Annotated in this window: 52 protein-coding genes (1 of these 52 only partly in view); 25 read left to right on the top strand and 27 right to left on the bottom strand. The window is 69.8% G+C overall.

Annotated elements, in window-relative coordinates; all coding sequences use genetic code 11:
• From AC1DGW_RS15285 to gltS, 5 genes are all read left to right on the top strand, one after another.
• A protein-coding gene (locus tag AC1DGW_RS15285) for a GntT/GntP/DsdX family permease (RefSeq protein WP_478024625.1) crosses the window boundary here: on the top strand, positions 1–503 show its final stretch. 853 nt of this gene lie to the left of the window's left edge; 503 of the gene's 1,356 nt are visible here — the last part of the coding sequence; the start codon falls outside the window, past its left edge; it ends in the stop codon at positions 501–503.
• A gap of 16 nt (positions 504–519) precedes the next feature.
• A complete protein-coding gene (locus AC1DGW_RS15280; RefSeq protein WP_478024623.1) occupies positions 520–1,383 on the top strand; it encodes a MurR/RpiR family transcriptional regulator in 864 nt (287 codons plus the stop codon).
• A 3-nt stretch (positions 1,384–1,386) separates the two neighbouring features.
• Positions 1,387–2,811 (top strand): N-acyl-D-amino-acid deacylase family protein, encoded by a 1,425-nt coding sequence (locus tag AC1DGW_RS15275; protein ID WP_478024621.1) that lies wholly within the window; start codon positions 1,387–1,389, stop codon positions 2,809–2,811.
• Positions 2,812–2,970: 159 nt separating this feature from the next.
• Positions 2,971–3,366 carry a RidA family protein gene (locus AC1DGW_RS15270; protein WP_478024619.1) on the top strand — a complete coding sequence of 132 codons (396 nt, stop codon included), beginning with the start codon at positions 2,971–2,973 and terminating at the stop codon, positions 3,364–3,366.
• Between the two features lie 456 nt (positions 3,367–3,822).
• The gene (gene gltS, locus AC1DGW_RS15265) at positions 3,823–5,034 is read left to right on the top strand and encodes a sodium/glutamate symporter (protein ID WP_478024617.1); all 1,212 of its coding nucleotides are present in this window, start codon (positions 3,823–3,825) and stop codon (positions 5,032–5,034) included.
• 63 nt (positions 5,035–5,097) lie between these two features.
• On the opposite strand, the gene ggt is transcribed toward gltS, so the two are convergent.
• Positions 5,098–6,834: a gamma-glutamyltransferase gene (gene ggt / locus AC1DGW_RS15260; RefSeq protein WP_478024615.1), complete on the bottom strand. Its 1,737-nt coding sequence runs from the start codon at positions 6,832–6,834 to the stop codon at positions 5,098–5,100.
• A gap of 379 nt (positions 6,835–7,213) precedes the next feature.
• Here ggt and AC1DGW_RS15255 point away from each other — a divergent pair, with 379 nt between their 5' ends.
• Together AC1DGW_RS15255 and AC1DGW_RS15250 are read left to right on the top strand one after the other, a co-directional pair.
• The gene (locus tag AC1DGW_RS15255) at positions 7,214–8,452 is read left to right on the top strand and encodes an FAD-dependent oxidoreductase (protein ID WP_478024613.1); all 1,239 of its coding nucleotides are present in this window, start codon (positions 7,214–7,216) and stop codon (positions 8,450–8,452) included.
• A gap of 56 nt (positions 8,453–8,508) precedes the next feature.
• Entirely contained in the window at positions 8,509–9,414 is a 906-nt protein-coding gene (locus AC1DGW_RS15250; RefSeq protein ID WP_478024612.1) for a LysR family transcriptional regulator, read from the top strand.
• 111 nt (positions 9,415–9,525) lie between these two features.
• On the opposite strand, the gene alr is transcribed toward AC1DGW_RS15250, so the two are convergent.
• The 5 genes from alr to rsgA all read right to left on the bottom strand — a co-directional run bounded on the left by alr (position 9,526) and on the right by rsgA (position 17,764).
• Positions 9,526–10,770, bottom strand: a complete 1,245-nt coding sequence (gene alr, locus AC1DGW_RS15245; protein WP_478024611.1) for an alanine racemase — start codon at positions 10,768–10,770, stop codon at positions 9,526–9,528.
• Between the two features lie 46 nt (positions 10,771–10,816).
• Positions 10,817–13,687 carry a TonB-dependent receptor domain-containing protein gene (locus tag AC1DGW_RS15240; RefSeq protein ID WP_478024610.1) on the bottom strand — a complete coding sequence of 957 codons (2,871 nt, stop codon included), beginning with the start codon at positions 13,685–13,687 and terminating at the stop codon, positions 10,817–10,819.
• A gap of 63 nt (positions 13,688–13,750) precedes the next feature.
• Positions 13,751–14,860, bottom strand: a complete 1,110-nt coding sequence (locus tag AC1DGW_RS15235; RefSeq protein WP_478024608.1) for a serine hydrolase domain-containing protein — start codon at positions 14,858–14,860, stop codon at positions 13,751–13,753.
• A gap of 424 nt (positions 14,861–15,284) precedes the next feature.
• On the bottom strand, positions 15,285–16,532 hold the full coding sequence (locus AC1DGW_RS15230; RefSeq protein WP_478024606.1) for a flavohemoglobin expression-modulating QEGLA motif protein: 1,248 nt from the start codon (positions 16,530–16,532) through the stop codon (positions 15,285–15,287).
• A gap of 134 nt (positions 16,533–16,666) precedes the next feature.
• Positions 16,667–17,764, bottom strand: a complete 1,098-nt coding sequence (rsgA, locus tag AC1DGW_RS15225; RefSeq protein ID WP_478024604.1) for a ribosome small subunit-dependent GTPase A — start codon at positions 17,762–17,764, stop codon at positions 16,667–16,669.
• A 129-nt stretch (positions 17,765–17,893) separates the two neighbouring features.
• Between rsgA and AC1DGW_RS15220 the strand changes: the two genes are divergently transcribed.
• From AC1DGW_RS15220 to AC1DGW_RS15205, 4 genes are all read left to right on the top strand, one after another.
• Entirely contained in the window at positions 17,894–19,165 is a 1,272-nt protein-coding gene (locus AC1DGW_RS15220; RefSeq protein ID WP_478024602.1) for a pyridoxal phosphate-dependent aminotransferase, read from the top strand.
• 45 nt (positions 19,166–19,210) lie between these two features.
• Positions 19,211–19,834, top strand: coding sequence for an SGNH/GDSL hydrolase family protein (locus AC1DGW_RS15215; protein ID WP_478024743.1), 624 nt, complete (start codon positions 19,211–19,213; stop codon positions 19,832–19,834).
• Between the two features lie 23 nt (positions 19,835–19,857).
• Positions 19,858–20,529: a class I SAM-dependent methyltransferase gene (locus AC1DGW_RS15210; RefSeq protein WP_478024741.1), complete on the top strand. Its 672-nt coding sequence runs from the start codon at positions 19,858–19,860 to the stop codon at positions 20,527–20,529.
• Between the two features lie 78 nt (positions 20,530–20,607).
• The gene (locus AC1DGW_RS15205) at positions 20,608–20,937 is read left to right on the top strand and encodes a DUF6172 family protein (protein WP_478024600.1); all 330 of its coding nucleotides are present in this window, start codon (positions 20,608–20,610) and stop codon (positions 20,935–20,937) included.
• 185 nt (positions 20,938–21,122) lie between these two features.
• Here AC1DGW_RS15205 and AC1DGW_RS15200 read toward each other — a convergent pair whose 3' ends face one another.
• Both AC1DGW_RS15200 and AC1DGW_RS15195 read right to left on the bottom strand, forming a co-directional pair.
• Positions 21,123–22,373: a DEAD/DEAH box helicase gene (locus tag AC1DGW_RS15200; protein WP_478024598.1), complete on the bottom strand. Its 1,251-nt coding sequence runs from the start codon at positions 22,371–22,373 to the stop codon at positions 21,123–21,125.
• Positions 22,374–22,401: 28 nt separating this feature from the next.
• Complete coding sequence (locus AC1DGW_RS15195) at positions 22,402–23,181, bottom strand: polysaccharide deacetylase family protein (protein WP_478024596.1); 780 nt, start codon at positions 23,179–23,181, stop codon at positions 22,402–22,404.
• A gap of 61 nt (positions 23,182–23,242) precedes the next feature.
• Here AC1DGW_RS15195 and grxD point away from each other — a divergent pair, with 61 nt between their 5' ends.
• Positions 23,243–24,169, top strand: coding sequence for a Grx4 family monothiol glutaredoxin (gene grxD / locus AC1DGW_RS15190; protein WP_478024593.1), 927 nt, complete (start codon positions 23,243–23,245; stop codon positions 24,167–24,169).
• Between the two features lie 175 nt (positions 24,170–24,344).
• Here grxD and AC1DGW_RS15185 read toward each other — a convergent pair whose 3' ends face one another.
• Positions 24,345–24,884, bottom strand: coding sequence for a DUF924 family protein (locus tag AC1DGW_RS15185; RefSeq protein WP_478024591.1), 540 nt, complete (start codon positions 24,882–24,884; stop codon positions 24,345–24,347).
• Between the two features lie 237 nt (positions 24,885–25,121).
• Between AC1DGW_RS15185 and AC1DGW_RS15180 the strand changes: the two genes are divergently transcribed.
• The 5 genes from AC1DGW_RS15180 (at position 25,122) to AC1DGW_RS15160 (ending at position 29,962) form a co-directional block, all read left to right on the top strand.
• On the top strand, positions 25,122–26,531 hold the full coding sequence (locus AC1DGW_RS15180; protein WP_478024588.1) for an amidohydrolase: 1,410 nt from the start codon (positions 25,122–25,124) through the stop codon (positions 26,529–26,531).
• A complete protein-coding gene (locus AC1DGW_RS15175; RefSeq protein WP_478024586.1) occupies positions 26,528–27,799 on the top strand; it encodes an amidohydrolase family protein in 1,272 nt (423 codons plus the stop codon). The genes AC1DGW_RS15180 and AC1DGW_RS15175 overlap by 4 nt, the downstream gene beginning before the upstream one ends.
• A 129-nt stretch (positions 27,800–27,928) precedes the next feature.
• Positions 27,929–28,873 (top strand): DegV family protein, encoded by a 945-nt coding sequence (locus AC1DGW_RS15170; protein ID WP_478024584.1) that lies wholly within the window; start codon positions 27,929–27,931, stop codon positions 28,871–28,873.
• Between the two features lie 69 nt (positions 28,874–28,942).
• Entirely contained in the window at positions 28,943–29,281 is a 339-nt protein-coding gene (locus AC1DGW_RS15165; RefSeq protein ID WP_478024582.1) for a hypothetical protein, read from the top strand.
• A 3-nt stretch (positions 29,282–29,284) separates the two neighbouring features.
• A complete protein-coding gene (locus AC1DGW_RS15160; protein WP_478024579.1) occupies positions 29,285–29,962 on the top strand; it encodes a Dph6-related ATP pyrophosphatase in 678 nt (225 codons plus the stop codon).
• A gap of 82 nt (positions 29,963–30,044) precedes the next feature.
• Here the strand turns inward: AC1DGW_RS15160 and AC1DGW_RS15155 are convergent, their stop codons facing one another.
• From AC1DGW_RS15155 to AC1DGW_RS15115, 9 genes are all read right to left on the bottom strand, one after another.
• A complete protein-coding gene (locus AC1DGW_RS15155) occupies positions 30,045–31,499 on the bottom strand; it encodes a GGDEF domain-containing protein (protein ID WP_478024577.1) in 1,455 nt (484 codons plus the stop codon).
• A 101-nt stretch (positions 31,500–31,600) separates the two neighbouring features.
• Entirely contained in the window at positions 31,601–32,431 is an 831-nt protein-coding gene (fghA, locus tag AC1DGW_RS15150; RefSeq protein ID WP_478024739.1) for an S-formylglutathione hydrolase, read from the bottom strand.
• A 2-nt stretch (positions 32,432–32,433) separates the two neighbouring features.
• Positions 32,434–32,745, bottom strand: coding sequence for a DUF3658 domain-containing protein (locus tag AC1DGW_RS15145; RefSeq protein ID WP_478024573.1), 312 nt, complete (start codon positions 32,743–32,745; stop codon positions 32,434–32,436).
• A 10-nt stretch (positions 32,746–32,755) separates the two neighbouring features.
• Positions 32,756–33,865 carry an S-(hydroxymethyl)glutathione dehydrogenase/class III alcohol dehydrogenase gene (locus AC1DGW_RS15140; RefSeq protein ID WP_478024569.1) on the bottom strand — a complete coding sequence of 370 codons (1,110 nt, stop codon included), beginning with the start codon at positions 33,863–33,865 and terminating at the stop codon, positions 32,756–32,758.
• 157 nt (positions 33,866–34,022) lie between these two features.
• Positions 34,023–34,298 carry a formaldehyde-responsive transcriptional repressor FrmR gene (frmR, locus tag AC1DGW_RS15135; RefSeq protein ID WP_055772201.1) on the bottom strand — a complete coding sequence of 92 codons (276 nt, stop codon included), beginning with the start codon at positions 34,296–34,298 and terminating at the stop codon, positions 34,023–34,025.
• A 328-nt stretch (positions 34,299–34,626) separates the two neighbouring features.
• The gene (locus tag AC1DGW_RS15130) at positions 34,627–35,415 is read right to left on the bottom strand and encodes a DUF3011 domain-containing protein (RefSeq protein ID WP_478024565.1); all 789 of its coding nucleotides are present in this window, start codon (positions 35,413–35,415) and stop codon (positions 34,627–34,629) included.
• A 248-nt stretch (positions 35,416–35,663) separates the two neighbouring features.
• Positions 35,664–35,906 carry a hypothetical protein gene (locus AC1DGW_RS15125; protein WP_478024561.1) on the bottom strand — a complete coding sequence of 81 codons (243 nt, stop codon included), beginning with the start codon at positions 35,904–35,906 and terminating at the stop codon, positions 35,664–35,666.
• 152 nt (positions 35,907–36,058) lie between these two features.
• A complete protein-coding gene (locus AC1DGW_RS15120; RefSeq protein WP_478024557.1) occupies positions 36,059–36,694 on the bottom strand; it encodes a glutathione S-transferase family protein in 636 nt (211 codons plus the stop codon).
• Between the two features lie 53 nt (positions 36,695–36,747).
• Positions 36,748–38,112, bottom strand: a complete 1,365-nt coding sequence (locus AC1DGW_RS15115; protein ID WP_478024555.1) for a glutamate--cysteine ligase — start codon at positions 38,110–38,112, stop codon at positions 36,748–36,750.
• Positions 38,113–38,455: 343 nt separating this feature from the next.
• Here AC1DGW_RS15115 and AC1DGW_RS15110 point away from each other — a divergent pair, with 343 nt between their 5' ends.
• Positions 38,456–39,160, top strand: coding sequence for a VIT1/CCC1 transporter family protein (locus AC1DGW_RS15110; RefSeq protein ID WP_478024553.1), 705 nt, complete (start codon positions 38,456–38,458; stop codon positions 39,158–39,160).
• Positions 39,161–39,608: 448 nt separating this feature from the next.
• Here AC1DGW_RS15110 and yihA read toward each other — a convergent pair whose 3' ends face one another.
• A complete protein-coding gene (yihA, locus tag AC1DGW_RS15105; protein WP_478024551.1) occupies positions 39,609–40,235 on the bottom strand; it encodes a ribosome biogenesis GTP-binding protein YihA/YsxC in 627 nt (208 codons plus the stop codon).
• A gap of 126 nt (positions 40,236–40,361) precedes the next feature.
• On the opposite strand from yihA, the gene AC1DGW_RS15100 reads away from it, so the two are divergent.
• The 4 genes from AC1DGW_RS15100 (at position 40,362) to AC1DGW_RS15085 (ending at position 43,642) form a co-directional block, all read left to right on the top strand.
• Positions 40,362–41,147: a c-type cytochrome gene (locus AC1DGW_RS15100; protein ID WP_478024549.1), complete on the top strand. Its 786-nt coding sequence runs from the start codon at positions 40,362–40,364 to the stop codon at positions 41,145–41,147.
• Positions 41,148–41,236: 89 nt separating this feature from the next.
• Positions 41,237–41,884, top strand: coding sequence for a thiol:disulfide interchange protein DsbA/DsbL (locus AC1DGW_RS15095; RefSeq protein WP_478024547.1), 648 nt, complete (start codon positions 41,237–41,239; stop codon positions 41,882–41,884).
• A gap of 119 nt (positions 41,885–42,003) precedes the next feature.
• Complete coding sequence (locus tag AC1DGW_RS15090) at positions 42,004–42,834, top strand: thiol:disulfide interchange protein DsbA/DsbL (protein ID WP_478024543.1); 831 nt, start codon at positions 42,004–42,006, stop codon at positions 42,832–42,834.
• Between the two features lie 70 nt (positions 42,835–42,904).
• On the top strand, positions 42,905–43,642 hold the full coding sequence (locus AC1DGW_RS15085; RefSeq protein ID WP_478024737.1) for an endonuclease/exonuclease/phosphatase family protein: 738 nt from the start codon (positions 42,905–42,907) through the stop codon (positions 43,640–43,642).
• Between the two features lie 139 nt (positions 43,643–43,781).
• Here AC1DGW_RS15085 and AC1DGW_RS15080 read toward each other — a convergent pair whose 3' ends face one another.
• On the bottom strand, positions 43,782–44,660 hold the full coding sequence (locus tag AC1DGW_RS15080) for an EamA family transporter (RefSeq protein WP_478024541.1): 879 nt from the start codon (positions 44,658–44,660) through the stop codon (positions 43,782–43,784).
• A gap of 132 nt (positions 44,661–44,792) precedes the next feature.
• Complete coding sequence (locus AC1DGW_RS15075; protein WP_478024539.1) at positions 44,793–45,200, bottom strand: ExbD/TolR family protein; 408 nt, start codon at positions 45,198–45,200, stop codon at positions 44,793–44,795.
• A 185-nt stretch (positions 45,201–45,385) separates the two neighbouring features.
• On the opposite strand from AC1DGW_RS15075, the gene AC1DGW_RS15070 reads away from it, so the two are divergent.
• Positions 45,386–47,332 carry a lytic transglycosylase domain-containing protein gene (locus AC1DGW_RS15070; protein WP_478024536.1) on the top strand — a complete coding sequence of 649 codons (1,947 nt, stop codon included), beginning with the start codon at positions 45,386–45,388 and terminating at the stop codon, positions 47,330–47,332.
• A 10-nt stretch (positions 47,333–47,342) separates the two neighbouring features.
• Positions 47,343–48,563: a multifunctional CCA addition/repair protein gene (locus tag AC1DGW_RS15065; protein WP_478024533.1), complete on the top strand. Its 1,221-nt coding sequence runs from the start codon at positions 47,343–47,345 to the stop codon at positions 48,561–48,563.
• Positions 48,564–48,581: 18 nt separating this feature from the next.
• Here the strand turns inward: AC1DGW_RS15065 and AC1DGW_RS15060 are convergent, their stop codons facing one another.
• The 6 genes from AC1DGW_RS15060 to AC1DGW_RS15035 form a co-directional block, all read right to left on the bottom strand.
• The gene (locus AC1DGW_RS15060) at positions 48,582–49,646 is read right to left on the bottom strand and encodes a S41 family peptidase (RefSeq protein WP_478024528.1); all 1,065 of its coding nucleotides are present in this window, start codon (positions 49,644–49,646) and stop codon (positions 48,582–48,584) included.
• 69 nt (positions 49,647–49,715) lie between these two features.
• On the bottom strand, positions 49,716–50,807 hold the full coding sequence (locus AC1DGW_RS15055; protein ID WP_478024525.1) for an acyltransferase family protein: 1,092 nt from the start codon (positions 50,805–50,807) through the stop codon (positions 49,716–49,718).
• A 491-nt stretch (positions 50,808–51,298) separates the two neighbouring features.
• A complete protein-coding gene (nagA, locus tag AC1DGW_RS15050) occupies positions 51,299–52,438 on the bottom strand; it encodes an N-acetylglucosamine-6-phosphate deacetylase (protein ID WP_478024523.1) in 1,140 nt (379 codons plus the stop codon).
• A 41-nt stretch (positions 52,439–52,479) separates the two neighbouring features.
• Positions 52,480–53,505, bottom strand: coding sequence for an SIS domain-containing protein (locus AC1DGW_RS15045; RefSeq protein ID WP_478024521.1), 1,026 nt, complete (start codon positions 53,503–53,505; stop codon positions 52,480–52,482).
• A gap of 4 nt (positions 53,506–53,509) precedes the next feature.
• The gene (locus AC1DGW_RS15040; RefSeq protein ID WP_433853671.1) at positions 53,510–54,586 is read right to left on the bottom strand and encodes a LacI family DNA-binding transcriptional regulator; all 1,077 of its coding nucleotides are present in this window, start codon (positions 54,584–54,586) and stop codon (positions 53,510–53,512) included.
• Positions 54,587–54,629: 43 nt separating this feature from the next.
• Positions 54,630–55,913, bottom strand: a complete 1,284-nt coding sequence (locus AC1DGW_RS15035) for a sugar MFS transporter (RefSeq protein ID WP_478024518.1) — start codon at positions 55,911–55,913, stop codon at positions 54,630–54,632.
• Between the two features lie 368 nt (positions 55,914–56,281).
• On the opposite strand from AC1DGW_RS15035, the gene AC1DGW_RS15030 reads away from it, so the two are divergent.
• Positions 56,282–56,811: glucokinase (locus tag AC1DGW_RS15030; RefSeq protein ID WP_478024516.1), on the top strand; the 530-nt coding region annotated here is incomplete at its 3' end.

Genomic DNA, 56,811 nt, shown 5'->3' with positions numbered 1-56,811 from the left:
GCTTCGTCACCCTGGGCCTGCTGCGCGGTTTCAACCGCGAGCAGATCCTGAAGTTCTCGCAGGAATGCCTGGCACCAACCGCCGCCATCACCCTGCTGGTCGGCGCAGGCGGCGGCCTCAACGGCATCCTCGTGCATACCGGCGTGGCCAGCCAGATCATCGACCTGTCCCGCCAGTTCGACCTGTCGCCGCTGCTGATGGGCTGGACCATGGCCGCGCTGATGCGCATCGCCACCGGTTCGGCGACGGTGGCGATGACCACCGCCTCGGGCATCGTCGCCCCCATCGCCGCCGCCCTGGGCTACCCGCACCCGGAACTGCTGGTGCTGGCCACCGGCGCCGGCTCGGTGGTGCTGTCGCACGTCAACGACGGCGGCTTCTGGCTGGTGAAGGAATACTTCAACATGTCCGTGGCCCAGACCTTCAAGACCTGGACCGTGCTGGAAACCCTCATCTCCGTCACCGCGCTCGCGCTGGTGGCGGCCCTCGCCGCCGTGCTCTGAACCGAAGATTCCCATCATGTTCGACATCGTCTACGAACTGCGCCAACGGCTGCACGAATTCAGCCCGGTCGAGGTCCGCATCGCCAACACCATCCTCGCCGACGTGGATGCCGCGGCCCAGTACGGGGTGACCGAGCTGGCCGAACGCGCCGAGGTCAGCGCCGCGGCGATCTCGCGCTTCGCCAAGACCCTGGGCTGCGAGCACGTGCGCGAACTGCGCGCCCGCCTGGCGTCGGCCAGCGCGATCGGCAAGCGCTTCCTGGAACAGCAGAATGCGCCGCCGGTGTCGGCGCTGTTCGCGCAGATCTGCGACGACATCCAGGCCAGCCTGCGCCACAACCTGGCCAACCTGCAGGAAGAGGTGGTGCAGCAGCTGGCCGACGCGATCTGCCAGGCGCGGCGCATCCATGTGTTCGGCATCGGCGGCTGCTCCACCGTGTTCTCGCAGGAACTGCAGAACCGGCTGATGCGCTTCGGCCTGCCGATCACCGCCTGCAGCGACGCGGTGGTGATGAAGATGACCGCCGCCATCCTCGGCCCGCAGGACCTGGTGCTGGCGCTGTCGGTCAGCGGCATCACCCCGGAAGTCACCTCCGCGGTGGAGATCGCCCGCACCTACGGCGCGCGCGTGGGCGCCATCACCCGCGCCGGCACGCCGCTGGCCGACCTGAGCGACTGGCTGCTGCCGATCAGCATCGAGGAAACCGATTTCGTGTTCAAACCGTCCGCCTCGCGCTACGCGATGATGCTGGCCATCGACGTGCTGGCCACCACCACCGCGCTCAATGGCGCCAGCGAAAACCACGAGCACCTGCGCCGCATCAAGCTGGCACTGGACCGCTACCGGGGCGGCGACTCGCGCCTGCCGCTGGGCGACTGATCGATGCACGACGTCCTGATCCGCAACGCGCTGGTGCTCGACGGCAGCGACCGCCCCGGCCGCCACGGCGACGTGGCGCTGCGCGACGGCCGTATCGTCGCGGTCGGCGCGGTACCCGGCGCGGCGCGGCAGGTGATCGACGCCGCCGGCCGCGCACTGGCGCCGGGCTTCATCGACGTGCACACCCATGACGACCTGGAAGTGCTGCGCAATCCGGGCATGGCCAGCAAGCTGTCGCAGGGCGTGACCACGGTGGTGGTCGGCAACTGCGGCATCAGCGCCAGCCCGGTGCGCATCCGCGGCGACGTGCCGGACCCGATGAACCTGCTCGGCGAGGCCGACGATTTCCGTTTCCCCGATTTCGCCAGCTACCGCCAGGCGGTGGAAACCGCGCGGCCGGCGGTGAACGTGGCCGCGCTGGTCGGCCATACCGCACTGCGCCAGAACCACATGGACCAGCTCGACCGCGCCGCCACCGCCGGGGAGATCGCCGCCATGCGCGCGCAGCTGCGCGCGAGCCTGGCGCAGGGCGCGCTGGGCCTGAGCAGCGGCCTGGCCTACGGCTCGGCGTTCCACGCGCCATCGAGCGAGGTGGCGGAGCTGGCGGCGGAACTGCCGCACGGCGGGCTGTACGCGACGCATCTGCGCGACGAATTCGGCGGCATCCTCGAAGCGATGGATGAAGCCTTCGACGCGGCGCGCGCGCCGCGCGCCGCGGTGCGCGTCTCGCACCTGAAGTGCGCCGGCATCGACAACTGGGGCCGCAGCCGCGACGTGCTGCACCGCCTCGATGCCGCGTCGACCGACCAGGATGTCGCCTGCGACTGCTATCCCTACGCCGCCAGCGCGTCCACCCTGGACCTGAAACAGGTCACCGACGCCTACGACATCCTGATCACCTGGTCCGGGCCGGAACCGGCGCAGGGCGGGCGCCTGCTGGCCGACATTGCCGCCGGCTGGGGCGTCCCGCTGATGGAGGCGGCGACCCGCCTGCAGCCGGCCGGCGCGGTCTACCACTGCATGGACGAGGCCGACGTGCGCCGCATCCTGGTGCATCCGCTGACCATGATCGGCTCGGACGGCCTGCCGCGCGATCCGCGCCCGCATCCGCGCCTGTGGGGCACCTTCCCACGCGTGCTCGGCCATTACGCCCGCGACGAGGCGCTGTTCCCGCTGCACACCGCCGTGCACAAGATGACCGGCCTGCCCGCCTCGCGCTTCGCGCTGGGCGCGCGTGGCGTCATCCACGCCGGCGCGTGCGCCGACCTGGTGCTGTTCGACCCGGCGCGGGTGCGCGATACCGCCAGCTTCCACGACCCGGTGCGCGCGGCCGAGGGCATCGACGCGGTGTGGGTCAACGGGCAGCTGGCCTACGACGGCAGGGAAGTGGTCGCGCGCCCGGGGCGGTTCATCGCGCCGGGCCACTGATTCCCTTCTCTCCCCGAGAAGGTGCCCCGAAAGGGCGGATGAGAGTACGGGCGAAGCCTCGTGCAGCCCGATATTGCGGGGTTTCGCCCGTACCCTCACCCCAGCCCCTCTCCCGCAGGGAGAGGGCTCTGGTCATTGCAAACCAAGTCAGGAGCATCCATGAGCGACATCAAACGTTACGGCGCTGAAGGCGGTGTCGGCCAGGGCAGGCAGCACATGCCGTTCTCGCGCGCGGTCGAGGCCGACGGCTGGCTGTATGTCTCCGGCCAGGTGCCGATGCGCGACGGCGAACTGGTCGGCGGCACCGTGACCGAGCAGGCGCATGTGGCCATCGGCAACGTAATGACGATCCTCGCCGAAGCCGGCTACGGCCCCGAACACGTGGTGCGGTGCGGCGTATGGCTGGACGACGCGCGCGATTTCTACGCGTTCAACACCGTATTCAGGCATTACTTCGGCGAACACCCGCCGGCGCGCGCCTGCGTGGAGAACCGCATGGTCGTGGATTGCAAGGTGGAAGTGGACTGCATCGCCTGGAAGCGCCCGCAGCGCTGAATCCGCGCCTGCCCGCTCCTGTACCGGCGCCGCCGGGCAGGGGCATCCGCGGCTGCCGCGCATAACGGCCGGCTATGCCGCCGCGATCTATTGCGACTGGCGCCACGCCCCGTTCCATGGCTATGGTGGATGTCGCCGCCCCGCTCCACATTCCGTGCTGCGGCGCGACAGACCGGCCCGCTCGCCATGGAGACACGCCATGCCTGCCTGCTTGCGTCCATGCCGGCCGCAGCCATCCCCGTCCGCCCCGACTGGCGGAAAACCCGCCGTCGGACATCGAACCGTCTGCCATCCGTCATGCGGACGGGCCGGCCCCCGCCGGACTGCCCGTGGCTCCGTCCCTCCCCCGTGCCGCGGAGCCACATCCCCCCGGGCAGTTCTCCCCCCGGCGGCGCCGGCCCTCCGCCGGACCCCGCCCCAGACACCTGCACTGGCAGGGCACGAGGTATTGATTCGATGATCCAACTTGATGCCGTACAGACGATCGCCTTCGGCGGCCTGACCCTGTTCGCCGGCTATGCGCTGTGCCGCGCGATCCCGGTGCTGCGCCGCTACAACCTGCCCGAACCGGTCGTCGGCGGCCTGCTGGTGGCCTTGCTGGTATGGGCCGCGCACGCGCGCGGCACCACCCTGTTCGAACTGGACACCAGCCTCAAGGTGCCGTTGATGGTGGCCTTCTTCACCACCCTGGGCATCAATGCCAGCCTGCGCCTGCTGCGCATCAGCGGCCGCCAGGTGATGGTGTTCCTGGCGCTGGCCAGCGTCTTCGCGGTGGTGCAGAACCTGGTCGGCATCAGCGTGGCGTGGATGTTCGACCTGCACCCGATGTTCGGCGTGCTCGCCGGTTCGGCCACGCTTACCGGCGGCCCGGCCACCGGCATGGCCTTCGCGCCGCTGTTCGAGAAGGCCGGCCTGCAGGGCGCCGAGACCCTGGCCATCACCGCGGCGATGGCCGGCATCATCTGCGGCGGCGTGATCGGCGGACCGGCCATCACCGTGCTGATGCGCCGCTTCCGCATCAGCGGCCCGGCCGGCAACGGTGCCAGGGCCGATGGCGCCGCCGAGGCCGACGAGAGCGTGCACGTGCACTTCCCCAGCGAATCGGCGCGCGAGTTCGATGCACTCAAGAGCATCGTCGTGCTGCTGATGGCCATGTGGCTGGGCGCCTGGGTCAGCCAGGGCTTCGCGGGCCTGGGCCTGACCCTGCCGTCCTACATCGGCGCGATGCTGGTGGGCGCGGTGGTGCGCAACATCGACGACTACACCGGCCTGATAAAACTATCGGTGCCGACCACCGACCTGATCGGCAACATCTGCCTGGCGCTGTTCCTGGCGGTGGCGCTGATGGACCTGAAACTGTGGGAGCTGGCCGGCATGGGCCTGCCGCTGGTGGTCAACCTGGTCATCCAGGTGGCGCTGGTGGCGCTGTTCGCGGTGCCTATCTACTACGTGATGGGCCGCGACTACGACGCGGCGGTGATGGGCGGCGGCTTCATCGGCTTCATGCTCGGTACCACCGCCAATGCCATGGCGGTGATGCGCCGGCTGGTGCAGCGCTACGGCGTGGCGCCGCGCGCCTTCCTCGTGGCGCCGCTGGTGGGCGCGTTCTTCATCGACTTCGTCAACGCGCTGATCATCACCGGCTTCCTCAACTTCTGGCCGCACTGACGCGCCCGGATCTTCGTCCACCCTCCGCAGGGCCGCCGCAATGGCGGCCCTGCCGTCTGCGGCCTACTGCGCGGCCGAACCTGCGCCGGGCCGGCGTGGGTCGGCCGCACCCTGCACGCCGCCGTCGTCGCCCACCATCAGCGTCTGCGTACTGCCGATGGTCTCGTCGCTTTCGATGCGATGACCCATGCCCTGCAACAGGCGCAGCGTGTCGGGGCTGAAGCCCGGTTCGATCTGCAGCATGCCGCTGCCCATGTCCTGGTGGATGCGCGGCCGGTGCGTGGCCTCGGCGATGTTCATGCCGAAATCGACCACGTCCACGATCGTCTGCATCACCGTGCCGGGAATGGTGTTGCCGCCCGGGCTGCCGGTGACCAGCCACACCTTGCCGTCACGCAGCACCATGGTCGGCGACATGCTCGAGACCGGCCGGCGCCCGGGCTGCAGCGCGTTGGTCACCACCCGCCCCGGCTCCTCGCGCGCGGCCAGCTGCGCGCGCAGCGAGAAATTGCCGATCAGGTTGCCGAGCAGGAAGCCGGTGCCTTCGGCCATCACCCCGGCGCCGAAATCCGAGCCGAGGGTAAACGTGTTGCTGACTGCGTTGCCGTCGGCGTCGACCACCGAGAAATGCGTGGTCTGCGGGCTTTCGTAAGGCATGGGATCGCCCGCCGCCAACGTGGTGGCGTCGAGCACGCGCTCCGGCGAGAACAGCTTCCAGCGCGTATCGGCATAGGCCTTGGACACCAGCCCGCGCACCGGCGCGGCGACGAAGGCCGGGTCGCCGACATGGCGCGCGCGATCGGCCCAGGCCAGCTTGATCGCCTCGGTCATCGCATGCAGCGCCGCCGCCGAGCCGGCGCCCTGCGCGGCCAGGTCCTCGTGTTCGAGCAGGTTGAGCATTTCCAGCACGCTGGCGCCACCGCCGCTGGACGGCGGCATGGTCACCACCTCGCGGCCGCGGTAGGTGGTGCGCAGCGGTTCGCGTTCGATGGCGCGGTAGCTGGCCAGGTCGTCGCTGCCGATCAGACCGCCATGGCGTTGCATGGCCGCCACCAGCCGCTGTGCGATCGGCCCGCGGTAGAACGCGTCCGCACCGTCGCGCGCGATCAGCCGCAGCGACCACGCCAGATCGGCCTGACGCAGGCGTTCGCCCGCACGCAGCGCGCTGCCGTCGGCATGCAGGAACACGCTGGCGCCAGCCGGGCTGCGCGCCAGCCGCTCGCGGCCCCAGTCCAGGGCGAAGGCTTCGTCGCGGCTGAGCACCACGCCCTTGTCGGCCAGTTCGATTGCCGGCTGCAGCAGGCGCGCCCATTGCAGGCGCCCGTGCTGGCGATGCGCAAGCGCGAGCCCGGCCACGGTGCCGGGCACGCCGGCGGCCTTCCAGCCGGCGGTCTCGCCATCGATGCGACCGTCGGCACCGATGAAACGCTCCAGCGTGGCCGCCGCCGGCGCCATCGAGCGGTAGTCAATGGCAACGCTGCGCTTCTCGCCAGCCAGGTGCAGCAGCATGTAGCCGTCGCCGCCGATATTGCCGGCGCGCGGCAGCAGCACTGCCAGCGCGAAGGCCGTGGCCACCGCCGCATCCACCGCATTGCCGCCGTCGCGCAGCACCTGCGCGCCGATCTCGCTGGCGCGCAGGTTCTGGCTGACCACCATGCCGCGGTCGCCATGGTCGGGTTTCTGGATCGCCTGGTAATTGAGCAGTTCGCGCGCGCCGACCGGCGGCGCCAGCGCCAGCAGCGCGCACAGCAGCAGCGCCATGCCGCGGCCAGGGAGGGAAACGAGGGTTCGCAGGGTCATGCCTATCTCCGGTTTGCGGTTCGCGGGCGCAATGCCGGCCATCGCCCGCCCTCGGCGGTGCCGATGGCGGCGGTCGCAATGGCCCATCCGGAAGCATGGCCGCTGCTGGCGCCCCTGTCGCGCATGTTTCATGGGCCACGGTATAGCTCGCGCGCATGGAAGCGCTGCCCCGCCACCGCGCATCGGGCCTGACGATCGCGGCATTCCATAGCTGCGGGTTAACACCTGCGCCGCGATTGTGATCCCTGCTGCGGCGTGGCCGGCGGTAATCTGCCGACAATGCCGAAGCCCGCCCGCCACACGCCCTCCCCCACGGCCGGCGCACCCGCCGCTCCGCGCCGCGACGGTACTGCCGCCTTCCCCGCCCACCGGACCCTCGATGCTTCCCGTTGAACCCCAAGGCGAACCCGCCGGCGCCGACCTCGTCGTCCTTGGCGCGGGCGTCGTCGGCCTCGCCACCGCCTATGCCGCCGTGCGCCGCGGCCTGTCCGTGCTGCTGCTGGACCGCGCCGACGGCCCGGTGCAGGGCACCTCGTTCGCCAACGGCGCGCAGCTGAGCTACGCCTACACCGACGCCATGGCCGGCCCTTCCACCTGGAAGCAACTGCCGGCGATGCTGCTGGGCCGCAACGGCCCGTTCCGCACGCGCTGGTCGGCCGATCCCGACTTCTGGCGCTGGGGGCTGGCCTTCCTGCGCCAGACCGGCAGCGCGCGCCTGCGCGCCAACACGCTGGCGACGCTGGAGCTGGCGCTGGAATCGCGCACCGCGCTGCATGCCCTGCTGCAGCGCCATCCCATCGCCTTCGACCATGCGGTGTCGGGCAAGCTGCACGTCTATCACGATGCCTCCGCCCTACAGGGCGCCCGCGCGATGATCGCGCTCAAGCAGCCGTTCGGCGTCGAACAGCACCTGCTCGACGCCGGCCAGGCCATCGCCGCCGAACCGGCGCTGGCCGCCATGCCCGGCATCGCCGGCGCGGTGCACTCGCCGCAGGAGGAAGCCGGCGACCCGTTCCTGTTCGGCACCGGCCTGCTGCAGGTGCTGCGGCAGCACTACGGCGCGCAGGCGCGCTTCGGCTTCGACGTCCAGCACGTGGTGCGGCAGGGCGATGGCTGGCGCCTGCAACCGCGCGCCGGCGCGGCGGTGCAGGCGCGGCGGCTGGTGGTATGCAACGGCATCGACGGCGCCGCGCTGCTGCGCCCGCTGGGCGTGCGCATGCCGTTGATGGCGATCAAGGGCTATTCGTTCACCGCGCCCTGTGGCGCGCGCGCGCCAGCGACCAGCATCACCGACACCTCGCGCAAGCTGGTGTTCTGCCGTCTCGGCGAGCGCATGCGCGTGGCCGGGCTGGCCGACCTCAACCACTGGGATCCACGCCCGGACCCGGAGCGCATGGCGCAGCTGATCGCGATGGCGCGCGCCTCGATGCCCGAAGCGGTGGATTACGACAACATCGAAAGCCCCTGGGCGGGGTTGCGCCCGGTCACGCCCTGGTCCTCGCCCGAGATCCACGCCGTCGCCGATGGCCTGGTGTGCAACCTCGGCCACGGCATGCTCGGCTGGACGCTGGCGATGGGCAGCGGCGAGCGCGCCGTGGCCCTGGCGATGGCGCGGTGACGCCCGCGTCGCGGCGGCCGGTCGCCGGCAACGTCCGTATCGACTAGGATCGGGCCATGCGTCTGCGCCAGATTGAAGTCTTCCACGCGGTCTACACCACCGGCTCGATCAGTGCCGCGGCACGTTCGCTGCACGTTTCGCAGCCGTCGGTCAGCAAGGTCCTGCACCACACGCAATACCAGCTCGGCTTCGAGCTGTTCAAGCTGGTGCGCGGGCGGCTGGTCGCCACCGACGAAGCGCATGCGCTGTTCCTCGAGATCAAGGACATTTACGACCGCCTGCTGTCGCTGCAGAAGACGGTAGGCAACATCCGCGACATCGGCGGCGGCCATATCCGCCTGGCGGTGGTGCCTTCGCTCGGCCAGCACGTGGTGCCGGCGGCGATCACCGCCTACCGGCGCCAGCACCCGGAAGTCACCTTCGACGTGCAGACCCTGCACCACGGCGACCTGTTCCAGGCGCTGTACGAGCGCGAATGCGACATCGCCATCGCCTACAACCCGCCGCAGCACCCGCGCATGCAGCGCCGCGTGCTCGGGCAGGGGCAACTGATGCTGCTGTTCGACACCGCGCAATGGCCCGACCCGCCGGCGGCGATCCCGCTGCGCTGGCTGCAGGACCGCGACATGGTCGGCCTGGCCAGCAGCGGCCCCATCGGCGACCTGTTCACCGGCGAGCTCAAGCGCCAGGGCATAAGCATGCGCGAGGTCGTGTCCAACCAGACCTATTCGCTGGCCGCGGCCCTGACCCGCTGCGGCGCCGGCATGAGCGTGCTGGACGAGTTCACCGCCTGCGCCAACGCGGGTGGCGCGCTGCTCGCACGCCCACTGGAACCGGAGATCGGCTTCCGCGTCGAATGCGTGTACCTGGAGGACCGGCCGCCGTCCAAGGCCGCCACCGAGTTCGTCCGCCAGTTCCAGCGCAGCCTGGCCGAAACGCGCGGCGCGCCGGTTGCCTCGTAGGAGCGCACTTCAGTGCGCGATGGGGCTTTCCATTTGAATCCCCGCACATGAATGTGCGGGCTGTTGCAGAGGGATCTGCGTGCAGACTCCATCGCGCAGTGAACTGCGCTCCTACAACGGCTTGCCCGGGAACTTCGGGTTCAGCGCGCCCCAGATGCTGTACTGGTCGGCCAGGATCACGCCGGTCCAGTCCTCGATCTCGGCCTGGGTGATCTGCTCCCTGCCCTGCCGGCCGAACAGCACCACTTCGTCGCCGGCCTGCACGCCGGGGATGTCGGTCACGTCCACCATGGTGGTGTTCATGGTGACCCTGCCCAGCACCGGCGCGCGCCGGCCGCCGACCAGCACGCTGCCCTTGTTGGAATAGGCGCGGCGATAGCCATCGGAATAGCCGACCGGAAGATTGGCCAGCAGCGAATCGCGCTGCAGGGTGAAGGTGCGGTCGTAGCTCACCGTGTCGCCGGCCGGGAATGCCTGCACCGAGGCGACGCGCGTCTTGAACGCGGCCACGTGCGCGAACGGCGGCTTGGGCGTGCCGCCGTAGCCGTACAGCGCGCCGCCCGGGCGCACCATGTCCAGGTTGGCCTCGGGGACATGCTGCAGGGCGAACGAATTGGCCGCGTGCATCTGCACGTCGCCGCGCCGCAGCGTGGTGTGGGCGAACAGCCAGTCGGCCTGCTGCTCGAAGGCGCGCACGCCAGCCAGTACGTCGGCCGGGTCTTCGCCGGGGAAATGGGTCATCAGACCGACGATCCGCAGGCCATCGAGGCCGGCCAGCGCCACCGCGTCGCGCCGGCCCTGTTCCGTGGCCAGTTCCAGTCCGTTGCGGCTCATGCCGGCCGAGTTCAACGCCAGGTGCACCGACAGCGGCCGGCGGCGGCGCACGGCAAGCGCCGCCATCGCCTGCGCCACGGCGAGATTGCCCGCCAGTTCCTCGATCCGGTACGGCAGCGCGGCCTCGACTTCCTCCAGCGTCGCCGCACGCACGCGCAGCACGCGGCCCTTGTAGCCACAGGCGCGCGCCATGCGTGCTTCCTCGGTGCTGGCGATGCCGATGCAGGGCACGCCCGCGGCGATGATGCGCGGCATCACCAGGTCGATGCCGGTGCCGTAGGCGTCGGCCTTCATCACCGCGCACAGCTGCGCCTCGCCCGCCAGCGCGCGCACGCGCCGCAGGTTGGCGTCGAACACATCCAGGTCGATCTCGAGCCAGGCATTGGGCGCGGCCATGCGCGCCTTGCCGGGCCGTCCCAGCAACGGCGCGCCGCGTGCATCGAGGGAGACGGCCAGGGCCGTGCCCAAGGCCGCGGCGATGAAGCCGCGGCGGCCGGGAGATGCGATGCCCCTATCCGTCATGGTGCGTCCCGATGCCGCCGGTCGCCCGGCGGCGTTGTTGGCAGGGTCAGTCGAAGCGGTACTCGACCTGCAGGTTGAACGAGCGGCCGCGCGGATCGGCCACGCGCGGCTCCCACGCGGCGCCGGACGCGAAATCGACCTGGTGCGCGGTGAACGGCGGGTCGGTGTCGAGCAGGTTGCGCACCGCGAAGGTGAAGCGCGTGTTCTCCAGACCCGTCCAGGTCAGGCTGTAGTTGTAGGTGATGTAGTCGTCGACGTCCGGATTCCAGTTGACCGGGGTATAGAAGCCGCCCTCGACGCTGACCGGCTCCTCGTCCTTGTAGCCGGAGCGGTAGACCTGGGTCAGCATGTGCGCCCAGTCGCCCCGCGCCCAGCCGACGCCCAGCGTGTGCTTCCACTTCAGCGGCAGGTTGTAGAAGCGCACGTACTCGCCCACCTTGTTGTCGCCATAGGGCTCGTTGGCCAGCGACTTTTCCTTGAAGGTGTCGATGTAGCTGCCGTTGAGGTTGACGTGCCAGCGGCCGCCGGCCAGCTCGCCGCTCAGGTTGGCATCCAGCTCCACACCGCGGGTCAGGGTACCGCCGGAGTTGATGTAGCGCTGGTCGATCGCGGTGACCTTGCCGCTGCTGTCGCGGATCCAGTTGTCCGGGAACAGGGCGTAGTTGGCGGTCAGCGTCGCCAGGTTGGGCACGCGGATGGTGTTGCTGCGCTCGATCTCCCACCAGTCCAGGCTCAGGTTGAAGTTGTCGGTGGGCGAGAACACGAAGCCGATGCTCTTCTGCTTGGACTCCTCCGGCTGCAGGTCGGTCTTGCCGCCGGTGATGATGACCGGCTGGATCAGGTCGCAGCCCGGTATCGACGAGTTGACCGAACCGCCGGGGCAGCTGGCCGGGTCGACCAGGTCGCGGCCGAAGTAGTCCACGCGGTTGACGCCGGCGAACAGCTTGGTGAACTCGGGCACCTTGAAGCCGGTGCTGTAGGCGCCGCGGAACGCCAGCGACTCGATCGGCTGCCACTTGAACGAGTACTTCGGATTGGTGGTGCCGCCGAAGGTGTCGTAGCGGTCGTGGCGCACGGCCACGGTCACGTCCAGCGTGTCGATGATCGGCAGGTACATCTCCGCATAGACCGCCTTGACGTCGCGGTGCACCTTGGGCAGCTCGCTGGTCTCGTCGAACGGCGCCTGGTAGATGGTGTTGTAATTCAGCGGCAGGCCGTCCAGCACCTGCACGCCGCCGAACTCGAATTCCTCGCGCCGCGCTTCCACGCCGGTCGCCAGCTGCGCCTCGCTGCCCCACAGGCTGAAGCCGAGTCCGCCGCTGAAGCTAGCATCCACCGTGGTGACGGTGGATTCACCGCCATACAGGTGCACGCCGCTGGCCGAAGCCGCCTGCAGCGCGGCCATACCCGCCGCGCTCTGCTGCTGGCCCGGCATCAGGAACGGATTGAGCAGGCCGCTGCCCAGCACGTCGCGCAGGCCGCTGGAGAAGTAGTAGCCGCCGCGCAGCACCGACTCGGCCTTGTTCGACGCGCGCGACACGCCCACGTCGTAGTCCCAGCTGCCGATGCTGCCTTCCAGGCCGGCCAGCAGGCGGTAGGATCGGGTGGTGGTCTCGATCTGGCGCGGGCCGCAGGCCATGCAGCGCCAGCGGTACGGAATGGGGTTGCCGTAGGTCAGGTTGGCGGTACCGAAGTAATTGGCCAGCGCGTTGTAGACCTGGTCGTAGGTCTCCTTGGTATTGCCGTTCAGCGGATACCAGGTGCCCGGGCCCATCACCGAGGTGAGCGATGCGCTGGAGGTGAGCTGCAGCGGCTCGTACTCGCGCTCGGACTTCACCCGCGAGCCCATCGCCTCGGCGTAGAAGCGGTGGTTCTCGCCGATGCGGATGGTGGCGCGGCCGAGGAACTGCAGGCTGTCCTGCGGCTGCTGCAGCGCCTGCGCGGCCGGGTAGTCCCAGGCGCAGGCGTACTTGGAACTGCCGCTGTCCCACAGCTTGTAGTCATAGGGACCCATCGCCGGGCCGCCGTTCGCGCAGCCGGCGCCGCCGGGCAGGTTGAGGATGTTGACGTAGTTCTGCTTGCTGCCGCCGTCCGGGTCGATGAGCGAGCCGTTGATGATGCCGCCGGTGGCGTTGGTCACCGTGGCGAACGGCGTGCCGCGCGTATCCGGCGATACGCCGCGGTCGGGCTGGAAGCTGTTGGCGAAATCGCGCTGGTAGCTGCGCAGGAATTCGCTGCGCCGCCAGTTGACCGTGCCCCACACGTTCCAGCGGTCGGCATCGAGGTCGCCGACGCCGCCAAGCAGGCTGTAGTTGTAGATATTGCCGCCGCCGTGCTGGGTCGCATCGAAACCGGCGTTGACGCTGATGCCCTGGTAGTCGGTACGGGTGATGAAGTTGATCACGCCGCCGATGGCGTCGGTGCCGTACATGGCCGAGGCGCCGTCGCGCAGCACCTCGACACGGTCGATCGCCGCGAACGGAATCGAGTTCAGGTCCACCGCCTGGCCGCGCAGGCCGTGGGTGGCGACGCGGCGGCCGTTGAGCAGCACCAGGGTGGCGTCGCTGCCCTGCCCGCGCAGGTTGGCGCCGGACACGCCGGCGGTGCCGCGCAGTTCGCCCAGGTCCATGTCCACCGACGCCGACACCATGCCGTCGGCGCCGTTGCCGGCGATGTTGAGGAAGGACAGCAGCTGCTCGGCCGAGGTGATGCCCTGCGCCTCGATCTCGGCCTTCTGCACGATGGTGACCGGCAGCGCGGCCTCCACGTCCACGCGCTTGATGCGCGAGCCGGTGACGTTGACCTTGTCCAGCGTGGTGGCCGCCGGGGCGGCGTCCTGCGCCACGGCCGGCACGGCCATGGCCGCCAGCACCGCGGCACAGAGGAAGTTCAATCGAAGGTCTGGCTGGCTACGCATGATCTCTCCAGGGAACAGGGGGACGGACAACCGGCAGGTACGGCGGTGGAACGGGCGGCGCGGTCAGCGCTGCCCGGGTGGAATCTCGTCGAGGAACAGGGCGCCGATCGCCAACGCGGTTTCATACGGCGTCGGGTCGTTGCGGTTGCTCAGCAGCACCACGGTCAGGTGCTGCGCCGGCCAGCGCACCAGGCTGTTGCGGAACCCGATGCTCTCGCCGTTGTGCCATTGCCGGCCCTCGGCGACGCGCCAGCCGAAGCCGTACCAGGTCGCTTCCGGCGCCGTGGCGACCTGCACCTGGCGGCCGAACGCCTGCGCGCGCGTAGCGTCGTCGAACAGGCGGCCGTCGTACCAGGCGGCGTCCCAGCGGGCCAGGTCGTCGATGCTGGAATAGATGCCGCCGTCGCCCAGCACCGCGCTGTAGATGTTCTGGTCGGTGCGCTCCCAGCCCTGCATGGCCTGGCTGTAACCCCAGGCGCGGTGCGGCACGTCGGGGCCGCCAACCACGTAGGCCAGGCTGTCGCGCATGCCCAGCGGGGCGAAGATGCGGGTGCGCAGGAAGACGGGAAAATCCATCCCCGAAGCGCGCTCGACCACCTGTGCCAGCAGCGCGTAGCCGCTGTTGCTGTAGCGGTAGGTGGTGCCGGGCAGGAAGTACAGCCGGTCCTCGCGTTCCAGCAGCGCCAGCACGCCGGCATCGCGGATCTGCCCCTGCCAGGACGCGCCCATCAGGTCCTCGTAATCGAGTACGCCGGAGGTATGCGCGAGCAGATGGCGCAGAGTGATGGCGTCGGCCACCGGCGGCAGCGAGGGCAGCCAGCGCTTGACCGGGTCATCGATGGACAGCGCACCGTCCTGCGCCAGCAGCAGGATGGCCGCGGCGGTGAACTGCTTGCTCACCGAGGCCAGCCGGTAATTGGTGTCCGCGCCGGCGGCGATGCCGTTCTCCAGATCGGCGCGCCCGTAGCCGCGACGGACCAGCGCCCTGCCGTCCTTCAGCACCAGCAGCGAGGCGCCGGGAACATCGCCGTCGTAGGGCTGCATCAACCGGTCGATCGCGGCCTGGCGGGCGGCGTCACCGGCCATCGCCACGCTGGTCGACAGCAGCAACGCAAGCAGCAACAAGGCCTGCCACACCACAGAACCCGACTGCAGGCAAAGCCGTATGCGCATGCGTCCCCCGGACGAAGAAGGCAGAAATGATGGAATGCCGCCGACGACAGGCCGATGGACCGGAACCCCGGCACATCCGCCTTCCGCACTCCCTGCGCCCGCGCCGGCTCCCCCCGGTCCGGCCTCCCCTCCGCACCGCCCGTCGCGGCTTCACCTTGGCGCTTTCGCCCCCGCAGCGTCAACGCCATCGCCCGGCCTGCGGCGCAGCACGCATGCGCACATTCCGCTTGCCTGAGAGGAGCCGTGAGCCGGCAAAAACACCCATCGAATCCATGGCTTGGGATGGCAGCACTCCACGCGCCCCCCCCACCCGCCACCACCGCCGCGCACGCGCGGACAGCCCCATCCATAGCCTGTGGTTGTGGTTCATCCAATCAATGCGAGGGATGGGCCGTTGCATCCGCAACCAAACACCACCGTCGCGCTAGTCGCCGATGCGGTCCATGCGGATGCGGTTGGCGAACAGCGAGAACGCCAGCGTCCCGGCCAGCCGGTTGGCGCGCTGCAGCCACGGCGGCAGCCAGCGCGGCGGCGCCAGCACGTCGCTTTCGAACAACGGCGCCAGCGCCTGCGCATCGCCCAGCGTCATCTTGCCGGCGAACAGCCAGTGGCAGTAACGCAGCTTCTCGTCACGCAGCATCTGCCGGAAGAAGGTATGCACCGACACCAGCCCGCGCAGGTACACCGTGTCCTTGTTGAAGGCGCCGCCACCGGACACCGGTACTCCGCGGAACACGCGCTGGGCCGAGGCGAAGCTCTCCTCCGCGCTCTGCCCGGCGTCGCGGAAGTAGCCGAATACCTCGATGAAACCGGCGCCGTCGCGGGCCATCGCGATCGCCTCGATGCGCAGGCTGATGCGCTTGAGCCGCTGGATGTCGATGCTGCCGGTGATCTGCTCGGCGAACGTCGCCAATCCTTCCTGGGTGGCGGTGATGCGCGGCGAGGACAGCGCCAGGCTCGGCAGCACCGTCTGCCGGCGGCCGTTGAGCGCGGTCAGCGAATGCACCAGCGCTTCGTGGTGGAACAGCTGCGCCCGGTCGTAGAGGCTGAAACAGGCGCCGCTGCGCAGGCGGATCTGGGTGGCGCCGGCGGCGGCCTTGGCGATCAGTTCCGGGTCCAGGACCACGTTGATCACGCGCGACTCGAAGAAGTCGTCCAGGTCGTTCTGCAGCTGCAGCTGCAGCGCGATGGCCGAGACCGGCACCTGTTCTTCCGGCGCCAGCAGCTCGTGGTCCAGCTCGTTGGCGATCTGGATGAAATGCCGCGCCGCCTCGCGCGCGGTCGGGCCATGGCCGGGCATCGGCTGTTCCGGCGTACCGAACAGCTGCGCCGACAGGACATCCACTTCGCGCGTGCCCAGCGCTTCCAGCAGGCGCGCGGCCAGGTCCCAACTCTCGACCGAATCGCGCAGGTAGCGGCCCAGCGGATGCGCCGGGTCGGCGGCCATGGCGATCGCCGCCAGTTCGCGCCGCGCCTGGCTGAAATCGTGCTTCGGGTACGCCACCTGCGGCAGCACCGGATTGCCGCGGGCCACACTCTCCAGGAACGGCGCCTGCGTCGATGCCGGCCAGCTGGTCAGGGTCAACAGGCGGATGCCACGCACCGCCGCGACCAGCCGCGCATCGAGCGCGGCGTGGTGGGCGATGGCCGGATCGGAGGGAAGGGCTGTCATGCCCGCACGATATCGCACCCTGCAGGCGCGCACCCCGGGCATGCGGCGGAGCTTCCCTGTCTGCTCTCCGCAGTGGATGCATGGGCTGTCGTCGAGGGATCTGCGCAGGTCCCGTCGCGCACCGAAGTACGCTCCTACCGCCGCTTCGGTTTCCCCGCCGGCCGCCACTGCGCGCCGCGGCTGCCGCTGCGGCGCTCGGTGGCCTGCTCGGCCTGGCGCTGCGCCAGCTTGGCCGCGGCCGCGGCTACTTCCTCGCGCAGCTTGAGGTAGCTGAGCAGGCGGCTTTCGTCGATCTGCCCGCGCTCGATGGCCGCGCGCACGGCACAACCCGGCTCGTGCTGGTGCGAGCAGTCGCGGAAGCGGCACTGCTCGGTCAACGCCTCGATGTCGGCGAAGCCGCCTTCGGCCAGGGTCTCCTCGCCGGTGGGCTTGAGTTCGCGCATGCCCGGCGTGTCGATCAGGCAGGCGCCGCTGGGCAGCGGCAGCAGCGCGCGGTGCGTGGTGGTGTGGCGGCCGCGCGAATCGCTGCCGCGCACCTCGCCGGTCTTCATGCGGTCCTCGCCCAGCAGCGTGTTGGTCAGCGTGGACTTGCCGGCGCCGGAGGAACCGACCAGCACCACGGTGCGGCCCGGCCCCAGCCACGGCGCCAACGCGGCGACGCTGGCCGGGTCCTTGCCGTTGATGGCCAGCAGCGGGATGTCCTGTGCGGCCAGGTCTTCCAGCACCGCCAGCGCGTCGGCGCCATATTCGGTCTGGTCGGCCTTGGTCAGCACCACCACCGGTGCCGCGCCGCCGCTGCCGGCCAGCATCAGGTAGCGCTCGATCCGGCGCGGATTGAAGTCCGCGTCCAGCCCGCAGACGATGAACACCGTGTCGATGTTGGCGGCGATCACCTGCTGGTGGTAGTGCTCGCCGGCCGCGCCGCGCTTGATCGAGGTGCGTCGCGGCAGCAGCGCGACGATGCGCGCCTCCTCCAGCAGTACCCAGTCGCCCACCGCCGCGCGCTCGTGGCTGGGGAAACGCGGCCGCTGCCATTCCGGCAGCGATTCGGCCTTGAGCGCGGCCTCGGGCGCGTCGGCCACCACGTAGCCGGAACGGTGCTGCTCGATCACCCGCGCCGGACGCGCCTGCGGATGCGCGGCGAAGGCGGCCTGCCATGCCGGCGCTTCGGGCGGGCCGGGCCAGGGCCAGCCGATGTGGCCCAGCGCGGTGAAATCGATGGTGTCGGTCATCGGCCAATTCTAAGCGGCATGGCGCTCCCGGCCGCGCGCACAGGCGGATTTCCGTTCCGCCCGGAACCATCGCCCCGCAGCGCAGCAATTCCGCTACCATGCGGTTTCCCGCCCATGACGGCCCCACGCATGTCAAGCCCTGCCAAACCGCTGCCCACCCGCGAACGCCTGTCCGAAGTCCGCTACGAGATCCGTGGCGAGCTGGCCCGACGAGCCCGCGAGCTGGAGGCGCAGGGCCACAAGCTGATCAAGCTCAACATCGGCAACCCCGGCAACTTCGGGTTCCGCGCGCCCGAGCACCTGCAGCGCGCCATCGCCGACGACATGGGCCGCACCGATCCCTACACCCACCAGCAGGGCCTGCCGGTGGCGCGCGAGGCGATCGCCGAGGCCTATGCGCGGCGCGGCGCGCCGGATGCGCATGCCGACCGCGTGTTCCTGGGCAACGGCGTGTCCGAACTGATCGACCTGTCGCTGCGCGCCCTGCTCAATCCCGGCGACGAAGTGCTGGTGCCCTCGCCCGACTACCCGCTGTGGTCGGCGGCCACCATCCTCAACGACGGCCGCCCGGTCTACTACCGCTGCCGCCCCGAGAACGGCTTCCAGCCCGACCCGGTGGAGATCGAGACGCTGGTGTCCTCGCGCACCCGCGCCATCGTGCTGATCAACCCGAACAATCCCAGCGGCGCCAGCTACCCGCGCGAGCTGCTGGAGAAGATCGTCGCCATCGCCCGCAGGCACAACCTGCTGCTGCTGGTGGACGAGATCTACGACCAGATCCTCTACGACGGCGCCACCTTCCAGCCGGTCGCGCCGCTGGCCGGCGACCACCCGTGTCTGACCTTCAGCGGCCTGAGCAAGGTGCACCGCGCCTGCGGCTGGCGCGTGGGCTGGATGCTGCTGTCCGGCGCCGCCGGGCAACTGGGCGAGTTCCGCGCCGCGCTGGACCTGCTCAGCGCGCTGCGCCTATGCGCCAACGTGCCCGGGCAGTACGCCATCGAGGCCGCGGTCAACGGCCCGGACACCATCTCCGCGCTGTGCGCGCCGGGCGGCCGCCTGTATGAGACCCGCCGCGCCGTCATCGAAGTCTGCGCCGCCAGCGAGCACCTGCAGCTGGTCGCGCCGGCCGGCGCGCTGTACGCCTTCCCGGCGGTGGTGGGGCCGGCCGCGCAGGGCTTCGACGACCACGAATTCGCCCTGGAGCTGATGAACGAGGAAGGCGTGCTGGTCGTGCCCGGTTCCAGCTTCAACGTGCCCTACCGCCACCATTTCCGCGTGACCCTGCTGCCCGAGGCCGGGACCATGCGCGAGGTGTTCGGCCGCATCGACCGCGTGCTCGCGCGCCGCGCCGAGCGGGTGACCAAGGTCGTACCGCTGAAGACGCGCAGCGCCGTGGCCTGAGGCGCGTCGATGAGCGCGACCGCACCCAACACGGCCACCACGACCATCGCCCCGCGCTACCTGGCGCTGGGCGATTCCTACACCATCGGCGAAGGCGTGCCCGCCGAAGGCACCTGGCCGTTCCAGCTGGCCGCGGCGCTGCGCGCGCGTGGCATCGCATTGGACGATCCGCAGGTCATCGCCACCACCGGCTGGACCACCGACGAGCTGGCCACCGCCATCGACGCGGCCGCGCCGCAGGGACCCTACGCGCTGGCGAGCCTGCTGATCGGCGTCAACAACCAGTACCGCGGGCGTCCGCTGGCCGAATACCGCCAGCAGTTCGAACAGCTGCTGCAGCGGGCCATCGCGCTGGCCGCGGAGGACCCGCGACGGGTGCTGGTGCTGTCGATCCCCGACTGGGGCGTGACGCCCTACGCCGCCACGCACGAGCGCGACGCCACCCTCGTCGCACGCGAGATCGATGACTTCAACGCCGCCGCCCGCGCCTGCTGCGGCGACTACGGCGTCGCCTTCGTCGACATCACCCCGGCCAGCCGCACGCACGGCGCCGAACCGGCGATGCTGGTGGACGACGGCCTGCATCCTTCCGCGGCGATGTACCGGCTGTGGATGGAACAGGCACTGCCGGTGGCCGCGGAGCTGCTGACGGACCTGCGCGCCGCGTGAGCAGGGCGTCCGGCATCGCGGCCATGCCGGCCCACGATGCCCGGGCCATCGCCCGCGCGTTCGCCCCGCGCCACCCCTGGGGCAACCGCTGGGACTACTACTACGTGCTCTCCAAGCTGCGCAGCGATCCGCTCTATCCGGGCGTGCTCGACGCGCTGCGCGGCAGCCGGGCGCCGCTGCTGGACATGGGCTGCGGACTGGGCCTGCTGGTGCATGCGCTGCGCCACGACGGGCAGATACAGTCCTACCGCGGCGTGGACAACGATGCGGCCAAGATCCGCCGCGCCGACGGCGTCGCCTGCCGCGCCGGCCTGGACGCCAGCGCTTTCGAGGTGATGGACCTGGCCGCCGCATTGCCCGCGCATCGCGGCAGCGTGGCGATCCTCGATGTCCTCCAGTACCTGCCGGCGGACGCGCAGTCGGCGCTGCTGCGGCGGGCCGCGGCCATGCTCGACGGCGACGGCCGGCTGGTGCTGCGCATGACCCTGGCCGATGACAGCCGCCGCGGCCGCATCTCGCGCATTGGCGACCGCGCCGCCAACTGGATCGGCTGGATGCAGTTCCGCCCGCGCCACTATCCCGATGCCGATGCGCTGCAGGCGCAACTGCGGCGGGAGGGCCTGCAGGTCGACCTCGCCCCGCTGTACGGCAACACGCCGTTCAACAACTGGCTGCTGGTCGCCCGCCGCACCTGAACCACGGCCGCGCCGTTTGCGCGGATAATCGCGCCATTCCCTGCCACCCGCCCGGGTCGGCGCCATGACGAGAACCCCGTGAGAAAAACCTACCGCCTCGACATCGAAGGCAAGCACCCCGACCGCCTGCTGGAAGCCAGCAAGCACGACATCCGCAAGTACATCAAGCGCGAGCGCGGCAAGGCCCTGCCGGCCGGTGCCGATTTCTGGGATTTCGACAGCAAGGCTGGCGTGGACGAAGCCGGCGCGCAGGCCGTGCCGTTCCCCGAACTGATCCGCGCGGTGGATGCGCTGGTCGCCGCCGGCAACAGGCAGTTCTACGTGGAAGTGCTGCGCAAGCCCGGCAAGCGCACGCCGCGCCCGGTGGCCGAACCGGACGTATCGGCGGAAAGCGACTTCGAGGATTGATCCTCCGGGCCGGGCTTTATCCGGCCGGAGTCGGGTAAAGCCACAGCGGGGCGATGCCCCGCTCTGCAAAGGGACGGATCACCTCGGCTCTGCAACGCCGCAACGCCGGCGTGCCTGCCCGACAATGCCCCAGCGGGACGTTGTTTCGCTCTGCCAGCGCGATACGCCGTCCGGCACCGGGATTTTCAGGACGGCTTCGCCTGCGCGGCAGCGCGCAATCTGTCCTTCCGGCTGGGCCGCCGCCCCTTGATGCCGCCGTTGCCATCGGTCACCGTTGCCGCCGGTGCCGTCTCCCGGGGTTCGAAACCCGGCACTGTTTCCGGTTCCAGCCGCAGGCCATGGCGCCTGCAGATCAACCGCCAGTGCGCCAGCGCGGCGGCCTCGACGAAGCTCACCGCCAGCCCGGGGGCGCCGGCACGGCCAGTGCGGCCGATGCGGTGCAGGTAATCGGCCGGCGAACGCGGCAGCTCATGGTTCACCACCACCGGCAGGCCGGCGATGTCGATGCCGCGTGCGGCCACGTCGGTCGCCACCAGCACCTGCAGCTCGCCGTCCTTGAACGCCTGCAGCGCGCGCACGCGGCGGCCCTGCGACAGGTCGCCGTGCAGGGCCTGCACGGTGATGCCGCCCTTGCGCAATGCACCAGCCAAGCGGTCGCCCTCGCGGATGCTGGCGACGAACACCAGCACCTGGCGCCATTGCGGATCGTCCAGCAGCGACAGCAGCAGTTCGACGCGGCGGCCGGCATCGACGCGCAGCGCGCGCTGTTCGATTTCCGGCTGCGCCTGCGCATCGACCTGCAGCCGTTGCGGCGCACGCAGGCCGGCAGCGGCCAAGGCGTCGATCTGCTCCGGGAAGGTGGCCGAGAACAACGCCGTCTGCCGCTGCACCGGCAGCCCGGCGAGGATCTGCCGCAGTTCGTCGCCGAAGCCCAGTTCCAGCAGCCGGTCGGCTTCGTCCAGCACCAGCAGCTGCACCTGCCGCAGCGACAGCGCGTTGTGCGCCAGCAGGTCGAGCAGGCGCCCGGGCGTGGCCACCACCACGTCGGCGCCGCCGCGCAGCGCCATCATCTGCGGATTGATCGACACCCCGCCCACCGCGCACACCACCCGCGGTTGCCGCGGCAACTCCCGGCCCAGCGTGGCGAACACGTCGGCCACCTGCAGCGCCAGTTCGCGCGTGGGCACCAGCACCAGCTGCCGCAGCACGCGCGGCCTGCGCGGCGGGGCCATGAAGAAATGCTGCAACGCCGGCAGCACGTAGGCGGCGGTCTTGCCGGAACCGGTCGGCGCCAACGCCACCACGTCCTGCCCCTTCAGCAGCACCGGCACCGCCTGCTGCTGGATCGGGGTGGGCGCTCCGTAGCCGGCCTGCCGCAGTGCGCGCTGCAGCGCGGGCAGTACATAGGGAGACAGGCCAAGGGTGGAGAAAGGCATGGTGCGGTTCCGGAAGCGGGAGGCGAGTCTACGGGGTTTCCTTCGGCAGGCAGGTTGACAACCCGCGCGCCTGCAACTGCCTCAGCACCGATTCGATGATGGCCGGGTTGTGGCCGTGCGCCGCACCTTCGTGCAGCAGCACGATCGCACCCGGCACCAGATCGCGCGCGACGCGCGCCACCACCGCATCGGGCTGGCAGCCCACGCCGTCGAACCCGCGCGCGCTCCAGCCCACCCTCGCCAGCCCATGCCGGCGCAGGGCGGCAGCGACGAAGGGGTTGGTCATGCCGACCACCGATCGGTACCAGCGTGGCGGCGTCCCGGCGATGGCCGCCAGCGCCTGCTGGCAACGACCGATCTCCCCGGCCATCCGCCGCGGCCCGAGACGCCAGAACCATGCCTGCGGATGCGAATGGCTGTGGTTGCCCAGCCCATGGCCGCGCCGCAGCACCTCGCGCACCAGCTCCGGCCGCGCCGCTGCCCGTTCGCCGACCATGAAGAAAGTGGCGCGGGCGTCGTAGCGGTCGAGCAGGTCGAGGATCGCCAGGGTGTCGCCGGAGGGGCCGTCGTCGATGGTCAGCCATACCGCCGGGCCGGGCAGGCGCGACAGCACCGGCGCGTAGAAGCGGCTGTTGGGCAGGAATACCGGCACCACGAACAGCGCGTGGCTGGCCAGCAGCAGCGGCAACCCGGCCTTCCAGCCCAGCCACGCCCAGGCCAGCGCCACCAGCGCCTGCGACAGCAGCAGCCATCCGATCCAGCGCCAGGGATGGGGCGGCGTGCGATGCAGGGTTCCCGTGGCGGTCATGTCCCATGATGCCATGCGGCGTAGAATCGCCTCCTGTCTTCGACTACTTCACGAGTTCACGATGTCCCTGGATCCCGCCCTGCGCGAACGCATCGAATCCATCCTCGGCGCCAACCGCGTCGTCCTGTTCATGAAGGGCCAGCCGGCCATGCCGCAGTGCGGCTTCTCGGCCAAGGCGGTCGGCGCGCTGCAGGACCTGGGCGTGGATTTCGCCCACGTCAACGTGCTGGCCGACGGGGAAATCCGCGAGGGCATCAAGGCCTATGGCGACTGGCCGACCATCCCGCAGCTATACGTGGACGGCGAACTGGTCGGCGGCAGCGACATCGTGCTGCAGATGGCCAACAGCGGCGAACTGAGCGCCCTGCTCGGCGTGGCACCGCCGGACCGCACCCCGCCATCCATCACCGTCACCCCGGCCGCCGTGGAAATGCTCAAGGGCGCGCTGGCCGATGCCCCGGGCGCCGCGCTGCAGCTGAGCATCGACGCGCGCTTCCAGCCGAACTTCCAGCTGGCCCCGCTCGACGCCAACGCCATCGCCGCCGAATCCAACGGCCTGCGCGTGCAGTTCGACGCGGCCAGCGCGCGCCGCGCCAACGGCATCACCATCGACTGGGTGGACGACATCCGCGGCCAGGGCCTGGCCATCGACAACCCCAACGCGCCCAAGCCGGTGCAGGAACTGGACGTGCGCGGCGCCGACGACCAGCTGCGCGCCGGCACCCTGACCCTGGTGGACGTGCGCCCGGCCGACGAGCGCGCCATCGCCGCGATCAACGCCCCGTTCGAGACCTTCGACGGCGACAACCGCGCTCGCCTCGAAGCGCTGCCGAAGGACACCCCGCTGGCGTTCCTGTGCCACCGCGGCGGGCGCAGCGCGCAGGCCGCCGAGCAGTTCCGCGCGCTGGGCTTCACCCGCGTCCACAACGTCACCGGCGGCATCGACGCCTGGGCGCAGGACGTGGACAACAGCGTGCCGCGCTACTGATCCAGCGGATCGCGAACGCACCAAAACACCGGCGAAGGCCGGTGTTTTCGTTTCGACCACCAGCACATCATCTGGCCCCCTGCAGGAGCGCACTTCAGTGCGCGATGGAACTTCACCGGTAATGCGCCGTCGCGCACTGAAGTGCGCTCCTGCAAGTGCGCTCCTACCGGGAGCTTCAACCGGCGAAACCGCCCTCGGCCAGGAAATGCAGCTCATCCACCGTGGGAATCCGCCCCAGCACGGCGTTGCGGTGCGGGAAACGGCCGAAGCGGCGGATGATGTCGCGGTGCAGTTCGGCGAAGCGCAGGTATTCCAGGTCGCCGAGCACTTCGAACATCGCCACCGAGCGCTCCTGGTCCTGCGGGTCTTCCGAATGCTCGAATGGCAGGTAGATGAAAGCGCGCAGCTGCGGCGTCAGTTCGCGGTCCAGTCCTTCCTCGATGGTGCGCATGGCGTAGTGCCGCGCCAGTCCGTCGGTGGCGAAGGAATGCGCGGTGCCGCGGAAGCAGTTGCGCGGGAACTGGTCGAGCAGGATCTGCAGCGCCAGCGCGCCATCGGCACTGTGCAGCCACTCCTCGCAGCCGCGGCGCGCGGCAAGACAGTGCAGGTCCAGGAAGCGCCGGCGGAACTCGTCGTCGAAGGCGTCGTCGCGCGCGAACCACCGCCGCGGCCCCGCCGAACGCCAGAACTCCACCACTGTCTGTACTGCTTCCATCACTCCCTTTCCTGATCGTTCGGCCGCCTGCAAGGCGGCGCCGGCAGCACGCGGGCCCGCCCGCGCCGGTGCAGCTTAAGCGGCCGGCGCGCATCTGGATACCACCGCGGGTACGGCCCGCCGGCACCACTGCTGGAAACGCGGATCGTGCCTGCTTCCGCGCCAATCCATGCACTTGGCAAACGCAGGAGCCGCGGCTAGCGTTCAGGCACCATCCACGCCGCATACGGAGATTCCATGCGACATCGACTGCTGGCCGGGCTGGGGTTGGCCCTGGCCTGCGCACATTCCGCGCCCGCTCCCGCCGCCTCGCGCTTCGTGCAGGATCCCTATCCCAGCACCTATCGCCCCGTGCCTTCGGCACCGGTGCTGATCAGCCACGCCACCGTGCTCGACGGCACCGGGCGCCGCCTGGAGGACACCGACGTGCTGTTCGCCGAAGGCCGCGTGGTCGCGGTCGGCAACGCACTGCAGGCACCGGCCGACGCCGTGCGCGTGGACGGCCGCGGCAAGTGGGTCACGCCGGGCATCATCGACGTGCATTCGCACCTGGGCGTGTATCCCAGCCCGGGCGTGCAGGCGCATGGGGACGGCAACGAGATGACCGCACCGGTGACCGCCAACGTCTGGGCCGAACATTCGGTATGGCCGCAGGATCCCGGTTTCGCCGCGGCGCTGGCCGGCGGCGTGACCGCGATGCAGGTGCTGCCCGGTTCGGCCAATCTTGTCGGCGGCCGCGGCGTGACGCTGAAGAACCTGCCCGCCACCACCTACCAGGCGATGAAGTTCCCCGGCGCGCCCTGGGGCCTGAAGATGGCCTGCGGCGAGAACCCCAAGCGCGTCTACGGCGGCAAGGGCACCGCGCCGGCCACGCGCATGGGCAATGTCGCCGGCTACCGCGCGGCCTTCATCGACGCCAGCGAGTACATCGCCAAGAACACCGCCGCGCCGGTCAAGCGCAAGCGCCGCTTCGGCGGCGGCGACAACGGCGACAGTTCCGGCGACAGCGGTGGCAAGCGCGACCTCAAGCTGGACACGCTGGCCGGCGCCATCCAGGGCGACATCCGCGTGCACATCCACTGCTACCGCGCCGACGAGATGGCGACCATGCTCGACCTGGCCAAGGAGTTCGGCTTCAAGGTCGCCGCCTTCCACCACGGCGTGGAGGCCTACAAGCTGGCCGACAGGCTGGCCGCCGAAGGCGTCTGCGGCGCGCTGTGGGCCGACTGGTGGGGCTTCAAGATGGAAGCCTTCGACGGCATCCAGGAGAACATCGCCCTGGTCGACCGTCCGGCCAACAGCTGCGCCATCGTCCACTCCGATTCGCCCGAGGGCATCCAGCGCCTCAACCAGGAGGCGGCCAAGGTCATCGCCAACGCGCGCCGCGCCGGCATGGGCGAGATCACGCCCGAACACGCCATCCGCTGGCTCACCGCCAACGCCGCGCGCTCGCTGGGCATCGAGGAGAAGACCGGCACGCTGGAGCCGGGCAAGATGGCCGACGTGGTGGTGTGGAACGGCAATCCCTTCAGTTCCTACGCGTTGGCCGAAAAGGTCTATGTCGATGGTTTCCAGGCCTACGACCGCGCCGACCGCAGGCAACAACCGCTGAGTGACTTCATGCTCGGCCAGGAGGCACTGCCATGAACGCATCTCTCGCCATCCTGCGTGGCCTGGCGCTGCTGGCCGCCACCGCCGCCCTGCCCGGCATCGCCGGCGCGCAGGACCTGCTGGTCCGCAACGCCACCGTGCATACCGCCACCGCGCACGGCACGCTCAACGCCAGCGACGTGCTGGTGCAGGGCGGTGTGATCCGCGCCATCGGCCCGGCGCTGGCCGCACCGGCCGGCGTGGAGGTAGTCGATGCCGGCGGCCGCCCGCTGACCCCGGCGCTGTTCGGCGGCATTACCGACATCGGCGTGGAGGAAGTCTCCGGCGAAGCCTCCACCGTGGACAGCGCGGTGAAGCTGGAAGAGCAGCCGCAACGCCCCGAGTTCGACGTCACCCTCGCCTACAACCCCGATTCGGTGCTGATCCCGGTCGCACGCGTGGAAGGCATCGGCTTCACCGCGCTGGGCGCCAACAGCGGCGGCGGCTTCATCGCCGGCCAGGGCGGTGTCATGCGCCTGGATGGCAGCGCCGATCCGCTCGGCCCGCGCATGCTGTTCGTGCGCATGGGCGCGGCCGGCTCGGAGCTGTCCGGCAGCTCGCGCGCCGCGCAGTGGATGCTGCTCGACCAGATGGTGGCCGAGGCCCGCGGCCGCATCGCCGCCGATTCGCCACATGCATTGCTGACCCCGGCCGGGCGCGCCACCCTGGCCCGCTACCTGGCCGGCACCGGCCGCATCGTGGTGCGCGTGGACCGTGCTGCCGACATCCGCCAGTTGCTGCGCTGGGCCAGGCGCGAACAGGTGCGCATCGCGATTGCCGGCGGCGCCGAGGCCTGGCGCGTGGCGCCGCAACTGGCCGAAGCCGCGGTGCCGGTGTTCGTCGATGCGCTGTCCAACCTGCCTGCCAGCTTCGACCAGATCGGCGCCACGCTGGAGAACGCCGCGCGGCTGCACGCGGCCGGCGTGCCCGTGGCCTTCAGCCAGGACGGCGATGCCTCGCACAACGCACGCAAGATCCGCCAGCTGGCCGGCAACGCGGTGGCCAATGGCCTGCCCTGGGACGCGGCGCTGGCCGGCCTGACCCGGGTGCCGGCGCAGGCCTTCGGCGTGGCCGACCGCATCGGCAGCATCGCGGTGGGCCAGCAGGCCGACCTGGTGCTGTGGGAAGGCGACCCGCTGGACGTGGGCCACTATGCCGAACGGATGTGGCTGGGCGGGCGCACGGTGCCGATGCGCTCGCGCCAGACCGAACTGCGCGACCGCTACCTGCACGGCACCGCGACGCCGCCGGCCTACCGTCGCTGACATCCTCCCGCTCCCGGCGCCACGGCGCCGGGAGCGGGACGGCTCTCGCCAGGGCGGCGCGACACTGCCCCGACAGCGGTTTTGGGGTAGTGTGACCGCAGGCACACAGCACACCGGGGAAGTTCGGCCATGCGCATTGGAATCGTCGTGGATTCGGCCTGCGACCTGCCGGCCGATTTCATCCGCGAACACAACCTGATATTGCTGCCGATCACCGTCCGGATCGGCGAGGCGGTGCTGGCCGACCACCGCGAGGAAGACGCCACGCTCAACTTCCTCGACACCCACGTCGCCGAACGCGGCGCCGAGGCCGAGACCATTCCCTTCAGCGTCAACCAGATCCGCGACCTGTTCCTGCAGCACCTGGTGATCGACTACGACCACGTGTTCTGCCTGACCATCACCAAGACCCGCAGCCCGATCCACGACAACGCGCTGCAGGCCAGTTTCGCCATCCTCAACGAGTACCGGCCGATCCGCCAGGCCGCCGGCCACAACTCGCCGTTCGCCCTGCGTGTGCTCGACAGCCAGAACCTGTTCGCCGCGCAGGCGGTGACTGCGGTGGAGGCGGTGCGGCTGCGCGATGCAGGCGCCGGCGTGGCGCAGATGCGCGAGCGGCTGGAGGAACTGGCCAGCAACGTGCACGGCTACATGATCACCCGCGACCTGTATTACATGCGCGCCCGCGCGCGCCACAAGGGCGACCGCAGCGTCGGCCTGTTCACCGCCGCGCTGGGCAGCGCGCTGGACATCAAACCGGTGCTGCACGGCTACCGCGGCGAGACCGCGCCGGTGGCCAAGATCAAGGGCTTCGACAACGCGGTGCAGCGGCTGTTCGGCTTCGTCGGCCAGCGCGTGGTGCAGGGCCTGCTGACGCCGGTGGTCTGCATGAGCTACGGCGGCCCGCTGGACGAACTGCGCGCCCTGCCCGGCTATGCCACCCTGCGCGAGACCTGCGAGGCGCATGGCGTGGCCCTGCTCGAAAGCGTGATGAGCCTGACCGGCATGGTCAACGTCGGCAAGGGCGCCGTGACGATCGGCTTCGCCGATGTCCCGCACGAATTCGAGAGCTGATCCGCGCCGGCGTGTACGCGGACGCGACGCCCGCCGCGCCACACTGCCCCCTCCCAAGGAGACCCCTGCATGCCCGTGCACTATTCGATCTCGTTGCCCGACCCTTCCGCCGCGCGCGGCAGCGATCCGCGCCTGTCCTTCACCGCCAACGGCGCCGATACCTTCGCCGAGCAGCTGCAGGAAGCCCTGCGCACGCCGGTACTGTTCGAGCGCTGGCGCGCCACCCAGGAAGAACCCGACGACGTCGACCTGCACTGGGGCGTGACCGATCCGGAAGCGATGGTGAGCGGCCGGCAGTCCGACCTGCGCATCGACCTGGTCGCCATCACCCGCATCCCTGGCGATGTCCTCAAGCAGCGCCTGCGCTGGCTGGCCGGCAGCCACTGGGAACTGCGCGACGTGCGCTGAGCGGTGATACCCGTACTGCTCTCCTGGAGCGGCGGCAAGGACGCCGCCTGGGCGCTGCATGTCCTGCGCCAGCGCGAAGACGTCGAAGTCGTCGCGCTGCTGAGCACCTTGACCGAAGGTCACGATCGCTCTTCGATGCAGGGCGTGCGCGATGAAGTGCTGCGGATGCAGGCCGATGCCGCCGGCCTGCCCCTGCTGCGCGCCTGGATCCCGCAGGCCTGCGACAACGCCGGCTACCTGCTGCGCATGACGCAGTCGCTGGACGAGGCGCGCCAACGCTGGCCGGCACTGCGCACGCTCGCCTTCGGCGACCTGCTGCTGGAAGACATCCGCCAATGGCGCCAGCGGCAGTACGCGGCACTGGACTGGGATTGCCTGTTCCCCCTGTTCGGGCATGACACCGCCGCACTGGCGCGGCAGATGGTCGATGCCGGCCTGCGCGCACGGCTGTGCTGCGTGGATACCCGGGTGCTGGACGCGGCCTTCGCCGGCCGCGCCTTCGACCACGCCCTGCTCGACGCGCTGCCCGCCGGCATCGATGCCTGCGGCGAGAACGGCGAATTCCATACCTGCGTCAGTGCCGGGCCGATGTTCCGCGCGCCGCTGGACCTGCGCACCGGCGAGACGGTGCTGCGCGAGGCGCGCTATGCCTACACGGATGTCATGCCGGCACAGCGCTGACCACGGCGCCTGGCTGTCCTCTCCGCTCCCTGAAGTGGATGAGATAAGAAACCGCGCAGGGGTCACGGTTGGCTGGCGGGTGTCAATCCGCGCCGGACGGCACCAGCGGACTGATCGCCACACCCGGCCCCGGCCTGGCCTCCATCCACATTTCCACGCGGTTGCGGCCGGCGCGTTTGGCCGCGTACAGCGCGGCGTCCGCACCGGCAAGCAATGTCTCTGGCGCCTGCGCCAACGATGGCCGCATGCCGGCCACGCCGACGCTGATGGTCACCGCCTGCGGCAGGATGCCTGCCGGAATCGCCTGTACCGCCGCGCGCAGGCGCTCGCCCAGTTCGCGCGCGCTTTCCGCGCAGGTGGCCGGCGCCACCACCGCGAACTCCTCGCCGCCATAGCGGGCCACCAGATCGCCGCCACGCACCGCGGTGGCCCGCAGTGTCGCCGCCACCTCGCGCAGGCAGCGATCCCCGGCCGGATGGCCATAGGTGTCGTTGAACCGTTTGAAGTGGTCGATGTCGATCAGCAGCAGCGACAGCGCACTCTCCTGCCGGGAAGCGCGGCTCCATTCCGCCTGCAGCACGACATCGAACTGGCGACGGTTGGCGACGCCGGTCAGTCCGTCCAGGCGCGCCAGCGCGTCCAGCGCCGCCTGCCGTTCCAGCAGCCCGATCTGCAGCAGCATGCTGCGCAGGCCGAAGCCCAGGATCGCCGCCACGAAACCGGCCAGTGCCCAATGCCGCGCGTGGTCCACCACCAGGGTGGCGATCACCAGCAGCAACAGCGGCAGGATCATGGGTCCACCCGCCTGCACGGCATGCCGCAGGCGCGGACGCGCGCGGGCCGGCACGGATTCGCGCGCCCGCAGCGCCAGCACCGCCAGCAGCAGGAAGGGCAGGTCTATCACCAGGTCGGCGTACCGGCCGAACGGGCTGTATTCGGCGACATGGTTGATGTAGCCGGCCGCCGCAAGATAGGTCAGCGCATAGATCGCCAGCACGCGGAAGAACGCGCGCCGGTCCGGCAGATCGGTGCTGGCCCAGCGCAGCAGGGCGAACCCCGCGATGCAGACGTTCTGGATGTCGAACATCATGCGCAGGTTGTCCATGCCCGCATCGCCGGCGCTGGCGTGATGACGGGTGTGCAGGAAGAACAGCATGCCAAGCAGGGCCGCCAGCAGCGCGTCGATCAGGCTGATCGCTCCGCGTTCGCGCCGGGCGCGCGCCAGCACGAACACGAGCGGTACCCCATAGGCCACATAGAACAGCAGGCTGGTCTGCGGAGTATTGCTGGCATCGCCCGCATGCAGGGTATCGACCATGTTCAGCGCCATGCCGATGGCCCACAGCAGCATGGCCAGCGCGGTGGCCCGCCAGCCCGACGCCGCGCCCCCCCTCCTCCCTTGCCACAGGCAGGCGGCGGCGGCCAGCAGCGGCGCGGTGATGAGGAAGCAGAACGACAGGACGGTCGCCGATGCCGGCAACGCTGCCAGCATCAGGCCGTGGCACAGGACGAACAGAACCGCCAACACCGCCGGCATGCGCCCCCCTTGTCAGCGCCGATGGCCGGACGATAACAAAGGGGGGCGTGTGGAAACCGCGACGATACGCCCGCTTTCCGCCTGCTCCGGACCCGCCCGGCTCAGGCCAGGGCGCGGGCGTGGTGGGCGATGTGCTCGCCGATGAAGCTGGCGATGAAGTAGTAACTGTGGTCGTAGCCTGGGCGCATGCGCAGCTGCAGGGGATGGCCGGCAGCCGTGCAGGCGTCGCGCAGCAGCTGCGGGCGCAGCTGGGTGTCCAGGAACTCGTCGGCCCCGCCCTGTTCGACCAGCAGCGGGAGACGTTCCTCCGCGCCGGCCACCAGCGCGGTGGCATCGTACTGCCGCCATGCCTCGCGGTCCTGGCCGAGATAGGCGGCAAACGCCTTCTCGCCCCACGGCACCTGCGAAGGCGCCACGATCGGCGAGAACGCCGACACGCTGCGGTAGCGCCCCGGGTTCTTCATCGCGATCACCAGCGCACCGTGCCCGCCCATCGAATGGCCGCTGATCGCGCGCGCGTCGCTGGCCGGGAAATGCGCCTCGACCAGCGCCGGCAGTTCGCTGACGACGTAGTCGTACATGCGGTAGTGCGACGCCCACGGCTGCTGCGTGGCGTTGAGGTAGAACCCGGCGCCCTTGCCCAGGTCGTAGCCTTCGGCATCGGGGACATCATCGCCGCGCGGGCTGGTATCCGGCGTGACCAGGATGATGCCGTGCTCGGCGGCGTAACGCTGCGCGCCGGCCTTGGTGATGAAGTTCTGCTCGGTGCAGGTCAGGCCCGACAGCCAGTACAGCACCGGCAGCTTCGCCCCGCTCTCCGCCTGCGGCGGCAGGTACACGCCCAGCGTCATGTCGCAGCCCAGCGCTTCGGAGCGGTGCCGGTAGACGTCCTGCCAGCCCCCGTGCATGGCACGGTGTTCAATGCGTTCGATGGTCATATCAGACGGATCTCGCAGGTTTTCAGCACGTCCAGGTCACCCTTCACCTCGATGCGCGAACCATCGGCCAGGGCACGGATACGCAAGGCGTAGAACGCCTCAGGAATGTCCTCGTACTCGTCAGGTGCGGCGATCAGGACGCCTGCGGTAACGAAACCGGCTTTCTTCCAGCTCCGGTCCAGCGAGGCCAGGATCGCCTGGTCGATCTTCACCAGGTCCTGTTCCTGCAGGCGTTCGATGGCCTCACGCCCTTCCTGGCTGTCGTCCATACCGGCCAGCGCGGCGGCCAATGCATCGTTGTTCAACATATTGCCCATCTCAGTAATGCACCACCGAACGGATCGACTTGCCTTCATGCATCAGGTCGAAGGCTTCGTTGATCCGCTCCAGCTCCATGGTGTGGGTGACGAACGGCGCCAGCTCGATGTCGCCCTTCATCGCGTCCTCGACCATGCCCGGCAGCTGGCTGCGGCCCTTCACGCCGCCGAAGGCGGTGCCCATCCACCTGCGGCCGGTCACCAGCTGGAACGGGCGGGTGGAGATTTCCTGCCCTGCGCCGGCCACGCCGATGATCACGCTCTGGCCCCAGCCACGGTGCGCGCATTCCAGCGCCGCGCGCATCACGTTGGTGTTGCCGATGCACTCGAAGCTGTGGTCCACGCCCCAACCGGTCATTTCAACGATCACCTGCTGGATCGGCTTGTCATGATCCTTCGGGTTGACGCAATCGGTGGCGCCAAACTGCCTGGCCAGCTCGAACTTGTACGGATTGGTGTCGATGGCGATGATGCGGCCGGCCTTGGCCTGGCGTGCGCCCTGGATCACCGCCAGGCCGATGCCGCCGAGGCCGAATACGGCCACGCTGTCGCCTTCGGCCACCTTGGCGGTGTTGTGCACGGCGCCGATACCGGTGGTGACACCACAGCCGAGCAGGCACACATGCTCGGGATTGGCGTCCGGGTTTACCTTGGCCAGCGAGACCTCGGCCACCACGGTGTATTCGGAGAACGTGGAACAGCCCATGTAGTGATGGATCGGCTCGCCGTTGTAGGAAAAGCGGCTGGTACCGTCGGGCATCACGCCCTTGCCCTGGGTGGCGCGCACGGCGGTGCACAGGTTGGTCTTGCCGCTCCTGCAGAACAGGCACTCGCCGCACTCTGCGGTATACAGCGGGATGACATGGTCGCCCGGCTTCACCGAGGTCACACCCTCGCCCACTTCCACCACGATGCCGGCGCCTTCATGGCCGAGCACGCACGGGAACAGGCCTTCCGGATCGTCGCCGGACAGGGTGAACGCGTCGGTGTGGCAGACGCCGGTATGGGTGATCCTGACCAGCACTTCGCCTGCCTTGGGCGGGGCGACGTCGATCTCGACGATCTGCAGCGGCTGGCCCGGGCCGAAGGCGACGGCGGCACGTGATTTCATGGTGTTCTCCTGTAGCGGTTGTTCGTTGGTGCGTGCATCCGCATGCACCGGTGTTTTTGCGGGAGCGGCTTCCGTCGCGGCGGGCCTTCGCATTCCGTTCCCATGCCGGCAGCCATGGGGATATCCGCGCGAAAGCCCTTCGCGGCCTGATCCGCTCCTACTTCAGGTAGGAGCGGATCAGGCCGGACATCTCGGCCACGCGCGCGGCGCGTTGTGCGGCCGACTGCGCCGGCTGGCCGAATTCCTCGCGCAGGTGTGCTTCCATCACTTCGGACATCAACCCGTTGACGGCGCCGCGGATGGCCGCGATCTGCTGCAGCACCGGCCCGCAGTCGGCGCCGGCCTCCAGCGCGCGCTCCAGCGCATCGCATTGGCCGCGGATGCGCCGCACCCGCGCCAGCACCTTCTTCTTTTCCTCGGGGGAATGCGGCATGCGCCCGCTCCTATCCTGTACTGGGGGATAGTATATTGGAAAACCATCCCCCATCCAGCCGCGCCGACGCATGAGCCGCCACGCCCGGCAGGGCCCGGCCCGATGGCGGATGGAGGCTCGACGAGCAGGCGTCCCCCGCTGCCGCTGCCATGCGATGGCGGCGACCACACCCTCGATCGGGGACCACATCACCGGAACGGCGTGGAAGCACTCTCACCCGGGCAATGCGCCATGAAAACGCACGCGGGCATCCCGTGCCGGGCACGACCGGAGGGCCGTACGACCGCGCCCCCCCCCCCCGGGTGGCACGCCCTCGTTGCTCAATCCGTCACTTCGGCTGTCGCTTCAGCCGGGTAAGGGACTGGACCAGGCCATCGTTGCGCGCCATGCACAGGTAGCGGCCGTCCGGATAATCGACGATCAGTTCGGTGACGTCGTCATTCACCGGCACGCGCGTGACCAGGGCGCCGGACGCGCCCGCGCGCATGTTGCAGGCGCCCAGCAGTTCGGCCCCGATGCCGCTGGCTGCGGGAGCCGCGTAGCCGTGGTGCTGGCCGTGCCCGGCATGATGCCCGGCGTCTCCCGGGACGTTGCGGAACACCGCGCGGCATCCGTCCTTGACCCAGACGGACGTGCGCGACAGTCCCCAGTTCCTGCCTTCCACGCATTCGGTGCGGCTCAGCTGGCGCACGACCTCGACATTGCCGCGCGTGTCCATGTCGCACTCGGCCAGGTTGTTGCCCTGCGATTCGCAGGTCACCTCCCTGGCCAGGTCCGTGGGCGCCGCGTGCGATCCGCCGCGCGCGTCGTGGCGGCCGAGCGAACAGACGCCATTGGCGCCGCCCTGTCCGGTATAGGACATCTGCACGCCGCCATCGGCGGACGTCGTGATCGACAGGGTCACGCCGCTGGCCGGGTCGTGCGCCTCGACGTAATCGTCGCTGAAGCGCTTGAGCCGGGTTTCCTTTCCGTTGACATAGACCGGCCCGCCATCGTCGGCATGCACCTCCAGTCCGCCGGGGCAGGTGCCGTTGAACATCGGGATGGCGGCCTTCGCCTGGAAGGCGAAAGGCAGCGCGAGCAAGGCGGCCGCGGCGAGCAGGGACGACGTCTTCACGGGAGGCTCCGGGGTTGGGTCGCTGGATCTTACGCCAGCCGATGCATGCCCCTCTGCATGGGAAGCATCACGCCTCAGCAGCTCGCGCATCCGTTCTGTTCCGGGCGATGCAAGATCGCGCCGAGGGTGCCCGATGGCCCCTTCCCTCCGGCACGACCGGACCGCCGGTTCCGGCCGCGCAGGACGGGAGACCGGCACGCGTGGCGCCCACGCACCGGCCTCCCGTCAGTCCATCGCGTCGTGGCGGCTCAGCCGCCGCAACCACCGCAGCATTCGGACGGCACGCGCTCCAGCTGCGCGGCGGAGATCGGCAATCCGCCGCGGCCCAGCGCCGCCAGCAGGCTGTACTCGTCCAGCAGGGTGGAGATGCGCAGCACCCGGCTGAGCGGCTCGATATCCAGCAGGGCGGAAGGGTCGGCGTCCTGCAGCGCGTCTTCCAGCACCTGCAGGTCCGGCGCCGTGCCGGACAGGGAAATCCTGAATTGCGTCATCGACATACTCCCGGGGCGAAGCACGCAACCGGTGACCCGCCCCGCGGCCGTCCCGGCGGCGGGCACCGTGCCCGCACACCGGATACTGCGTGCCTGCGCCGCTGTCCGCCCTGACCGGGGTCAAGCCACGACGCGACAGCGGCCGACGCTGTTCACTGCTGCGGAACGAGCGCGTCGTCCAGCGCGCTGGCGCGTTGCCATGCCGGGCGGGCACGCAGGCGGGCACCGTACTCGGCGAACGCCGGGCGCTCGGGCAGGGTCTTGAACATCATGCCCCACAGCACCTGGCTGCCCAGGTAGACGTCGGCGGCGCTGAAGCGTTCGCCCAGCAGCCACGGCGCGGCACCGGCAACGGCCTTTTCCAGCACGTCCACCATCTGCTCGAAACTGCCGTAGCCCACCATGCCCGCCTTCTCCGGCGGCGCCAGCAGGCCGAACGCCTTGGCGCTGGCCGCGGCCTCGACCGGCCCTGCGGCGAAGAACAGCCAGCGGAAATAGCTGCCGCGCAGCGGATCATCCAGCGCCGGCGCCAGCCCGGCCTGCGGGAACGCATCGGCCAGGTAGCTGCAGATCGCCGCGGCCTCGGTGACCGCCACGCCGCGATGGACGATGGCCGGCACTTTGCCCATCGGATTGATGGCCAGGTACGCCGGCGACTTCATGCTCTCGCCGTAGCCCAACACCTCGGTGCGGTACGGCTGCCCGGTTTCCTCCAGCATCCAGCGCACGATGCGGCCGCGCGATTGCGGGTGGGTATAGAAGACGATCTCATCCGCCGTATTGCCCATGCGCCTGCCTCCAGGAAAGGAGCCGGCAGTCTAGCAACGCGGTGGACGCGGGATCAGTAGGCGAACTCGCCGAACACCGGATCGACGCTGCCGTGCCATGCGCCGTGGAAAAGGTCCAGCTTGCGCTCGGCGGCGGTCCTGCCGGAATCGGCGATCTCCTGCAGCACGTCGAGGAAGCGGGTCTCGTCCTGGCCATCATGGTTGAGCGCAGCGCGGCGGCGCAGGCCTTCGCGCGAGATCTCCAGCGCGCGCCGCGCAAGGTCGCGCACGCTACCGCCGCGGAACGGCAGGTTCATCGCGTGCTTCGGCACGCCGTCGCGCAGCGCATGGCGCTCGGCCAGGCTGAAATCCTTGACCAGGTCCCAGGCCGCATCCAGCGCCGCATCGTCGTACAGCAGGCCCACCCAGAACGCCGGCAGCGCGCAGATGCGGCTCCACGGGCCGCTGTCGGCGCCGCGCATCTCCAGATATTTCTTCAGCCGCACTTCCGGGAAGGCGGTGGTCATGTGGTCGGACCAGTCGCGCAGCGTCGGCAGCGCGCCCGGCAGCACGTCCAGTTCGCCACGCATGAACCGACGGAACGACTTGCCGCTGGCATCGTGGTAGATGCCGTCGCGGTAGGAGAAGTACATCGGCACATCGAGCAGGTAGTCGACATAGCGCTCATAGCCGAAACCATCCTCGAACACGAAGTCGAGCATGCCGGTGCGGTCGGCGTCGGTATCGGTCCAGATGTGCGAGCGGTAGCTGAGGTAGCCGTTCGGCCTGCCTTCGGTGAACGGCGAATCGGCGAACAGCGCGGTGGCGATGGGCTGCAGCGCCAGCGACACGCGGAACTTCTTCACCATGTCCGCTTCGCTGGCGTAATCGAGATTGACCTGGACCGTGCTGGTGCGGGTCATCATGTCCAGGCCGAGCGAGCCGACCTTGGGCATGTACTCGCGCATGATGCGGTAGCGGCCCTTGGGCATCCACGGCATGTCCGCGCGCGTCCACTTCGGCTGGAAGCCCATGCCGAGAAAGCCGAGCTGCAGTTCGCCTGCCACCTGCGCCACTTCGTTGAGGTGGGTACCGGTTTCCACGCAGGTCTGGTGGATGCTTTCCAGCGCCGCGCCGGACAGTTCCAACTGGCCGGCCGGCTCCAGCGTCACCGAAGCGCTGTCGCGCAGCAGTGCGATGGTGTTGCCATTCTCCTGCACCGGCTCCCAGCCGAAACGGGTCAGCCCGGTCAGCAGCGCCTCGATGCCGCGCTCGCCTTCGAACGTCGGCGGGCGCAGGTCGTCCAGGCGGAATCCGAACTTCTCGTGCTCGGTACCGATGCGCCACTGCGGGCGCGGCTTCTCGCCGGAAGCGAGCACCTCCACCAGCTGCGAGCGGTCGGTAATGGGCGTATCGGCAACGTGGCTGGGGCTCGACAAGGGCTGGCTCGCAGTGGTCTGGCTGGGCGGGGAAATGGGGGCCTGCCCCCGGCATCACAAGAACCGGCCCGCGGTCCGTCGCGCTCGTCCCCGCACCCCGTCCAGGGCCGGCAATGCGCGTATCCACGTACGCTGCGCTTGCTCGGCTCCGCCACGGACCACCGGCCCTCGCCCGCGATGGATCGCGAACAGCTTCCGAGCGCGCACTATATCGCGGCGCCCATTGCCGGCATGTCGCGGTGACGGTTTTCAGCATCCCACCGGCGGCGACTTGACCGGCATTCGCAGCCGCGGCTGCGAGTCATTCCGTATGCAGCGGACGCGCCGCCCTACACTGGCGGGCATGAAACGCTCCCCGCACAAGGAAACCCATCGCTCCGAGCGCGTCGGCTGGCTGCGCGCGGCCGTGCTCGGCGCCAACGATGGCATCGTCTCCGTCGCCGGGCTGGTGGTCGGCATCGCCGCGAGCGGCGCGCCGGCCTCGACCGTACTGGCCACCGGCGTGGCCGGCACGGTCGCTGGCGCCATGTCGATGGCCGCCGGCGAATACGTCTCCGTGCAGTCGCAGGCCGATACCGAGCATGCCGACCTGGCGCTCGAACGCCGCGAGCTGCACGAAGACCCGCATACCGAGCTGGAGGAGCTGGCAGGCATCTACCGGCGCCGCGGCCTGTCCCCCGAGCTCGCGCACCAGGTGGCCGTGCAGCTCACCGCCCACGATGCGCTCGCCGCGCATGCGCGCGACGAGCTGGGCATCACCGAGGAACTGCGCGCCCGGCCGCTGCAGGCGGCGTTGGCCTCGGCGGGCGCGTTCGTCGTCGGCGCGACCTTGCCGGTACTGACCGCACTGCTCGCCCCGCACGCGCACGTGGCGCAGATCACCACCGTCTCCACCCTGGTCGGGCTCTGCATCACCGGCGCGATGGCCGCCCATGCCGGCGGCGCGCCGCGCCTGCGCGGCGCACTGCGGGTGATGTTCTGGGGCGCGCTGGCGATGGCGGCGGCGGCGGCCATCGGCACCCTGTTCGACACCCACCTCGCCGGCTGATGGCGCCCGTGCCGGCGGCCACCGCATCCCTGTCCGCACAACTGGCCTGGCTGGCCGGCTGCCAAGGCGCCGCGAGCAGGGTGTGTCGTCCGATCACGGCCACATGGCTGTCTCAGGGCTGACGCAGCCTGCCGGCTACGCCGGCCAGCGAAGCGGACGCACCGCAATCGCCGTTTCCGCTGGCATGCACGCCGTAGCTCCCCACACCGCGATCGAACGCCTGCGACATTTCGTCGCAGGCAATGCCATGCCCGACGGCGTCACCGCACCGTCACAACCAGAAGCGTCGGCCTGGGTGCCAGGCGAGTACCGCCACTGACACACTGGTGCCACACACGGAAACGCGTGTCGTGCCTCCGCGCGGATCAGCGACAACCGGACCCGCGCACCGTTGCCCGCGCGCGCTTTCCCATCCGGTAGCCTCCCGCATACGGGAGAGAGTGGCGACTTACGCCTGGGTACCGTCCGCCGGCGGGTTCAGGCCCAGCCAGCCGCCGATCACCGCGCGGGCCTCGTCCACGCCCTGCTTCGACTCGCCGGAGAACGTCTGCACGCTCACCGAGTCGCCGAACGTGTCAGCCAGTTCCTTGCGCACCTTCTGCAGGGTCTGCATCTGCTGCCCGCGGCCGAGCTTGTCGGCCTTGGTCAGCAGCGCGTGCGCCGGCAGGCCGCGCTGCACCGCGTAGGCCAGCATCTGCCGGTCGTAGTCCTTGAGCGGGTGGCGGATGTCCATCACCACCACCAGCCCCTTGAGCGCGTCGCGGGTGCGGAAATAGTTGTCGATGAAGGCCTGCCAGTGCGCCTGCAGTTCCTGCGGGACCTTGGCGTAGCCGTAGCCGGGCAGGTCGACGAGGTGGGCGTCGGGGGTGACCTGGAAGAACACCAGTTGCTGAGTGCGGCCCGGGGTCTTGGAGACACGGGCCAGCGCATTCTGGCGGGTCAGCGCGTTGAGCGCGCTGGACTTGCCGGCATTGGAGCGACCGGCGAACGCCACTTCGGCGCCCTCGTCCAGCGGCAATTGCCGGGCATTGTGGGCGGAAAGCAGGTAGCGGGCGCGTTCTAGGAGCTGTGACATGGGCATAGGATCGCACGGAGCGGCCTCCCCTGCCGCTCCGTGCGTTGACCCTGCCATGAAACGGCGTGGATAATCCGGTTGATGCCGGCGCGGACCCGCCCGGCCCGTTCCACACGGAGCTTCTGCATGCGCCACGCTCGTGTCTTAGCCGTTTCCGCCCTTGCCATTCCGCTGATTGCCGTCGTCGCTTTCGCGCAGAGTTCGGTCACGCCCGTGCCCGACAATGCGCCGGTGCAGACCGCGCCGCTGGAGATCGACCTCAGCAAGACCATGCCCGGCGACGCCGAAGCCGGCGAAGGCAAGGCGCAGGCCTGCGCCGCCTGCCATGGCGCCGACGGCAATTCCGCCGTGGAGATGTATCCGCGGCTGGCCGGCCAGAGCGAGCGCTACATCGCCCGCCAGCTGGCGCTGATCGCCGGCGGCCAGCGCACCGAAGGCGCGGTCGCCGCCATGCTGCCGTTCGTGCAGGGCATGACTGCACAGGACATGCGCGACATCGGCGCCTTCTTCGCCCGCCAGAAGGCCGGTGCCGGCGTCGCCGACGACATGGCCATCGCCGACGGCCCGTACGCCGGCATGAAGTTCTACGAGATCGGCCAGAAGCTGTACCGCAGCGGCGACGCCAGCCGCGAGATCCCGGCCTGCATGGCCTGCCATGGCCCGAGCGGCGCCGGCAACCCCGGCCCGGCCTACCCGCACATCGGCGGCCAGCATGCCGGCTATGTCGCCCAGCGCCTGCAGCACTACCAGGCCGGCCAGACCAATGAAACCGATCCGTCGCAGTTCCGGATCATGGCGCAGGTGGCAGGCAAGCTGACCGAGCAGGAAATCCAGGCACTGTCCAGCTACGTGCAGGGCCTGCATGCACGGGCCGACGACGTGGCCGTGGCCTCGGCGCCCTCACAACCCTGACGGTGCCGGTCGCCAAGGCGACGAAGGACCTTGTTCCCGGATACGCCGACCCCTGCGGTCGGCGTCTCTTTTTCAGCTGGAGACTCCCGATGAAACATTTCCCGCGACTGTTCCTCCTGCTGCTAGCCCTGCTGCCGCTGGCGGCCTGCGCCGCCGACAGCGCCGCACCCGTGGAGGGCCAGGACTATGAGGTGATCGCCGAGCCCGGTCCGTTCGCGCCGCTGGCGGGGAAGATCGAGGTGGTCGAGGTGTTCGGCTACCCCTGCATCCACTGCGCCCATTTCGAGCCGCTACTGGAAGCCTGGGTCGCCAGGCTGCCGGCCGGCGTGCGCTTCACCGCGGTGCCGGCCGCCTTCGGCGGCCATTGGGACGCCTACGCCCGCGCCTTCTATGCCGCCGAGCAGACCGGTGTGCTCAGGCGCAGCCACGCCGACGTGTTCAAGGCCCTGCACGAACAGCGCAGCCTGCCCATGCAGAACGTGTCGCCGCAGGAACTGGCTACCTTCTACGCCGCCTACGGGGTGCAGCCGCAGCGCTACATCGATGCGCTGCGCAGCGACCAGGTCGAGGAAAAGGTGAAGGCCGCGCGCGCCTTCGCCATGCGCGTCAAGGTTCCAGGCACGCCGGCACTGATCGTCAACGGCAAATACCTGGTCAGGGGCCGCAGCTTCGAGGACCAGCTGCGCATCGCCAGCGCCCTGGTGGACCGCGAGCGCGCCGCCGCCCGGCGCCGCTGAACCGGTACCGGAGCGTTCCGCGAACCGGTTCAGCCGCTGCCACAGATAATGTCATCATGCGCCCCGCGGACGCCGCTGGCGGCCTGACGACCCGACGAATCCCTGCTGGAGATCCACCGATGAAGATCCGCTTCGTACTGGCCCTGACGGCCCTGCTTCCGCTGATGGTCGCCTGCAAGGCGCAGGACGGCTCCGCCGACGCCGTCGCGCCGGCCGCCGGACAACCGGCCGCCAGCGCCGCCGAAACCGCGCCCGCCCCGGCTGCCGAAGCCGAAGGCACCACCGCCGCGCCGGCGCCCGCTGGCGAGGAAGCCTCCGCCGAACCGGCCACGGACAAGACGCCAGTGCCGGCGCAGGCCCGCCTGGTCGGCCCCGAGCCGGTCGCCGGCACGGACTATGTCGTCATCGAAGGCGGCCAGCCGATCCAGCCGGCGACCGGCAAGATCGAAGTGGCCGAGGTCTTCGGCTATGTCTGCCCGGCCTGCGCCCGCTTCCAGCCGCTGATCGGACCGTGGAAGGCCGGCCTGCCGTCGGACGTCAGCTTCGTCTACGTGCCGGCCATGTTCGGCAGCATGTGGGACGACTACGGCCGCGCCTTCTATGCCGCCGAGGCGCTGGGCGTGCAGGAGAAGACCCACGACGCGCTGTACTCGGCCATCCACATCGAGCATTCGCTCAAGGGCGAGCTGGGCCGTGACTCGGTCGAGGACATCGCCAACTTCTACGCCAAGTATGGTGTCAACCCGAAGACCTTCGCCGACACCATGGGCAGCTTCTCGGTGGTGGCCAAGACCAACCGCGCCAAGCAGTTCGCCCAGCGCAGCAAGATCACCGGCACGCCGTCGCTGATCGTCGCCGGCAAGTACCTGGTCAAGGGCAAGAGCTACGAGGACATGCTGCGCATCGCCGACCACCTGATCGCGCGCGAACGCGCCGCCAACGCCAAGTAAGGTATGAAGGGCCTCGTCGCCGCGAGGCCCTTGTTCCACCGCCGTGAAATCCCCCACCCATACCCTGCGCTTGCTGACGGCCAACATCCAGGCCGGCTCCAGCACGCGCCGCTACAGCGATTATGTGACCCGCAGCTGGTCGCACGCGCTGCCGTCGGGCAGCAAGCGCTCCAGTCTGGACGCCATCGCCAGACTGGCCAGCGGCCGCGACATCGTCGGCCTGCAAGAGGCCGACCCGGGCAGCCTGCGCTCGGGCTTCACCAACCAGACGCACTACCTGGCCCAGCGCGCCGGCTTCAACTACTGGAGCCACCAGCCCAACCGACGCATGGGCGGCGTCGCCTCCAGCGCCAACGGTCTGCTCAGCCGGCTGGAACCGGTGGAAGTACAGGATCACGCCCTGCCCGGCCGCATCGGCGGACGCGGCGTGCTGCTGGCCCGCTTCGGTGACGGCCGCGAGGGCCTGGCGGTCGCCGTAGCGCACCTGTCGCTGGGCGTGGGTTCGCGCCTGTCGCAGCTGGATTTCATCGCCGACCTGCTGTCGGATTATCCCAACGCAGTGCTGATGGGCGATTTCAACTGCAAGGCCGAGCGCCCGGAAATGCAGGTGCTTTACCGCAAGACGCGGCTGCAGCCGCCCGGCTGCCTGGTGCCGACATTCCCCAGCTGGCGCCCGGAACGGGCCATCGACCACATCCTGGTCAGCGACAGCCTGCGCACGCTCGAGACCGGCGCCGTCGCCGCCGCCCATTCGGACCATCTGGCGGTGGAAATGCAGGTCGAGGTACCGGGCGACAGCCTGCGGTAGCGTCAGCGCAAGCGCTGCCGCCCCAAGGTTTGCCTTGCGCACCTTCGGCCCCGGCCTCCACACCCCTGCCGCTTCGCGGTCGTCCCCTGGCTCAGGGGGCTTTCCTCCAGATGCATCCGCGCAGTGCCGGCCGCTGGGCTCAGGTCACCATGGCGGCCGCAGCCGGCGGCGCGCGGCGCGCGGTCGCCGCGCTGCCCACCGACGCCAGCACGGTGCAGCCGATCGCCAGCCATTGCAGGCCGCCGAGCTGCTCGTGCAGCAGCAACAGGGCCCACAGCGCGGCCACCGCCGGCTCCATGCTGATCAGGATGCCAAAGGTCTCCTTGGGCAGGCGCTTGAGCGCCATCATCTCCAGCGACATCGGGATCGCGCTGGACACCACCGCCACCAGCAGGCCGGCCAGCAGGATCGACGGCTGCAGCAGCGCCACACCGGCATGGGCGACGCCCACCGGCACCACCACCAGCGACGCGGCCACCAGCCCCAGCGACACCGTATGCCCGGCATGCAGGTGCCCGGCGCGCTTGCCGAACACGATGTACAGCGCCCAGCAGGCCGCCGCGCCGAGCGCGTACAGCACGCCGGCCATGTCCAGCGACGGCCCGCCGCTCAACGGCAGCAACAGCAGCAGCCCGGCCACCGCACAGCCGACCCAGACGAAATCGACCGGACGCCGCGAGGACAGCATCGCCACGGTCAGCGGTCCGGTGAACTCGATGGCCACCGCGATGCCGAACGGGATCGTGCGCAGGGCCATGTAGAACAGCAGGTTCATCAGCCCCAGCGTCAGGCCATAGCGCAGGATCGCCGCACCATCGGCGCGGCTGGTGTGCCAGCGCCACGGGCGCCACAGCGCCAGCAGGAAAAGTGCGGAAAAACCCACGCGCAGGGCGCTGGTGCCCTGTGCGCCGATCAACGGGAACAGATGTTTGGCATAGGAAGTGCCGATGGCCAGCGACGTCACCGAGCCGAGCACCGCCAACACCGGCCACAGCGGCGCGAATCGGGAGGTCTGCATGCGCATAGTGTATTGCGCCGCGCGCCTTCCGCATCGCCTTTGCCGCGGCTTCCGAAGCATCCGTAGCGCCGCTGCCAACGCCGATACGCGTACCGGGTCGCCCACCGAAGCAGGCGGCCCGGCAGGAGGCCGCTATTGCACGAAGGCGATGCGCTCCATGTGCGCGTTGTTGGCCGCCGCCAGCACCTTGGCCATGGTGTCGTACGCGGCGTCCGGGCTGGTGGCGATGCGCAGCTCCGGCAGGTTGCCGGCATGCAGCCGGGCCTGTTCCTGCAGGCGCGCCTGCAGCGCGGCGACCGGCAGCGCCTGTCCGTTCCAGCTGAGCTGGTTGGCGGCATCCACCCGCAGCTCGATCGGCGGCGGCGGTTCGACGCGCTGCATCTGCATGGTCGTGCGTTGCGGCAGATCCACCGGGATCGGCCATGACACCAGCGGCGCGGTGACGATGAAGATGATCAGCAGCACCAGCATCACGTCCACCAGCGGCGTGACATTGATGTCGGCGATCGGTCCGGAACTTCCTGCTGCACTGAATGCCATGGTCTGCTCCTTCGGCAAGGCGGCCCGCCTCGTCATCGACACTACGCCGTGGCCCCGTTCCGCTGCTGGCGTGGGGCGTCCGCGTTCAGCCACCGTTCCGCCACGCGGCCTTGCCGGCGGCCGCGTTCATGCGCGGGCCGGCATCGCCGCGACGATGTTGACGACGGCCCGGCTATGCTTCTCCGATGAAACGGAATACCTGCCTGCCGCCTTTCGCCGCGTCCCTGTTGCTGGCCTGTACCGGCACCGGCGCGCAGACCCTCGACGCCCAGCGCCCGGCCATGCGCATGGCCATCGACAACGCCGAACGCGGCCAGTTCGACGCCGCCGCGACCGCCAGCCTGCGCAACCATCCGCTGTATGGCTGGCTTGAATACAGCGCCCTGCGCCGCGGCATCGATACGGTGGACACGCCGCAGGCACTGGATTTCCTCAAGCGCTATCAGGGCCAGGCCGTGGCCGATGCGTTCCGTGCGGTGTGGCTGCCCGCGCTGGCGCGCCGCCAGGACTGGCCGGCCCTGCTCGCCAACTGGCAGCCGAGCAGCGATCCCGGCCTGCAGTGCGCCGAACTCAACGCGCGCCTTGCCACCGGCAAGGCCGATGCGAAATGGACCAGCGATGCGCAGGCGTTGTGGCGCGGCAGCGGCAAGTCCCTGCCCGATGCCTGCGACCCGGTGTTCGCCGGCCTCGCCGACCGCGGCGGGCTGGCGGCGGCGCTGCGCTGGGAACGCATCGACGCCGCCGCCGATGCGCAGCAGCCGGGCGTGATGCGCGCCGCCGCACGCGGCCTGCCCGCCGCCGAGCTGGCGCAGGCCAACGACTACGCCGCCTTCGTCGACAAGCCCGACGCGCGCGCCCTGAACTGGCCAAAGACCGAGCGCAGCCGCCGCATCGCCACCGATGGCCTGGCGAAGCTGGCGCGCACCGATCCCGACGCCACCGAACGCCAACTGCCGCAGTACGCGCAGGCGCTGGGCCTGAGCGACGGACAGCAGGTGCAGGTGCGCTACCAGATCGCGCTGTGGACGGTGGCGTCCTACCTGCCGGACTCGGCGCGGCGGCTGGCCGCGGTACCGGATTCCGCCTACGACGAACGCCTGCACGAATGGCGCGCGCGCGAAGCCATGGCGCGCGGCGACTGGCCCTCGGCGCTGGCCGCGATCCGCGCGATGCCCGCGACCCAGCGTGGCGATTCGCGCTGGCGCTGGTTCGAGGCGCGTCTGCTGGAGAAGACCGGCAAGGCCTCCGAGGCGATGCCGCTCTACCGCGCCGTCGCTGGTGAACCGACCTTCCATGGTTTCCTGGCCGCCGACAAGCTGCAGCAGCCCTACGCGCTGTGTCCCTGGAATCCGGGCGACAGCGCGCAGGCGCGCGCGGCGGTGGCACGCGACGCGGCGCTGGTACGGGCGCTGGAGCTGTTCCGCATCGACCGCGCGGCCTGGGCGGCACGCGAATGGGCCGATGCGCTGTCGCGTTTCGACGACACCCAGCGACGGCTCGCCGTGGAAGTGGCCGGCGAAGCCGGCTGGTTCGACCGCGCGGTGTTCGGCCTGAAGGGGCCGCAGGAAATGCGCCTGTATGCGCTGCGCTTCCCGCTGTACCACGACGACACCATCCGCCGCGAAGCGGCGCGCAACGCGCTGGATCCAGCCTGGGTCGCCGCCGAGATCCGCGCCGAGAGCACCTTCAACCCGAACGCACGCTCGCCGGCCAATGCCATGGGCCTGATGCAGGTACTGCCCGCCACCGGCGCAGGCGTCGCCAAGCGCATCGGGCTGAGCGGCTACGGCGGCGCGGCCAGCCTGTACGACCCGGACACCAACATCGCCATCGGCAGCGCCTACCTGCGGCAGCTGCTGGACAAGTACGACGGCCTGCCCTACGTGACCATCGCCGCCTACAACGCCGGACCCACGCCGACGGCGCGCTGGCAGTCGCAGCGCCCGGGCTTCGATCCGGATTTCTGGATCGAGACCATCAGCTACAAGGAGACCCGCGAGTACGTCGCCCGCGTACTCGCCTTCAGCGTGATCTATGACTGGCGCCTCAGCGGCAAGGCGGTGCCGCTGGGCGACCGCATCGCCGGTCGCGTCGGCCCGCCGTCGCGCGGCTTCGCCTGCCCGGCGCAATGAAGGGCGGCGCATGAAGACCTATCTTGTCGGCGGCGCGGTCCGCGACCGACTGCTGGGGCTGGAGGCGGGGGACCGCGACTGGGTGGTGGTCGGCGCCACCCAGCAGGACATGGAAGCGCGGGGATTCAAGGCCGTGGGCCGCGATTTCCCGGTGTTCCTGCATCCACGCACCGGCGAGGAACACGCGCTGGCGCGCACCGAACGCAAGAGCGGGCGCGGCTACCGTGGCTTCGTGGTCGATGCCGATCCGTCGGTGACGCTGGAGCAGGACCTGCAGCGCCGCGACTTCACCCTCAACGCCATCGCCCGCGACGAGGAAAGCGGCGAACTGGTCGACCCATGGGGCGGCATGCGCGACATCCAGGCGCGCGTGCTGCGCCACGTCGGCCCGGCCTTCGTCGAGGACCCGCTGCGGGTGCTGCGCGCGGCGCGCTTCATGGCGCGCTTCGCACCGCTGGGCTTCACCCTCGCCGCCGAAACCGCGGACCTGATGCGGCGGATCGCCGCCAGCGGCGAACTGGAGACGCTGGTACCCGAGCGCATCTGGCAGGAACTGCGCAAGGCGCTGCGCTCGCCGCGGCCTTCCGCGTTCCTGCGCACCCTGCACGATACCGGCGCGCTGGCGCCGATCCTGCCGGAAGTGGCGGCATTGTACGGCGTGCCGCAACGCGCCGAGTTCCACCCGGAAGTGGATACCGGCGTGCACCAGGAGATGGTCAGCGACATGGCAGCAAAACTGGCGCCGGGCGACGACCTGGTCGGCTTCGCCGCGCTCACCCACGACCTGGGCAAGGCGCTCACGCCGGCGGACCAGCTGCCGCGCCATGTCATGCACGAACAGCGCGGCCTGAAGCCGCTCGCGGCGCTGTGCGAACGCCTGAAGATTCCCGCCGACCACCGCCAGCTGGCCGAGGCGGTGTGTCGCGAACACCTCAACGTGCATCGCATCGACGAACTGCGCGACGCCACCGTGCTGGAGCTGATCCAGCGCTGCGACGGCTTCCGCCGTCCCGAACGCATCGCGCAGATGGCGCTGGCCTGCGAGTGCGACAAGCGCGGCCGGCTCGGCTTCCAGGACAGCGGCTATCCGCAACGCGCCACGCTGCTGCGCCTGCATGCCGCCGCGGTGGCGATCAACGCACGCGACATCGCGACCGCGGGACTGACCGGCCCCGCGGTGGGCGAGGCGTTGAAGAAGGCGCGGACCGGCGCGATCTGCGCGGCACGCTGAGGAGAGGGGAAACCGGGGTCAGAGGGCGGTTTTCCCGAAAAACCGCATTCCGGTGCCGGTTTTTCTTCCACCGCAGGCAGGCTGCTCCAGCAGCCATGCCTGCGCCAGCCGCAGCGCCTCGGCGCGCTGCATCGCCACCACATCGGGAACGATGCGGCTGCCATCGCCCACGCCGTTGCGGTCCTTCATCACCGTACTGGTCAGCAGCAGGGTGCTGCCATCGACCAGTGTCACCGGCGCGTTGCCGGTGGAATAGCCCATGGTCGAGGTACCGAAACTGCGGCTGTGCGGCCGCCCGCGCAGCGCGAGCACGATGGCCTCGCCGGAACTGGCGGTGCGGTCGGATTGAAGTACCGCGACCGGTGCGTCCGGCCTGCGCAGGCGGCGGGCCGCATCGTCCGGCGCCAGCCTCAGGGATTGGCCCACCCAGACCGCCCCTTCCCGGTAGCGCCAAGGCTGCAGCCCGGTTGCGTCCAGGAAATGCCCGACCACGTCCGGTCCGCCGGCCCGGCCGGGCAGCAACGGCCCCACCCCCAGCAGCATCGGCCACATGTCGCCGCCGGTGTTGTCGCCCAGGTCCACGATCCAGCCGCAGCGGCTGCCGTCGTCCTGGCGCCAGAGGACGTCCTGCAGGCGATGCGCCTGCTGCCGTTCCGCGTCCCGCTGCTGCCCGCGCGGGAGACCGGGATCGGGCAGATAGGGGCCAACGTTGATCAGGCCAAGCCGCGCGTCGATCCGATAAGTCTCCTCCGGCCCCGCGGGGGAAACGGCGGCCGGAGCCACGCTGGATCCGATGCCCTTCTTCCGATACACATCGTGCAGTTCTTCGGCCGACATCCACCCGCCATGGCCGGCGGTCGCCCGGTCGATGGCGCCGGACAACAGCCTGCGTTGCCGGTCCGGGTCGTGGGTGGCGGCAAGATCGCGGCGCAGTGCCGCCCAGTCGACCTGGTCGCGATACAACGCCCTGTGCTCCAGGAGGCCCATCATCTGCTCCCGGGCCGGCAACGAAGGCACCGGGGTTGCCGCAACCGGCACCGCCAGCAGGGCCGACAACATCGCACCGCTCCGCTTCCTGCCCATCGTGGCCTCCCTCCCCTGATCGGTACCGGTGCAGGATAGAGCCGATCCCTGGCGCGCTGGGACGCGCTCCTAGATCTTCAGATAGATCCGCCGCCGGTCCAGCCACCACATCGGCAGCCACCAGACGGCGACGAAGGCGATGGCCATCGCCAGCGAAGCGGCCTCGGCGCCGGCCAGCGGGGTGATCCAGCGGTCGAACACGTTGCCGTACAGCCAGCCCCAGCTGCCGGTGCCGAGCATCGCCAGCACCATCACCCCGGAGCCTGCATAGGCGGTGATCGCGTTGGCGCCGAAGCGCCGGCCCAGCGGCGGCCACTGCACGCGGTCGATGAGCATGTGCGCCAGCCACAGCGCACCCAGCGCCCAACCGGACGTCCACAGCACGTAGGAAGGCGTCCACAGATTCTTGTTGAGCGGCTGCCAGGTCGACCACAGCGCCCCCAGCACCAGCAGCACGACGGCGGCAAACAGCAGACGCAGCGGGCGCCCACTGCGCAACAGCGCGCCGGCGCACAGGCCGATCAGGGTCGAGGCCAGGGCACCGAGGGTCGAAACCAGGCCTTCGGGATCATGCCCCAGCCCGGTGGCGGCGTCGTACTTGTAGACCATGTCGCCGAACAGGGCGGTGTCCACGCGGCTGGGCAGGTTGTACCAGGGCTCCAGCGTGCCGCCGGCCGCCAGCAGTGCCGCGTATCCACCCAGCAACAGCAGCACGCACGCACGCTGCGCCGTCGCGCGTAGCCAGATCGCCATCGCGCCGACGACGGCGAAGCACACGCCGATGCGCTGCAGCACGCCCAATGGCCGGTAGTGCGCCAGATCCAGCCACCACCACGCCAGCAGGTGCAGCAGCATGCCCAGGCCGACGATGCGCAGCGCGCGCACCAGCACGGTGCGGGTCAAGGCGGCGCGGTCAGCGCCCTGTTCGACGCGCGGCACCACGCCCAGCGCGATCGACACGCCGACGATCACCAGGAAGAACGGGAACACCAGGTCGGTGGGCGTGCAGCCGTTCCACTCCGCGTGTTCCAGCGGCGCGTATACATGGCCCCATGTGCCCGGATTGTTGACCAGCAGCATGGCCGCGACGGTGATGCCGCGCAGGGCATCGACCGCGGCATAGCGGGTGGGTGTGGTGCGAACGGATTGGAAACCTGTCATTGGCATTGCCCCGCACGGTAAATGTCAGCGCTGTTGTTGTGATTTTGCTTTCCAGCTTTTGACTTTCGGGTCCCCTTCCGCAGCGATGGAGCCGACGGGAAAAACCCGAAGGGCGACGTGCATGGATGCACGTCGTTTTTTGACGAGACATGGATGTCTCGTCAAAAAATCCCGGCGGCGGAGTGGACCCACGGTACGCAGTGCCGTGGGCGCGGAGGCAGGGGCGTGCTTTCTCTTGGTTACTTCTCTTTGCACGAGCAAAGAGAAGTAACTCGCTCCTGCGGAGCAGGAGTGAAAGCCTTTGCTTTGCCTGTAAATCCAACATCTGGACCCCATCGCCCCTCACCCCAATTCCCACTCCGCGCCCCGACCCAAGCCTGCGGCATGGGCGCTCCGCCGCACGCGCGCCAGCGGCGTGCAAGCCGTGCGACCTCGTCCCGCAAGGAGAGGGGCTTTATCGGCGCTCCCCTTCCGGGGAGAGAACAGCTTCATCAATCACGCTGCCCCGCGATCCACGTCGCCTGCACCTGCAGCCCATCATCCAGCAGCACGAAATCCGCCTGGTAACCCGCCGCGATATGCCCATGGCGGTCATCCACGCGCAGGAACTGCGCGGGATAGGTCGAAGCCATGCGCGCCGCTTCGGCCAACGGCAACCCCAGCAGGTTGACCGTGTTGCGCACCGCGGTGGCCATGTCCAGCGCAGAGCCGGCCAGCGAGCCCGCGGCATTGCGCACCACACCATCGACGGCGGTGATGACCTCGCCATACAGCTCGAACGAAGGATCGTCCGCGCCGACCATCGGCATCGCATCGGTCACCAGCAGCACCTTTCCGCGCGGTTTGGCCGCCAGCGCCACCCGCAGGCTGGCCGGGTGCACGTGCACGCCATCGACGATCACGCCGCACCAGCTGTACGGATCTTCCAGCGCGGCGCCGACCACGCCGGGCTCGCGCCCCTGCAGCGGCGTCATCGCGTTGTACAGGTGGGTGAAGCCGCTGATGCCGGCATCCAGGCCGGCGCGGGTTTCCTCGTAGCTGCCCGCGGTGTGGCCGGCACAGACGATGGCGCCATTGCCGACCATCGCCTTGATGGTCGCGACGGGTACCCGTTCGGGCGCCAGCGTGATCAGGGTGACGCCGTTGTCCAGCGAGGTCGCCATCGCCACCTCGTCCGGTCCCGGCACGCGGAACTTGCCGGCATCGTGCGTGCCCTTGCGCGCCGGCGCGATGTACGGGCCTTCCAGGTGGATGCCGAGGATGCCGGGCACGCCGTCGGCGATGGCCTGGCGCACCGCGGCGATGGCCTGCGCCATCACCGCCGCGTCGTCGCTGATCAGGGTCGGCATCATGCCGGTGGTGCCGAAGCGGCGGTGCCCGCGCATCATCGCGCGCAGGGCGTCCACGTCCGGCGTGTTGTTGAGCAGCGCGCCGCCGCCGCCATTGACCTGCACGTCGATGAAGCCCGGCAGCAGCCAGCCGCCGCCCAGGTCGTACTGCGGCACACCGGCCGGCAGCGAAGCTTCCGGCAGCACCGCGGCCACCTTGCCCCCCTGCACCAGCACGGCATGGCCGGAGTGGAAGTCGTCGTTGCCCAGAACGCGAGCGTTGGTCAGGGCGAATTCGTTCATTGTTCTGCTTTCCAGATGTCCTGCGATTCAAGCAACTGCCGTCACACCGTCTCGGTCACCTTGTTCAAATGCGGCGGCAGGTCAGGATTATGGCCCCGGCGCAGCGCCAGCGCGTTGATCGCGCGGTAGAAGCTCTGCACGGTCAGCAACGGTGCGCACAGCGGGTGCGGCGCCACCGCGACCGGCAGGTCGCCGCCCTCGCCCGCCAGCCATACGCGCGCGCCGCGCGCGGCAAATTCATCGGCCAGGGCGCGGGTGCCGGCGCCGGTCTCGTCCGGCTGGGCGAAGGCCAGCACCGGGAAGTCCCTGCCCACCAGCGCCATCGGCCCGTGCTTGACCTCGGCCGAGCTGTAGCCCTCGGCATGCAGCCCGCAGGTCTCCTTGAACTTGAGCGCCGCTTCCTGCGCCGCGGCCAGGCCGGGGCCACGGCCGACGACGAACAGGTTGTGCGCATCGACCAACCCCTCGGTCAACGTGGTCCAGTCGCATTCCCAGGCCTGGGCCATGGCGGCCGGCAGCGCATCGAGCGCGGCGATCAGGGTCGGATCGTCGCGCCAGTACGCACAGAGCTGCAGGATCGCGGCCAGCGAGGCGAGATAGCTCTTGGTCGCCGCCACGCTGCGCTCGGCGCCGGCGCCGAGCGGAATCACCGTGTCGGCCAGCTGCGCCAGCGGCGAATCTTCCACGTTGACCAGCGCGACCACGCGCGCGCCGGCAGCCTTGGCCGCTTCGGCGTTGCGCAGCAGGTCCGGACTCTTGCCCGACTGCGAAATCACCAGATAAAGCGCGTCCTGCAGCTTCTGCTTTGCTTCGTAGACCGAGCCCACCGACGGCGACGCCGAAGCGGTCACCAGGCCCAGCCGCGTCTCGAACAGGTACTTGGCATAGGTGGCGGCATGATCGGAACTGCCGCGCGCGCAGGTCACCACGAACGGCGGCGGATTCTTCCGCAGGTCCGCGGCCAGCGCCCGCACCACGTCATGGTTGCGGGCGAACTGCGCGGCGATCACGGAGGCACTGGAAGCGGCCTCGTTGAACATCAGGGTTTCGGTCTCGCTGGGCAACATGGTCCTACTCGGAAAGATCGGGGGAAAGGGAAGGCGGCCGCAGCGGCTGCTGGCGCAGCGGCGCGGTCGAGCCGCGCACCACCAGCTGCGGCACGAAGCCCTGGTTCTGCAGCTGCACCGGGTTGTCCTCGTAGGCGTCGGTGCGCAGCTGGCTGATCAGCAGACGCGCGGCATGGCGGGCGATGTCGCCGGTGGCCTGCTTGGCGGTGGTCAGCGCCGGCCACGACTGGCGCGAGAACGGACTGTCCTCGAAACCGGCGATGGACAGGTCGTAGGGCACGTTCAGGCCTGCCGAATTGGCCGCGGCCAGCACGCCGGCGGCGATTTCGTCGTTGGAGCCGAAGATCGCCGTGGGCGGCTCGCGCAGCGCCAGCAGGCGGCGCGCGCCGCGGAAGCCGTCGTCGAAGGTGTAGTCGCCCGGAATGACGAGATGCTTGTCCAGGGTGATGCCGTAATCCTTCAGCGCCGCCTCGTAGCCGGCATAGCGCTCACCGCTCGAACGGTGCTCCGGACCACCCCACAGGAAACCGATGCGCTGGTGGCCGAGCTGGATCAGGTGCTCGGTGATCTCGTAGGCGGCATCGCGGTCGTCCACAAACACGCAGGCGCCGTCGGCCGGGTCCTCGGTGGCCGCGATGATGCGCACCGTCTTGATGCCGCGCGCGTTGAGCGCGGCCACCAGTTCCGGGCGCTCGGACATCGGCGCGGTCAGCACCAGCCCGGCCAGGCGCGAACGCTGCACCCAGTCGGCCAGTTCCTCGGCCAGCATCGGCGAGGTCGAGTCGCAGGGATGGATCTGCAGGCCGAAGCCGGTCTCGCGGCAGGCCGACAGCACGCCGTTCTGCACGCCGATGATGTGGTACGGGTTCGGGTTGTCGTAGACCAGCCCGATCACGAACGTGGTGTTGCTGCGCAGGTTGCGCGCGGACGGATCCGGCTCGTAATCCAGCTCGGCGACCGCGCGCAGCACGCGCGCGCGGGTGGCCTGCATCACCGAAGGCTCGTTGTTGATGACCCGCGACACCGTCTTGAGCGAGACCTTTGCCCGCTCGGCGACGTCCTTGATGGTGGGTCTGCGCATGACGGTTTCCTGCCTGGACTGACTGCCCGCCATGATGCTCGATTCAGCCGCCATGCGCGCGGCCCGCACGCTGCCCGCTGACAGCGAAGTACAGGATGTACAGGTAGCACGGCACCATCAGCGCGGCGAACACCAGCTGGAAATCGAAGTGCTGCTTGAGCACCGCGAACGCCTGCGGAATGATCGCGCCACCGGCGATGCCCATCACCAGCAGGGCCGAGCCGGTCTGGGTGAAGCGGCCCAGGCCGCGGATCGCCAGCGGGAAGATCGCCGGCCACATCATCGCGTTGGCGAAGCCCAGCGCGGCCACGAAGCCCACCGAGACATAGCCGTGGGTGACGTAGGCGCCCAGGCTGAACACCACGCCGAGCACCGCCGACACCGCCAGCCAGCGTTCCTGCGAAATGAAGCGCGGGATCAGCACCAGCCCGACCAGGTAGCCGACCAGCATCGCCGTCAGCGTATAGGAGGTGAACAGCTTGGTCTGGTCCAGCGGCAGGTCGAAACCATGGCCATAGGTGCCGATGGCGTCACCGGCCATCACCTCCACGCCGACATAGACGAACAGGCACAGCACGCCCAGCCACAGGTGCGGGAACTGGAAGACGCTGCGCTTTTCCGACGCACCGCCCACGGACCCGGCATTGGCCTCGGCCGCGCGCACTTCCGGCAGCGGCGAGAACAGCACGCCCGCCGCCACCAGCAGCAGGACGCCGGCGATGACCATGTACGGCGTGTGGATCTTGGCGGCGAAATCGTTGAGCAGCTGCGTCTTGGTCGCCGCATCGGCCACCTTCACCTGCGCGTCCAGATCGCCGATGCCGTGCAGCACCAGCGAGCCGATCACGATCGGCGCGAGGATGCCGGCGACCTTGTTGCAGATGCCCATCAGCGCGATGCGCTGGGCCGCGCCCTCGATCGGGCCGAGGATGGAGATGTACGGGTTGACCGCCGTCTGCAGCAGCGCCATGCCGCCGCCGATCACGAACAGGCCGCTCAACGCGCCGGCGAACCAGCGCTGCGTCGCGAACTGGCCGAACAGCATGGCGCCTACCGCCATCACCGCAAGGCTCAGCGCCAGGCCCTTCTTCATGCCGGTGCGGTTGAGGATCACCGAAGCCGGCAGGGCCAGGAAGAAGTAGGACAGGTAGAACACCATCAGCACCAGGAACGCCGACACCTCGCTGACCTCGAAGGCCAGCTTGACGAAGGTGATCAGCGGCCCGTTGATCCAGGTACAGAAGCCGAGGATGAAGAACAGGCCGCCGACGATGGCGATCGAGGGCGCCATGCCGGTGCGCGGCGTGGAAGCGGGAACAGCGGACATTGGCAAGGCTCCTGCAGCTGCGAGAGGGACGGCTCACGCCGACCGGTGGTAACTGGGAACAACGTTGTCACATTTATTGTTTGGTGCCGACGGGTTTGTCAACAACGCGTGCACACGTGCACTGGCCACGTCGAAGGCCAGGGAGGGAGCTGAGCCATGTTGCCCAATGCCTTTGCCCCGCAAACGCAGGATTCACCAGCAACCTGCTTTCGAATGCAACAAAACGCCGAAGGCCGTTGATGCGCAAAACGTCGCTGCGGCGCAGCATCGAAAGTTTCAATTATTCGTTGACATCGTTGTCAGAACGATTACAGACTCGGCCCCCGATGGCGCCTGATGGGCGCTCCCCAACGCCATAGGGAAACCGAGTGACCGCTGCTGCCCCCACACTGCAGACCTTCCCGCTCGACAGTGCGTCGCGGCCGTTCCTGGCCGCGGACGTGGGCGGCACGCACGTGCGCGTCGGGCTGATCCGCGCCGGCAGTGGAGAAGGCCCGGCGATCGAGATCCTGTCCTACCGCAAGTACCGCTGCGCCGATCATCCGAGCCTGAGCGCGATCCTGTCCGACTTCGCCAGCCACAACCCGCCGGTGGAGCATTGCGTCATCGCCACTGCCGGCTATGCGCTGGCCGACGGCACCGTGATCTCCGCCAACCTGCCCTGGCCGCTGTCGGCCAACCGCATCCGCGACGACCTCGGCTTCCACGCCGTGCACCTGGTCAACGATTTCGAGGCCGTCGCCCACGCTGCCGCCCACATCGACGGCAGCCAGGTCCTCCAGCTCACCGGCCCGGCCGAAGCGCCGCGCGGCCCCACCCTCATCGTCGGGCCCGGCACCGGCCTGGGCGCCGCCGTCTGGATTCCCGTCGGCGACCGCTCCGTCGTGCTCGCCACCGA

The organism is Stenotrophomonas sp. 05N423 (assembly GCF_056397145.1).
The sequence above is the reverse complement of the archived record's forward strand: the minus strand, read 5'-3'. Positions and strand labels throughout refer to the sequence as shown.

Bases quoted from the DNA above. Each gene is read 5' to 3' on its own strand.
- AC1DGW_RS15220 (WP_478024602.1), top strand. From the start codon at position 17,894: ATGTCAAGCCCTGCCAAACCGCTGCCCACCCGCGAACGCCTGTCCGAA.
- AC1DGW_RS15155 (WP_478024577.1), bottom strand. From the start codon at position 31,499: ATGCCGGCGGTGTTGGCGGTTCTGTTCGTCCTGTGCCACGGCCTGATG.
- nagA (WP_478024523.1), bottom strand. From the start codon at position 52,438: ATGAACGAATTCGCCCTGACCAACGCTCGCGTTCTGGGCAACGACGAC.
- AC1DGW_RS15065 (WP_478024533.1), top strand. From the start codon at position 47,343: ATGAAGACCTATCTTGTCGGCGGCGCGGTCCGCGACCGACTGCTGGGG.
- AC1DGW_RS15175 (WP_478024586.1), top strand. From the start codon at position 26,528: ATGAACGCATCTCTCGCCATCCTGCGTGGCCTGGCGCTGCTGGCCGCC.
- AC1DGW_RS15195 (WP_478024596.1), bottom strand. From the start codon at position 23,181: ATGACCGCCACGGGAACCCTGCATCGCACGCCGCCCCATCCCTGGCGC.
- alr (WP_478024611.1), bottom strand. From the start codon at position 10,770: ATGACGGATAGGGGCATCGCATCTCCCGGCCGCCGCGGCTTCATCGCC.
- AC1DGW_RS15235 (WP_478024608.1), bottom strand. From the start codon at position 14,860: ATGCGCATACGGCTTTGCCTGCAGTCGGGTTCTGTGGTGTGGCAGGCC.
- ggt (WP_478024615.1), bottom strand. From the start codon at position 6,834: ATGACCCTGCGAACCCTCGTTTCCCTCCCTGGCCGCGGCATGGCGCTG.
- AC1DGW_RS15180 (WP_478024588.1), top strand. From the start codon at position 25,122: ATGCGACATCGACTGCTGGCCGGGCTGGGGTTGGCCCTGGCCTGCGCA.
- rsgA (WP_478024604.1), bottom strand. From the start codon at position 17,764: ATGACCGACACCATCGATTTCACCGCGCTGGGCCACATCGGCTGGCCC.
- AC1DGW_RS15060 (WP_478024528.1), bottom strand. From the start codon at position 49,646: ATGGGCAGGAAGCGGAGCGGTGCGATGTTGTCGGCCCTGCTGGCGGTG.
- AC1DGW_RS15275 (WP_478024621.1), top strand. From the start codon at position 1,387: ATGCACGACGTCCTGATCCGCAACGCGCTGGTGCTCGACGGCAGCGAC.
- AC1DGW_RS15170 (WP_478024584.1), top strand. From the start codon at position 27,929: ATGCGCATTGGAATCGTCGTGGATTCGGCCTGCGACCTGCCGGCCGAT.
- AC1DGW_RS15055 (WP_478024525.1), bottom strand. From the start codon at position 50,807: ATGACAGGTTTCCAATCCGTTCGCACCACACCCACCCGCTATGCCGCG.
- AC1DGW_RS15045 (WP_478024521.1), bottom strand. From the start codon at position 53,505: ATGTTGCCCAGCGAGACCGAAACCCTGATGTTCAACGAGGCCGCTTCC.
- AC1DGW_RS15280 (WP_478024623.1), top strand. From the start codon at position 520: ATGTTCGACATCGTCTACGAACTGCGCCAACGGCTGCACGAATTCAGC.
- AC1DGW_RS15125 (WP_478024561.1), bottom strand. From the start codon at position 35,906: ATGACGCAATTCAGGATTTCCCTGTCCGGCACGGCGCCGGACCTGCAG.
- AC1DGW_RS15040 (WP_433853671.1), bottom strand. From the start codon at position 54,586: ATGCGCAGACCCACCATCAAGGACGTCGCCGAGCGGGCAAAGGTCTCG.
- AC1DGW_RS15230 (WP_478024606.1), bottom strand. From the start codon at position 16,532: ATGACAGCCCTTCCCTCCGATCCGGCCATCGCCCACCACGCCGCGCTC.
- AC1DGW_RS15200 (WP_478024598.1), bottom strand. From the start codon at position 22,373: ATGCCTTTCTCCACCCTTGGCCTGTCTCCCTATGTACTGCCCGCGCTG.
- AC1DGW_RS15210 (WP_478024741.1), top strand. From the start codon at position 19,858: ATGCCGGCCCACGATGCCCGGGCCATCGCCCGCGCGTTCGCCCCGCGC.
- AC1DGW_RS15075 (WP_478024539.1), bottom strand. From the start codon at position 45,200: ATGGCATTCAGTGCAGCAGGAAGTTCCGGACCGATCGCCGACATCAAT.
- AC1DGW_RS15100 (WP_478024549.1), top strand. From the start codon at position 40,362: ATGCGCCACGCTCGTGTCTTAGCCGTTTCCGCCCTTGCCATTCCGCTG.
- AC1DGW_RS15255 (WP_478024613.1), top strand. From the start codon at position 7,214: ATGCTTCCCGTTGAACCCCAAGGCGAACCCGCCGGCGCCGACCTCGTC.
- AC1DGW_RS15270 (WP_478024619.1), top strand. From the start codon at position 2,971: ATGAGCGACATCAAACGTTACGGCGCTGAAGGCGGTGTCGGCCAGGGC.
- AC1DGW_RS15070 (WP_478024536.1), top strand. From the start codon at position 45,386: ATGAAACGGAATACCTGCCTGCCGCCTTTCGCCGCGTCCCTGTTGCTG.
- AC1DGW_RS15120 (WP_478024557.1), bottom strand. From the start codon at position 36,694: ATGGGCAATACGGCGGATGAGATCGTCTTCTATACCCACCCGCAATCG.
- gltS (WP_478024617.1), top strand. From the start codon at position 3,823: ATGATCCAACTTGATGCCGTACAGACGATCGCCTTCGGCGGCCTGACC.
- AC1DGW_RS15165 (WP_478024582.1), top strand. From the start codon at position 28,943: ATGCCCGTGCACTATTCGATCTCGTTGCCCGACCCTTCCGCCGCGCGC.
- AC1DGW_RS15250 (WP_478024612.1), top strand. From the start codon at position 8,509: ATGCGTCTGCGCCAGATTGAAGTCTTCCACGCGGTCTACACCACCGGC.
- AC1DGW_RS15080 (WP_478024541.1), bottom strand. From the start codon at position 44,660: ATGCAGACCTCCCGATTCGCGCCGCTGTGGCCGGTGTTGGCGGTGCTC.
- yihA (WP_478024551.1), bottom strand. From the start codon at position 40,235: ATGTCACAGCTCCTAGAACGCGCCCGCTACCTGCTTTCCGCCCACAAT.
- AC1DGW_RS15110 (WP_478024553.1), top strand. From the start codon at position 38,456: ATGAAACGCTCCCCGCACAAGGAAACCCATCGCTCCGAGCGCGTCGGC.
- AC1DGW_RS15140 (WP_478024569.1), bottom strand. From the start codon at position 33,865: ATGAAATCACGTGCCGCCGTCGCCTTCGGCCCGGGCCAGCCGCTGCAG.
- AC1DGW_RS15095 (WP_478024547.1), top strand. From the start codon at position 41,237: ATGAAACATTTCCCGCGACTGTTCCTCCTGCTGCTAGCCCTGCTGCCG.
- frmR (WP_055772201.1), bottom strand. From the start codon at position 34,298: ATGCCGCATTCCCCCGAGGAAAAGAAGAAGGTGCTGGCGCGGGTGCGG.
- AC1DGW_RS15035 (WP_478024518.1), bottom strand. From the start codon at position 55,913: ATGTCCGCTGTTCCCGCTTCCACGCCGCGCACCGGCATGGCGCCCTCG.
- AC1DGW_RS15185 (WP_478024591.1), bottom strand. From the start codon at position 24,884: ATGGAAGCAGTACAGACAGTGGTGGAGTTCTGGCGTTCGGCGGGGCCG.
- grxD (WP_478024593.1), top strand. From the start codon at position 23,243: ATGTCCCTGGATCCCGCCCTGCGCGAACGCATCGAATCCATCCTCGGC.
- AC1DGW_RS15240 (WP_478024610.1), bottom strand. From the start codon at position 13,687: ATGCGTAGCCAGCCAGACCTTCGATTGAACTTCCTCTGTGCCGCGGTG.
- AC1DGW_RS15090 (WP_478024543.1), top strand. From the start codon at position 42,004: ATGAAGATCCGCTTCGTACTGGCCCTGACGGCCCTGCTTCCGCTGATG.
- AC1DGW_RS15145 (WP_478024573.1), bottom strand. From the start codon at position 32,745: ATGTTGAACAACGATGCATTGGCCGCCGCGCTGGCCGGTATGGACGAC.